A 56,805-nucleotide genomic window follows, 5' to 3' on the forward strand; every position below is an offset into this window, starting at 1 on the left:
GGACTGGTCCGTCAGGTCCATCCGGACGTAGATGTAACCCGGGTACTTCTTCTGCTGGACCAACTGCCTCTTGCCGTTCTTGACCACCGGGACCTCCTCGGTGGGCACCTCGATCTGGAAGATGTAATCCTCCATGTTGAGGCTGGAGATACGGGTCTCGAGGTTGGTCTTGACCTTGTTCTCGTAGCCCGCGTACGAGTGCACGACGTACCACTCGCCCGGCGCGTCCTCGATGGCGCGACGCAGGTCGTCGTCATCGTCATCGGTGTCGTCGGCGGCGGCGACCGGCGCGGCGCTCGCGGGCTCGGCGGCCGCGGCGGGTTCGGAGCCCGCGTCGGTCACGGAACCGGCCTCGTCGGCCTCGGCCTCGGTGCTGGGGGTGGCCTCGGCACTCGACTCGTCGGCGTCGTCGGAGTCGGCGTGGGGGTCGTCGAGCTCGGCGCCGGCGTCCGTACTCGCCACCTCGTCGTGCTCGAACGCCGCAAGGAGATCGAGACGGGCGAGGGCCTCCCCCTGCTCGGAGGAGGCGTGCTCGGGCGACTGGGACACGCGGACGTTCCTTCTTTCGTGGACGCTTCTGCTGCTGTGGACTCCGCGGAGCGGGCGCTGCGCGGGCGTGGTGCCGGACGGGCGGCAGCCGACCGGCCGGCGTACCGGCATCGATCACCCGCCCGGACCCGTCCGTCCGTACTGCCCGACCCCGCCGACTGGCGGGCCCGTCAGCCGAAGATCGCGAGGACCGCCTTCGTGAGCCCGAAGTCGAGACTAGCCACGAAGGCTGTCATCACGCTGACGAACACGAGCACGACCAGCACGTAGGTGATCAGCTCGCTTCGGCCGGGGTAGACGACCTTCCGGAGCTCCGCCATGACCTCGCGGATGAACTGAACCGGCCGATACCGACGCCGACCCGCGGTACGCGTGGCCCGCCTGGGACGCGGTGCCGCGTCACGGGTATCGGTCGCCACTCAACTCCACCCAACTCCGTCGCCGAACCAGCCAACCGTCGAACAGCGCAGGGGCGACAGGACTCGAACCTGCAACCGCCGGTTTTGGAGACCGGTGCTCTACCAATTGAGCCACGCCCCTTGGACACGCCCGGATCCCCGCCACCGCATCGAACCCACACGCTGCGCTTCTGCACCATAGCGCACAGTCCAGCCTGTGAGCCGGTTACCGGAATGGGTACCCGAGCGGATCGAGCATACCCCTTCATCGCCCCGACTCCGCCACGGACCGTCCGCGGGCGCCGCCGGGCACCGTCCCCAGGACCCACGGAGCACCCTCCGGACACCGTCCGCAGGACCCTCGGAGCACCATCCGCAGGACCCGCGCGGCAACGTCCGCAGGACCCACGGCGCGCCGTCCATGGGACCCGCGGGACGGGGCCAACCGGCCACCCCGGANCCGGTCCGCACGGACGCCGGATCCCGGCCGCCTGCGCACGACGCCCATCCGGACGCCATGGCAGCATGGCACTATGAGCAGGATCTCAAGCCGCATCGGCGGCATCGCCCCATCCGCGACGCTGGCCGTCGACGCCACCGCGAAGGCGATGCGCGCCGCGGGCCAGGACGTGGTCGGCTTCGGCGCCGGCGAGCCGGACTTCCCAACTCCGGACCACATCGTCGCCGCCGCGGAGAAGGCTTGCCGCGAACCCCGCATGCACCGCTACACCCCGGCGGGCGGACTGCCGGAGCTGCGGCAGGCCATCGCCGAGAAGACGGCCCGGGACTCCGGTGTCACCGTCTCCGCGGGCCAGGTGCTGGTGACCAACGGCGGCAAGCAGGCCGTCTACGAGGCCTTCGCGACGCTGCTCGACCCCGGTGACGAGGTGCTGTTGCCCGCGCCGTACTGGACGACCTACCCCGAGTCGATCCGCCTCGCCGGTGGTGTGCCGGTCGACGTCGTCACCGGGCCGGAGGCCGGCTACCGGGTGACCGTCGAGCAGCTCGAGGCGGCCCGCACCGAACGCACCAAGATTCTGCTGTTCAACTCGCCGTCGAACCCGACCGGCGCCGTGCACACGCCGGAGGAGGTCCGCGAGATCGGTCGCTGGGCCGAGCAGGCCGGCATCTGGGTGCTCGCCGACGAGATCTACGAGCATCTCGTCTACGGCGAGGCGCGGTTCGCCTCGATCCTGGCGCAGGTGCCGGAGCTCGCCGAGCGCTGCGTCATCGTCAACGGCGTCGCGAAGACCTACGCGATGACGGGCTGGCGGGTCGGCTGGCTGATCGGGCCGACGGACGTCGTCGCCGCGGCGGCGAACCTGCAGTCGCACGCGACCTCGAACGTCGCCAACGTCTCCCAGGCCGCGGCGCTCGCCGCCGTCGCCGGGCCCCTCGACGCCGTCGCCACGATGCGCACCGCCTTCGATCGCCGCCGGCTGACGATGCACCGCATGCTCACCGAGACCCCGGGAGTGAGCTGCCCGCTGCCCGAGGGCGCGTTCTACTGCTACCCCTCGCTGCAGGGCGTGCTCGGCCGCAGCCTTCGCGGCCGGACGCCCACGACCAGCGCCGAGCTGTGCCAGCTCATCCTGGAGGAGGCCGGGGTCGCCATCGTCCCCGGTGAGGCGTTCGGCACCCCGGGCTTCGCCCGGCTGTCCTACGCGCTCAGCGATGAGGACCTGGTCAAGGGCGTCAGCCGGCTGTCCGCCCTGCTCAGCGAGGCCGCCTGAGCGACCCGGGCCTGACGGCTCAGCTCAGTCGGACGGTGGCGCGCGCGGCCATCAGCACCTTCTCGCCGCGACACCGGGTGGTGAGGTTCACGACCACCCGGTTGTCGTCGAGCTTCTTCTCCACGACACCGCGCACCGACACCGAGGCGCCCTCGTCGTCGTCCGGGACCACCACCGGCGCGGAGAACTTCACGCCGACCTCGAGGACGGCACCCGGGTCCCCGGCCCAGTCCGTGACGAGCCGGGTGGCGGTCGCCATCGTCAGCATCCCGTGCGCGAGCACGCCGGGCAGGCCCGCGTCCGCGGCGGCCCGCTCGCTCCAGTGGATGGGGTTGAAGTCCCCGGATGCTCCCGCGTAGCGGACGAGATCGACCCGCCGCAGCGGGAACAGCCGCTCCGGCAGCTCGGTGCCGACCTCGACGTCGTCATAGCCGACGGTCGCCGTCATCGTTGTTCTCCCCAGGGTGAGGCACTCCCGACGGGCTTCGGGGGTGCGGCCGGACCGGCGGCCCGGTTCTCACCGGGCGCCATGGGACGCGCGCTCATGCCCGCGGCGGTGCCGTGCCGCGGGAGACCAGGGTGCACGTGCCGACCGCGACCTCCTCGCCACTCGTGGTGTCGTAACGGTAGGTGGTGACGAGCACCTCGTTGCGGCCCACCGCGCGGATGCTGGTCAGCGTCGAGGTGGTGATCAGCTCGTCGCCCGCCACCACCGGCCGGCGCAGGGCGAAGCGCTGCTCACCGTGCACGACCAGGGCGTAGTCCAGCCCGAGCGCTGGATCGTCGGTGGGGAGCCCCAGGGCCCCGGGGATCGCGGTGATCAGGAACGTCGGCGGCGCGACGAGATCGGGGTGGCCGGCGGCCTTGGCCGCCTCCACGTCGTGGTAGAGCGGGTTGTCGTCCCCGATCGCCTGGGCGAACTGCCGGATCTGCTCGCGTCCGACCTGGAAGGGAACGGGCGAGACGAAACTGCGTCCCACGAAGTCCTGGTTCAGCGGCATCAAGGCTCCGATCTCGGCGTCCGCGGCAGGCCCGGATGCCGTGGCGCACCTGGCCGCAGCGCGTCGGTGGACGGGCCGGACGGACTGCGTCGTGAAGTATCCCACCACGAACCTGATGAGCCGACCCATCGACGGAGGGGTCGATGTGTCCTAGGTATTCGATGTGTTCTAGGTATCACGCCGGCGCCCCAGGCATCACGCCGCCATCCCGGGCCCGCGACCAGGGCCGACGCAGGTGGGGCGAGCCGACACGCAAACAACCGGCCAGGGAGCTCCCTGGCCGGTTGTGATCCTGCGGTGTCTCGCGGAACCCCAACACGCGTCCGGCGGACGGCGGCGTGGCCGACACGGCGACGCCGGGCATCGTCAGCGGGTCTCGCGGTGCTCCGTGTGCTTGCCGCAGTTCGGGCAGAACTTCTTCAGCTCGAGGCGGTCCGGGTCGTTGCGCCGGTTCTTGCGGGTGATGTAGTTCCGGTGCTTACACACCTGGCACGCCATCGTGATCTTCGGGCGGACGTCAGTGGCGGCCACGGCGTGATGCCTCTTCCTGAGTCGAGTGCTGAACTGATCGGGCGACGCGGCAGGCCGCGAGCCCCTACAAGGGCTACGGCGCGCCGCTCCCCGATAGTAGCGGTGGCCGGACTTGAACCGGCGACACAGCGATTATGAGCCGCTTGCTCTGCCAGACTGAGCTACACCGCCAGGATGGTCCCCAGGATGCCCGGAGACACGACCACTAGCCTACCCGGGAGAACCGGCGGAACCGCCCATCCCGGACACGAACCTGCCCGAGGACCGGAACGTGGAGCCCCTTTACGGAATCGAACCGTAGACCTTCTCCTTACCATGGAGACGCTCTGCCGACTGAGCTAAAGGGGCGCGAGGTCGCGGTGCTCAGATTACACGACGCCGAGCGTGGTTGGGGAGGCACCCCCGTCCGCTTCGTCCCCGATCATGGCAGCGCCGCTCGGACCGGCCAGTCGGCGGCGACCACACGCCACCGGATGCGCGGAACATCCCCATCGCCAGCCTTGCCCCCTGGCACGCCGGCACGCCCGACCCGGCAGCCATTCCGACCGGAAGATGCGCAGATTGTCGACGGGAGCAACTGTCCGTAGCGAATAACTCGGGCCCCCCAACCTTCGATAGCTGTATGTAATTCCTTGAATGCTTAGCGTGTGGCTCACCCGTTGGTGCGCCCCGCCTGGCGCGGCCAACCGGCTCACGAGCCTCCCCGACCGTCGCCTCCCAAGCATCCGAGGGTTGCCCATGCGTTCCACGCATCGTCCTGGCCGGTATCCGACGACCCGCGGCACCGACGGCGACGCCGGCCCGGTCGGCATCCCGATCCGGCCCGGCACCCCGTTGCCGCCCGGCACGGTGTTCCCTCGACCCGACCGACTCGCGTCGGTGGCCGCCCAGGCCTCTGCCCACGTGCCGCCCCCCGCACCGAACCCGAGATCGATCCGCTCATCGGACCCCGTCCCGCTCCGCCGGGTGGACGCCGACTCCGTCCCCCGCCATCGGGGCTGGCCGGGCCGGCCGGGCCGGCCGGCGCTCGCGATCCCGCTGCCCCGGCAACTGCTCAGCATCGCCGCGCTCACCGCCGCCACGCTGACCATGTCCGGCACCGCCGGCGTGGCCCAGGGGGCGGCCCCTTCGCCGCTGTGGNCGCGCGGGGTCGACGTGGCCTCGTGGCAGCATCCAGGTGGCGGACCGATCGACTGGAACGCGGCTCGCGCCTCCGGCGTCAGCTTCGTGATCATCAAGGCCACCGAGGGACCGAACTACACCAACCCGTTCTTCGTGGCCGATCGCGACGCCGCCACCAGGGCCGGACTGGTGGTCGGCGCCTACCACTACGCCCGCCCGGCGCAGCCGCTGTCGACCGCCGTGGATCAGGCTCGCCACTTCATCGCCGTCAGCGGGCTGACGCGCACGGCCGGCCATCTCGCGCCCGTGCTGGACCTCGAGGACACCGGTGGACTCGACCCCAGGACACTCGCGGCCTGGACCCGGGCTTTCCTGGAGGAGGTCGAGTCCGCGACGGGCCGGGCCCCCATCCTCTACACCTACCGGTCGTTCTGGACCGGGAAGGTGGCGGACATCCACGACTTCGCGAAGTACCCGTTCTGGTTCGCGATCTACAACGACCAGGCGACCCCCGGCTGGCTACCCGGCGGCTGGCCGAACTGGGCACTGTGGCAGTACACCTCCGGCGGCACCGTGCCCGGGATCAGCGGCAGCGTGGACATGAACGTGCTGTGCTGCACGTCGACCGCGCTCGCCGCGCAGGCGGACGGCACCCACAGCGAGATCGAGAAGTGGCACGCGGCCGGCGGGCCGACCCGGGCCGCGCTCGGTGCCGCGGTCGGGGTCGAGAATCCCGCGGGCGGCGGGGGCCGTTGGCAGCAGTACGCCAACGGCCTGGCCTTCTGGTCCGTCGCCACCGGGGTGCACGCGCTGTACGGCCCGATCTCGACGAAGTACCTCGGCGTCGGCGGGTCGAACAGCTTCCTGCGCCGCCCGGTGAGCGACATCGAGATCGCCAGCGCGCCCGGCGCCCAGCAGGCCCGCTTTCAGGGCGGCTGGATCTACTGGCACCCCTCGACCGGCGCTCACGAGGTCCACGGCCGCATCCTGCAGACCTACCTGTCCCTCGGCGGCACGACGTCCAGCCTCGGCCTGCCCACGACCGACGAGTACTCGGTGCCGGGCGGGCGGGAGAGCACCTTCCAGCACGGCCGGCTGCGCTGGGACGCTGCCACGAACAAGGTCACGACGCTGCCGGTCGCCCTCGGCTGACGGGACGCTGCCGGCCGCCCTCGGCTGAAGGGGTGACGTCGGGGCGGGGCGGGTATCGCATCTAAGCGGCGGACGGTAGTTGTCTGACTACCGGATGCACACCGGACCGCACGGTGTCGGTGTCGACCCGCCGCGACCACGAGGTCGTGCCCCACCCTGCCCCGGTGGCCCCCCTCATCGGGGGCATGGCGGTTCACCGGTCGGGCGAGGCGTCGGCGTCGAACGGGGAGGATCAGATGGCAGGAAATCGGGCGGTACGCCCNCTGAGCGGATGGCTCACCTTCGCCGCCGTGATCATGTTCATCGTCGGCTTCCACAACCTGATCTACGGCATCGCGGCTCTGAACGACTACACGGTGGTCGTGAACAACCTCAACGGCGGCACCAACGTGCTCTACGCCGACATCAATTTCTGGGGGTGGCTGTGGATCGCGGTCGGCGTCGTCGAGATGCTGATCGCCTACGGGATCTACATCCGCAACGACACTGCGCGCTGGGCCGGCATCGTGATCGCGGCGATCANCGCGATCGGCCAGCTTGCCTTCATGGCGGCGTTCCCGGTGTGGTCGGTCGTCATCATCGCGATCGACATCCTGGTGATCTACGCGCTGTGCACCTACGACACCGCCCGAACCCGCAGCGGCTACGAGGAGCCGTACCCGGGCGACCGAGCCGGCGTCGGTGAGGCCGCCGGCCGCGGCGCGGGCGTCGGCGGCCGCCACCCGGAGGCGGCGGGTGCCCAACCGGGCTCCGGCGGGTTCACCGGCCGTGGCCCGGGGGGCCCGGGCCGAACCGGGCGCGGCGACGACGGTCCCCCGCCCACCGTCACCGACTGAGCCGGGATCGCCAGGCAGCGCACCGCAGGACGTAGTCGCCGAGGTGCCCGTCCGCGAACGTGCGGGCGTCCCAGTCATCGTCGGTCGCCTCGGCGGCGTCCAGCCAGAGATAGGCGGCCGCTTGGCGCCCGTCGGCCAGGGCGAGCGGGGCGGCCTCGTAGGCCGAGCCCTCGAAGGCGTCGAGCACGGCTCGTTCCCGCGGATCGAGGCCGACGAGCACCCGGCCCGCGACCGGCGCCTCGTCCCTGGCCACCCGGCGTACCAGCCCCGGGTAGAGGCGGTCGCGCAGCCGGGCGGCCCGCCACCCGGGGGCGGCGGCGGACTCCATCGGCGGCACCCGGCCGATCAGCGTCGAGACCACCTCGGGAAACATCAGCGTCCCGTAGACGAACAGCAGTGCACCGGGGCCGTCCGCCGGGACCGGCGGGCGGCGCTCGGCGGCGGATCGCGACATGGCATCACCGTAGCCCCGGTTGCGCAGCGGATGTCCCGATGCGCCAGGTGTGGGCGGCCGGCGGACGGGACCGGCGATCGTGGTGTTCCGCGCGACCGCGCCGCGCCGCCCGGCCTCAGCCCCCTAGAGTGCACTGACGTGAGCGACAACGCGGCGCTGGCCGCCCGGGTCCGGGCCGCCTCCCATCTGACCGGCACCTTCCTGCTCCGGTCGGGCAGGACGAGCACCGAGTACTTCGACAAGTACCTGTTCGAGGCCGACCCGGAGCTACTCGCCGCGATCGTCGACGGCCTGACCGGGCTGATTCCGCCGGGCACCGAGGTCCTGGCCGGGCTCGAACTCGGTGGCGTCCCCCTGGCCACCCTGCTCTCCCAGCGCACCGGCCTGCCCGCGCGGTTCGTGCGCAAGAAGGCCAAGGAGTACGGCACCCGGCGGATAGCCGAGGGCGGCGAGGTCTCCGGCCGCCGCGTCGTCCTGGTCGAGGACGTCGTCACCTCCGGCGGCGCCGTGCTCGACGCGACGAAGGTGCTGCGCGACGACGGCGCGATCGTCGAGGACGTGCTCTGCGTGATCGACCGCGGTGAGGGCGGCCGGGAACGGCTGGCCGAGCTCGGCCTGACCCTGCGTCCGCTGCTGACCCGCGCCGAGCTGGACGCCGCCGCCCCCTGAGCGACCGGGTCCGCGGCCGCGCGGCACCGGCGAGGATGTCCCAGATCGGCGTGTCGACCCAGCCCGGGGAGACGGCGTTGACCCGGATCGGCGCCAGCCTGACGGCGAGCGCCGCGGCGATCGATGCCAGCGCCCCGTTGATACCTGCGACTGATACCTGCGACGAGTGCCCCGCCGGCGCTCGGCCGGTGGGCGGCGATCCCGAAGGTGAAGGTGATCAAGCCGATCGGCAGCGGTCATGATCGGCTGGGAACCGCCGGGAAAACCACGCAGGCCCTGGAGAGGTCTCCAGGGCCTGCGTCACAACATGATCCGGGCCGTAGCCGGGCCAGTGGCAGGTGATGGATTCGAACCATCGTAGGCTGAGCCGACGGTTTTACAGACCGTTCCCTTTGGCCGCTCGGGCAACCTGCCTTCGTAGAGGAGCATACCGGTCCCGCCGGACCACCGGGACGGTGGACCGTCCCGCACGGCTGTCGTCGATCGAATACAACGGCGAGTGGCCACCCCCCGAGGCGGGTACCGCCCCTGATGACCACGTACGGTGCCTGACTCGACACCACCCGCTCGGCCAGACATCCCCGCACCGAACCGAACTGGAGGTCCGCGCACGTGGCAGACCCGTCCTTCGACATCGTCAGCAAAGTCGACGCACAGGAGATAGACAACGCCGTCAACCAGACAGCCAAGGAGATCCGGACCCGCTTCGACTTCCGCGACACGGGCGCATCGGCCGCCCTGTCCGGCGAGTCGATTCTGCTCGTAGCGAACACCGACGAGCGGGTCAAGGCGGTGCTCGATGTCCTGCAGGAGAAGTTCGTCAAGCGCGGCATCTCGCTCAAGGCGCTGTCGTTCGACGAGCCCAAGCCCTCGGGTAAGGAGTTCCGCCTGTCGGTGACCGTCCAGCAGGGCATCTCGGACGACAAGGCCCGGGCGATCGCCAAGAAGATCCGGACGGATGGCCCCAAGGGGGTGCAGGCCCAGATTCAGGGCGACCAGCTCCGGGTCACCGGGAAGAAGCGGGACGACCTGCAGCGGGTGATCCAGCTACTGAAGGCCGAGGACTTCGAGGTCCCGCTCCAGTTCGTCAACTACCGCTGAGGCCCGTACCCAGAAACGGCGCACCCCGCCCGATGGGGGGTTTCGGGCGGGGTGCCTGCGGCGGAACCTGGGGGGTTCGCTCCGCCGCTGTCGTGGCCGTGGAACGACTAGGTTCCCGGCTACCGTCCCGCGGTACGCGGTCGACGGTACGAGCTTACTCTGAGTCGTCCACTGTAATACGGTGATGCCACTGCGGACAACACTGCTGTCAGTTGCCCGTCAGCGATACGGATTCATACGCGCGAGCTGTTCCAGCCGGGCGATTCGCTCGTTCATGGGCGGATGGGTCGAGAACAGCCGGCCGACCCCGCCGCCGCGGAACGGGTTGGCAATCATCAGCGCGGCCGCTGGACCCAGCTTCGAGTTCTGCGGCAGCGGCCGAGCGGAGGTGCCCGCCTCCAGCTTGCGCAGCGCGCTGGCCAGCCCGAGCGGATCGCCGGTGAGCGTCGCGCCCGACTCGTCGGCCTGGTACTCCCGGGAGCGGCTGATGGCAAGCTGGATGATCGACGCCGCGACCGGACCCAGAATCATCAGCAGCAGCAGCTCGAAGATGCCCGGGCCGTTCTCCTCGTCCCGCCCGCCGAAGATGGCCAGGAACTGGGCCATGTTCGCCAGGTACACGATGACGCTGGCGAGGGCGCCGGCGACCGAGGCGATGAGGATGTCGCGGTTGTACACATGGCTGAGTTCATGCCCGAGGACGCCGCGCAGCTCGCGATCGTCCATCAGGTCCATGATGCCCTCGGTGCAGCAGACCGCCGCGTTTCCCGGATTGCGGCCGGTGGCGAAGGCGTTGGGCGAGCCGGTCGGGCTCAGGTACAGCCGCGGCATCGGCATGCGGGCATTGCGGGCGAGCTCCGCGACGATGGCGTAGAGCCGCGGCTGTTCGACCTGGGTGACCGGATAGGCCCGCATCGCCCGCAGGGCGATGCGATCCGAGAAGAAGTAGGAGAAGCCGTTCATCGCGAGCGCGAGCACCAGCGCGATGAGCAGCCCACCCCGCCCGAACAGGGACCCCACCAGCAGGATCGCGGCGGAGAGCACGCCCAGCAGCAGCGCGGTCTTCAGACCGTTGAGGTGGCGGTGTGGCATGGCGATCCGGTGTCCGTCCTGTCGAGCCGGTACGGGCTGTTCAACGCGGGGACTGCGCATCAACGTTCCCGTCCGCCGTGTGGCCGACCGCACCCGCGCGCAGTCGGTCGGCCACGGGCGCATCGAGCAGGCCGGCCCGCTCCAGCCCCCCGGTGGTGTAGGCCATCAGTGCCCGGTAGACATCCGCGACGGCCGGATCCACGGCGTCCAGCGCCCGCAGATGGGCTCGGACGGTGCCGAGATCGCCCCGACGGACCGGGCCCGTGGCCGCCGGCCAGCCACCGGTGAGAGCGTTGTCCAGGGACGCCCGCAGCAGGGGGGCGAGGGCGACGCCCGGATCGGCGACGCCCGCCGCCGCGAGCGTCTCCCGGGCGGCCACGGTCAGGCTGGTCAGGAAGTTGCCACCGAGGACCAGCGCGGCGTGGTAAAGATCACGTCGACCGTCCTCGATCAGCAGCGGGACGCCGCCGACGTCGGCGACGAGCCCCCGGGCCCGGGCCTCGGCACCCGGGTCGGCGGTGATGCCGAACGACACGCCGGCGAACGCGTCGGGGTTCCGCACCGCGTCGGGCAGCGTCATGATCGGGTGCAGTGCCACCCTGACCGCGCCCACGGATGCGCCGGCGGCGAGCACGCCCAGCCCGTGCCGGCCGCTGAGGTGCGCGAGGATCTGCTCCGCCCGCACGGCGTCCGCGGCCACGAGCTCGGCCGTCACCGGCGCGATCGCGTCGTCCGGGACGGCGACGAGCAGCACCTCGGCCGCCCGCAGCCACGGCGCCACCTGCGGCACTGCGCCGATCCGTGCGTCCGGGAACATGGCCGCCGCGCGTTCGCGGCCGAGGGGGGATCTGGTGGTCACCGCCACCACCGGGTGCCCCGCGGCGGCCAGGGCGAGGGCGACGGCGCTGCCGGCCCGACCCGCTCCGACGAGCCCGACCGTCTCCCGGCGTCCGCCATCGGGGGCTCGCTCCGGCCGTTCCAACGCCGGACTGGAGTGGGCCGGGCGGGGGCGCGAGGTCATGACTGCGATGCTGCTCTCCCGCCCGCGCGCCGGTCGCGATGGCACCTCGGCACCATCCGGCCAGTGCCTCGCGACCGATACGCTGCGTGGTGCGGCTCCCACCGCGGTGGCAACGGAAGATAGTGAGTCGCACACATGGAGTAATCGAAACAAAGTTGCGAATGTGTCTATTCGCCGACAGGCCGCCCGACCGGAGCTGTATGGAAAGCCGCCCGGAAGCGTATTGAATCCGTACCGCCCACACCCGTCAGGCGGGCGACGCATCCCGACCACCCGGACACGGATGGCAGCAGCCGGCCACCAGGACGGGGGCATACATACGCAGAGTCGACAGACAATCACTCTACGCCAGAACACACCGAGATCAACAAATTCGGGTCTGATCGTCGGGCCACCGCGTGCGATCGGTCGGCCCGGCACGCCGCACGCGTCCCATTGCTACAGCCGGTAGGCTGGTGTGGTACCCGAGGAGGTTACTGAAGGTGTCTGAGCAGGTCAGGGAGAGGGAGACCCGCCGGCTCGACCGGGTGGTCGTGCGCTTTGCGGGCGACTCCGGCGACGGTATGCAGCTCACCGGAGAGCAGTTCACCAGCGAGACGGCCACGTTCGGCAACGACCTGTCGACGCTCCCGGACTTTCCCGCCGAAATCCGTGCCCCAGCCGGCACCCCGGCCGGTGTATCCGGATTCCAACTACATTTTTCCGATCACGACATCCTCACCCCGGGTGACGCACCGGACGTCCTGGTTGCGATGAATCCCGCCGCGTTGAAGGCGAACCTCAAGGACCTGCCTCCCGGTGCGAATCTCATCGTCAACACGGACGCGTTCACGGGCGGAAACCTCAAGAAGGCGGGTTATGCGACAGACCCGCTGACGGACGGCACGCTCGACCCCTACTCGGTGCATCGGGTCCCCCTGACCTCGATGACCATCAACGCGGTGCACGCCGCGGAGGGGGTCGGCAGCGCGGTCAACAAGAAGGAGGCGGAGCGGGCGAAGAACATGTTCGCCCTGGGCCTCATGAGCTGGCTGTACCACCGTCCGACGGAGGGCACCGTCGGTTTCCTCGAGAAGAAGTTCGCGAAGCGGCCGGAGATCGCCGCAGCCAACATCGCGGCCTTCCGCGCCGGGTTCAACTACGGCGAGACCACGGAGTCCTTCACCGTCACCTACGAGGTGGCGCCGGCCCGGATGAGGTCCGGTACCTACCGGCGCATCACGGGCAACCTCGCCCTGTCCTACGGGCTCGTCGCGGCCGGCGAACTGACCGGCCTTCCGGTGTTCCTCGGGTCGTACCCGATCACCCCCGCCTCCGACATCCTGCACGAGCTGAGCAAGCACAAGCGGTTCGGCGTGNGGACGTTCCAGGCGGAGGACGAGATCGCCGGGATCGGCGCCGCGCTGGGCGCGTCCTTCGGCGGCTCGCTGGGCATCACCACGACCTCGGGTCCCGGGGTCGCGCTCAAGAGCGAGACCATCGGTCTGGCGGTGAGCCTGGAGCTGCCGCTGGTCATCGTCGACATCCAGCGTGGCGGGCCGTCGACCGGGCTGCCGACCAAGACCGAGCAGGCCGACCTGCTGCAGGCGATGTTCGGCCGCAACGGCGAGGCCCCCGTGCCGATCGTGGCGCCCCGCTCGCCCGGGGACTGCTTCGACGCCGCGATCGAGGCCGCGCGGCTCGCGACGAAGTACCGCACGCCGGTGTTCCTGCTCTCCGACGGCTACCTCGCCAACGGCTCCGAGCCGTGGCTGCTGCCGAGGCGCGAGGAGCTGCCGGACCTGACGGTCGCCTTCACCACCGAGCCGAACCACACCGGGCCGAAGGGGCCGGAGTTCTGGCCCTACCTGCGCNACCCGGAGACCCTCGCCCGGCCGTGGGCGGTCCCCGGTACGCCGGGCCTCGAGCACCGCATCGGCGGCATCGAGAAGTCCGACGGGCAGGGGAACATCTCCTACGACCCGGCCAACCACGACCGGATGGTCCGCCTGCGCGCGGCCAAGGTCGCCGGCATCGCGAACGACATCCCCCCGCTGGAGGTGGAGGATCCCTCCGGGCAGGCGCGCGTGCTCGTGCTCGGCTGGGGCTCCACCTACGGCCCGATCGCAGCCGGCTGCCGGCGGGTCCGCGCCAAGGGCCTGCACGTCGCCCAGGCGCACCTGCGCCATCTCAACCCCTTCCCGGCCAACACCGGGGAGATCCTGCGGTCGTATGACAAGGTGCTGATCCCCGAGATGAACCTCGGCCAGTTGCGGACGCTGATCCGGGCCGAGTTCCTTGTCGATGCGATCGGCTACAACCAGGTCCGCGGGCTGCCGTTCAAGGCGGCGGAGCTGGCCGGCGTCTTGGAGGACGTGATCAACCAGTGACCGTCACGACGAACCACACCGGTATCAGCAATCGGCTGCTCGACCTGGTGCCGGCCGCCCCGGCCCAGCAGAGCCGCAAGGACTTCACCTCCGACCAGGAGGTGCGCTGGTGCCCGGGCTGCGGTGACTACGCCATCCTCGCCACCGTGCAGGGCTTCCTCCCCGAACTCGGGGTCGCCCGCGAGAACATCGCCTTCATCTCCGGAATCGGCTGCTCCTCGCGGTTCCCGTACTACCTGCAGACCTACGGGATGCACTCCATCCACGGTCGTGCGCCGGCGATCGCCACCGGCCTCGCCACCTCACGGCCGGACCTGTCGGTCTGGGTGGTCACCGGCGACGGCGACGCGCTGTCCATCGGCGGCAACCACCTGCTGCACGCGCTGCGCCGCAACGTCAACCTCAAGATCCTCATGTTCAACAACCGGATCTACGGTCTGACCAAGGGCCAGTACTCGCCCACCTCCGAGGTAGGCAAGATCACCAAGTCGACGCCGTTCGGCTCGCTGGACCGGCCGTACAACCCGGTGTCGCTGGCGCTCGGTGCGGAGGCCACCTTCGTCGGGCGGTCGATCGACTCCGACCGGGCGCACCTGACCTCGGTGCTGCGCGCCGCGGCGGAGCACCCGGGCACCGCGTTCGTCGAGATCTTCCAGAACTGCAACATCTTCAACGACGGCGCCTTCGACACGCTGAAGGACCGGTCGAGCCGCGACGACGTGACGTTGAAGCTGACCCACGGCGAGCCGCTCGTCTTCGGCGCCGAGGGCGACAAGGCGATCCGCCGCGCGGCGGACGGCAGCCTGGAGGTCGTGCCCGCCGGCAGCCCGGGCGTCCTCGTCCACGACGCCGCCGCGGCGGACCCGAGCCAGTCCTTTGCGCTGTCCCGGCTCACCGGCGACACACACGGGGTGACGCCCATCGGGATCTTCCGCAGCGTCGACGCGCCCACGTACGACGAGGCGCTCAACACGCAGATCAGCGACGCTCGGGCCCGGCAGGGCGAGGGCGACCTGATGTCGCTGATCTCCGGTGGGGAGACCTGGACCATCGACTGATCCAGGTATGGCCGTCCGGGTCTGGTCGGCCACCACCGGCCGGTACCCGCCGGTCGACCGCCCTGCACGACCCGGGAACCCGCCGGACCGGCCGGACCACTCGGTCAGTCGAGCGGTCCGGTTGATCAACCAGCCGGCATGAAGGCCGGGGCGCGCGCATCGACGCCGCCCCGGCCTTTCGGCGTTCTGGGGATCCCCCGGGGGCACCCGAACGGCCGTCCAGGGGACCAGCGGGGGACCCCGAAAGCGGCAGCCAGAACCCGCCCGCCGAACAATCAGCCGCCGTCTCGACGTCCCGCCGGCGCGACGTCCCGCCGGCCGGCAGCCCGACGAGCCTCGGCGCGAACCGCCCGGCCTGTCCCCCGGCCATGGCCTGCCCGCAAGGCAGGCTGGCGGGCGGCCACGGCGGCCAGAACCCGGCCCGCTGGGGTCCGATGGGGCACGGCCATGCCGGAGGAATGAGGCGCGGAGCGGTCTGACGACGCCGTTCCGGCCACGGACCATCCCCCCTCGCACTAACAATTAACTAGTTACTTCGGATAAGTCCGGTATTTGCCGCTCCGACCAGGTCGGGTAAGGTCAGATTGCGCGTGGGGGTGCCGTGTGGCCCGGGGGGGCTCACAACACCAATGCAGCCGGAGGCGTAGTGCGGGGTCATCGAGCCCTCAGCCCGCGGTCCGCGGCCAGTCCGCGTTCGTCGGTGGGCACCGACCATGCCGCCGAGGCGGCCTGTTTGCAACTGCCCTGTTCTCGGGCGGGCCATGCCCGACCGGCCGGGTCCGAGGCGCTGCTGCCCGCCGGGGGCCGCCGTGGGTAGCCACTCCGCCGGCCGGCACTCCCGGGGTGCCGCCCCGCGCCGCCCAGCCGTCCCGTCCCCGATCGGCCTCGACGACCGCGCCTACGCCCCGACGCCCCCCACCGGGACCGTCGCGGCCTGGGACACCTCGGACCGCTCGGGCTGGTACGGCCCCGGGCCCTCCTCGACCCCGCGGCGGATCCCGCCGCGACCCCCGTTCGCCCCGCCCGGCGAGCTCGACACCCTTACCGGCCCGCTGTCGGTCAGCACCACCGCCCGCCAGGCCCGACAGTCCGCACCCGCCTGGGATGACCACCTGGCGGACGGGCCGCGGCGTGGCTGGCCGAGACACGGCCGATTCGCCACCGGCGGTCAGTTCGACAACGACCACCAGTACGACAACGGCCAGTACGACAACGACCAGTACGAGGCCGACCCGTTCGAGGGCGGTCCGCATGGCGAGAGCCGATTCGACGGCGACGGGGTGGAGGACGGCCGGTTCTACGCGGACGACCGGCTCGACGACGACCGGTACGACGCGGACGATCAGTACGAAACAGGCAACCGGCACGACTCGGACGACTGGTACGACGTCGAAGACGGATTCGACGCGGAGGATCGTTTCCGCGCCGGCCGGTTCTCGGACACGGGCTTCGGCGCTGACCGGTTCGCCGCGGACGACCGGTTCGCCGCGGACGACCAGTTCGACGAGGACGACCGGTTCGACGACGACCGGTGGTCGGACTTCCCGGCGCACGACGCGCCCTCCTGGGAGCAGGGCTCCCGGTTCGCCGCCTCCTCACGGCTGCTGAGCCCCTCCTTCGGCGCATCCTTCACCGCCAGCCGGATGCCGACCACCAGCCGGCCGCCTGCCGCCGGCCGGAGGCCCACCGGCCCCCGCCGCAGCGGGCCGGCGTCGGCGGCCGCGCGGAACCTCGCGCCGGCCGAGCGTGTCACGGGTGCCCACCGGGCTCCGATCCGGCGCGGCAACGGGCGGGTGCGCCTGGCCGCCGCCGGCACTGCCTCGCTGGCCGGGCTGTCGGCGCTGGTCGCCGGGGTGGCTTTCGGGGGCGATGGGGGGGGCGGCGCAGCGGTCCCGAACGCCGGTGAGGCATCGCGGATCCAGTACACCGGCACGGAGACCCTCGCCTACGGTGCGTCGCAGACCCAGGCGTCGCGAGACCGCACGCAGAGCTCGCCGCCGCGGGCCGAGCTTGCGCCGAGCGCCGACAGGGCGGGCACCGGGACCGGCGGGTCCAGCGCATCGGGGTCGAGTGCCGTCACCACGGTCGCGCTGGGCCCCACCACCGCCCCGATTCCGATCATCTCTCTGACCCCGCGCGACCAGCCGACGACCGGGCCGACCGACCTACGCTCCCTCGCGCCGAGCGCCGGCACCGTGACGGGCACCTCCGCCACGGCGACCCCGACCACCACGGCGACCTCGTCGGCGTCCGACGGCGGAGCCACCAGCCCGGCCGCGAGCCCGTCGGCCACTCCGAGCGCCACCTCGTCCCCCGGCACCGGTGCGCTGCCGTTCCATCCGGTCGATGTGGAGCCGCTGCTCGGCTCCTGGTTCAGCGCCCCGTCCTCGACCTCCTCGACCGCCACCACGTCGTCGGCGTCCACGTCGTCCGGGGTTCCGGCTCAGCGGTCCAGCAGCACGCCGAGCGCGTCCCAGACCGCCCACTGATCGCCCCCGCCGGCCCCGGAGGCGGCCGCCACTCCGCCGGAACGCCCGCTTCCTGTCCCGGAACACGGCGTCCGCCTCCGGCGCGGCAACGGCCCTGCGCCGGAGGCGATCGGTCGGCCGACCTCGGGCCGACGGGGGCGGAGTATCAGCCGCGCGGCCGGGCCAGGTCGCGCGGGTAGGCCAGTCCCGCAGGTGGGCCGGTTGCGGGGGCGCCGGCGTGGCCGGGGGCGTCAGCCGGTGCGGTCGATGACGAAGTCGGCGAGGGACTCCAGGGCCGCCTTCGCCCCGTTGTCCGGCAGCGGAGCCAGGCATTCCCGGGCGCGGGTCGACCAGGTGACGAGCTCCCGGCGGGCCCTGGCCATCCCCTCGTGCGCGCGCAGCAGCTCGATCGCCTCCGCGACGCCTTCCTCCGGGTTCCCACCCCCGGCGGCGAAGTCCGAGTTGATGAGCTCCCGAAGCCGGGCGGCGGGCCGGTCGTCGGCCTGCAGCGCGTAGAGCACCGGCAGGGTGGGGATGNCCTCCCGCAGGTCCGTGCCGGGGGTCTTGCCGGAGTCGGCCGGGTCGGAGGCGACGTCGATGATGTCGTCGGAGAGCTGGAAGGCCACCCCGAACAGTTCCCCGAAGGTTGCCAGGGTGTCGACGGTGAGCGGGTCCGCGCCGGCGAGCATCGCACCGAGGCGGCCGGAGGTGGCGATCAGCGAGGCGGTCTTCTCCGTGACCACCCGCAGGTAGTGCTCGACCGGGTCCTGGTCGGGGGCGGGGCCGACGGTCTCGCGGATCTGGCCCTCACACAGGGTCGCGATCGTCCGGGCGAGGATCCGGGTCGCCGCGGGGCCCAGGTCCGCGGTGATGTCGGAGGCGCGGGCGAACAGGTAGTCGCCGGTGAGGATCGCGACCGTGTTCGTCCACCGGGCGTTGGCGGACGCCGCTCCCCGGCGCCGGGGAGCCTCGTCCATCACGTCATCGTGGTAGAGCGTCGACAGATGGGTGAGTTCGATCGCGACGGCCGCCGGCACCACCCCGGGGGCGTGCGGATCGGCGAACTGCGCCGCCAGCAGCACGACGATCGGGCGGAAGCGTTTACCCCCCGCATCGACGAGATGCCGCGAGGTCTCGGTCACGAAGGAGAACTCGCTGCGCACAGATGCGCGTAGCAGCTCCTCCACCTGACCAAGCCCATCTCGCACGGCTTTTTCCAGATCAGGATCGGTCCTGATCCCCACGACGTCCAGCCCGATAGCGCTCATACCACCGTCAGCGTACGAAGCCGGACGTCGCCGCGGTATTCGCGAGGTCCAGAAGGGGCTGTGGCGCTACTCCCAGGACCAGTGTCGCCACGGTGCCGATGCCGACCGTGGCGAACGTCAGGGTCGGTCGGGTGACCACGACGGGCCCCTCGGCGAGCGGCTCCGAGAAGAACATCAGCACGATCACGCGCACGTAGAAGAAGGCCGCGATCGCGCTGCAGACCAGCGCCACGACCACAAGTGGGGTCGCGTCGCCCTCGATCGCCGCCTGGAACACGGCGAACTTCCCGGTGAAGCCGCTGGTCAGCGGGATGCCGGCGAGCGCCAGCAGGAGGAAGGAGAACGTGCCGGCCAGCAGCGGCGAGGTGCGGCCGAGACCGCGCCACTGGGACAGGTCGCTGGCCTCGCCGTCGCTCGTGCGCACCAGTGAGACCACGGCGAACGCGGCGATCGTGGTGAAGCCGTAGGTGACCAGGTAGAACATCGAGCCGCGCAGGCCGTCGGTGTTGGTGCCGGCGAGCCCCACGAGCAGGAAGCCGGCGTGGGCGACCGCTGAGTAGGCCAGCATCCGCTTGATGTCGCGCTGGGTCAGCGCCAGCACCGCGCCGACGACCATCGTGAGGATCGCCACGGTCCACAGCACCGGCCGCCAGTCCCAGCGCAGGCCGCCGAAGGCGACGTAGAAGACGCGCAGCAGGGCACCGAAGGCGGCAACCTTGGTCCCGGCGGCCATGAACGCGGTCACCGGGGTCGGGGACCCCTGGTAGACGTCGGGCGTCCACGAGTGGAACGGCGCGGCGCCGATCTTGAAGAACAGGCCGACGGCCAGCAGGCCGAGCGACAGGTAGAGGTAGAGGTCGTTCTTCCCCACCGTGCCGACCGCGTCGGCGACCTTGCCGAGCTCCACGCTGCCGGCAAATCCGTAGGCGAACGCGACGCCGTAGAGAAAAAATGCCGATGAGAATGCTCCGAGCAGGAAGTACTTCATCGCCGCCTCCTGCGAGAGCAGGCGCCTGCGCCGGGCGAGCCCGGCCAGCAGATACAGCGGCAGCGACAGGATCTCCAGCGCCACGAACATCACCAGCAGGTTGTTCGAGGCGACGAAAAGCATCATGCCGGTGACCGAGAAGACCATCAGCGGGTACGCCTCGGTCTGCATGTCCGCGGAGGTCTGCTGCGCGGTCGAGCCCTTCGACCCGGGGGTGATCGCCGCCGAGGCGACGATCGCGCCGCCGGAGGAGTCGAGCCGGCGCTCGGCTACGAGCAGCACCGACAGCAGCGCGAAGACCAGGATCGTGCCCTGCATGAACAGCGTCGGCGCGTCGATCGCCACCGCGCCCGAGGCGAGCACCGCGTGCCGGCCGTGCAGCACCGCGACCGCGACCAGCGCGGCGATGAAACCGCCGCCGGCCAGGACGGGCTGGATGACCCGACGCGCCCCGCGGGTGGCGAAGGCGTCGACGAGCACCCCGACCAGCGCCACCACGAAGACGATGAGCAGCGGGCTGAGCGAGGAGTACTCGATCGACGGCGGCGTGATCTTCTGCGTCTGCGCCAGCAGGACGGTCGGATCGGCGCTCACGAATGGCCTCCGGGCTGCGCTGAGGCGGGATGGGCGGCCGCCGGGTGGGTCGGTGCCGGATCGGACTTGCCGATGTCGGCGTAGGTCGCCGTCACCGTCGGCCTGATGATGNCAAGCAACGGCTTCGGATACACCCCCAGGGCGACGATGAGCGCGACCAGCGGCGCCACGACGACCTTCTCGCGCAGGCCGAGGTCGTGCAGGACCCTGTTCTCCTCGTGGACGACCGGGCCGGTCATCGTCCGCTGGTACAGGTACAGCACGTAGATCGCCGCGAGCACGATGCCGCAGGTCGCCACGATCGCCAGCGGCTTGTTCGCGGTGAACGTGCCGACGAGGACGAGGAACTCGCTGACGAAGCTGTTCGTCCCGGGCAGCGCCAACGACGACAGCCCGGCGAGGAGGAAGACCCCGGCGAGCACCGGCGTCACCTTCGCCAGGCCGCCGTAGGCGCCGACGTCGCGGGTGCCCCGGCGGGTCACCAGGAAGCCGACGACCAGGAACAGCAGCCCCGTCGACAGCCCGTGGTTGACCATGTAGAGCACCGCGCCGGTGCCGGCCTGGCTGGTGAAGGCGAACAGGCCCAGCGCGATGAAGCCGAAGTGGGCGAGCGAGGTGTAGGCGACGAGGCGTTTCATATCTCGTTGCCCGATGGCCAGCAGCGCCCCGTAGAAGATCCCGACGACCGCCAGGCCCAGCACCAGCGGGGCGAAGTAGTCCGCGGCGTCTGGGAACAGCGGGATGCAGTAGCGGATCAGCCCGAAGGTCCCCACCTTGTCCAGCACGCCGACGAGCAGCACCGCGCCGCCGGTGGGCGACTGGGCGCCCGCGTCGGGCAGCCAGGTGTGGAACGGGAACAGCGGTGCCTTGATGGNGAACGCGACGAAGAAGCCGAGGAACAGCAGCTTCTGCACCCCGGGGGTGATCTCCATCTGCCGCAGGGTGGCGAAGTCGAACGTGCCGTGCCCGAGGTTGTCCGCGGACACAACGTACAGGCCGATCACCGCGGCGAGCATGAGCAGTCCGCCGAGCAGGCTGTAGACCAGGAACTTCACCGCCGCGTAGGAGCGCTGCGCCTGCTCCTTCACCGGGCCGTAGCTGCCGATGAGGAAGTACATCGGGATCAGCATCGCCTCGAAGAACACGTAGAACAGGAAGACGTCGGTCGCGGCGAACACGCCGATCATCCCGGCTTCCAGGGCGAGCAGCAGCGCGAAGAACGCCGGCACCGAACGGCGGCCGTGCCTCTCGGCGGCCTCGCCTCGCGCTTCGACCGGCGGGATCGTCACGGTCCGCGCCGGGGCCGGGGCGGCCAGCGCAACCGCGGTCCCGCCCGAGCCGCCACCGCCACCTGACCCACCACCGCCGCCCAGGTCATCACCGCCGAGCCCGCCGACACCGCCGACACCGCCGAGCCCGCCGACACCGCCGATTTCTCCGGCCACGCCGATCGGCCCGACTCCGCCGGCGGAACCGGTGCCCCCGGCGGACCCGCCGGGCGTGCCGCCGGTGGCGTCGGGGGCGACCGTGGGCGCGGGGACACGGCCACCGCCCGTGGCGTCGCCGTCGACCTCGTCCCACGACGACAGCACCACGACGGGCACCAGCAGCGCGGCCAGCAGCATCAGTACCAGCGAGATGCCGTCGGCCCCGACCGAGTAGGAGATGCCGAACGTGGAGATCCAGTCGTAGGACTGGCCGAACTGGAAACCGGCCTTGTCGGGGTCGTAGGCGAAGGTCGCGAGCACGGCGAGCACCAGGACCGCGAGCGTGATGCCGANAGTGAGCTGCTTGGCGAGCGTGGCGTGGCGCCGCGGCAGGGCAGCGACGACCACCGCTCCCGCGGCCGGGACGATGAGCAGGATCGTCAACCAGGGGACTGTGTTCACGTCAGCCCGCCCTCACCAGCAGCAGTGCGCCGACCACGAGGACGGCACCTCCCAACATCGACAGAGCGTAGGACCGAACGAAGCCGGTCTGCAGGCGGCGCATCCGCCCGGACAGCCCGCCGATGGCGGCGGCGCTGCCCCGCACGAGCCCGTCGATGCCGACGAGGTCCAGCCAGACCAGGAAGCGGGTCAGGTACTGGCCGGGACGCATGGCGACGGTCTCGTTGAACGTGTTCGCGAACAGGTCGTGCCGGGCGGCGAAGGTGACCAGGGTGACCTCGGTGTCCGGCCGGGCCACGGACTCGACCGGCCGCATCTGGTAGCGCAGGTAGGCGCCGGCGAAACCGCCCGCGGTCACCACCAGGGTGAGCAGGGTGAGCACGACCGGAGAGAACGTGTGCACGCCCTCGACGCCCGTCCCGGCGACCGGTTCGAGCCAGTCCTGCAACGAGTGGCCGAGGACGAACAGGCCGCCGGCGAACACCGAGCCGACCGCCAGCACGATCATCGGCCCGGTCATCGACACCGGCGACTCGTGCGGGTGCTTGGCGGCCGGNCCCTCCGCCGACCAGCGCGGCTTGCCGTGGAAGGTCATCAGGAACAGCCGGGTCATGTAGAACGCGGTGATGCCCGCGCCCAGCAGCGCGATCGAGCCGAGCAGGTAGCCGGACGTGCCGCCCTTGTCGAACGCCGTCTCGATGATGCGGTCCTTGGTGAAGAACCCGGACAGCCCCGGAAAGCCGATGATCGCCAGGTAGCCGAGGCCGAAGGTCACCCAGGTGATCGGCATGTACCGCCACAGCCCGCCGTAGTGGCGCAGGTCCTGGTCGTCGTCCATCCCGTGGATCACCGACCCGGCGCCGAGGAACAGGCCGGCCTTGAAGAAGCCGTGGGCCAGCAGGTGCATGATGCCCAGCGCGTAGCCCGCGGGCCCCAGGCCCACGGCGAGGAACATGTAGCCGATCTGGCTGACCGTCGAGTAGGCCAGCACCTTCTTGATGTCGTCGTAGGCGCAGCCGATGACGCAGCCGATGAGGATCGTCGCGGCGCCGATGATGACGACGACGGTGCGCGCCGCCTGCGTCCCGTCGAAGATCGGCCCGGCCCGCACGATGAGGTACACCCCGGCGGTGACCATCGTCGCCGCGTGGATGAGCGCGGAGATCGGGGTGGGGCCCTCCATGGCGTCCGGCAGCCATGCCTGCAGCGGGAACTGGCCGGACTTGCCGCACGCGCCGAGCAGGAGCAGCAGCGCGATCGCGGTCAGGGTGCCGTAGCCGATGACGCCCGCGGCGGCGGCGCCGAACACGTCCGCGTAGCTGGTCGAACCCACGGTGGCGAACATGAACATGATCGCCAGGGCGAGGCCGACGTCGCCGACCCGGTTCATGTAGAAGGCCTTGTTCGCCGCGGTGGCCGCGGCCGGTCGGTCCTCCCAGAACTTGATGAGCAGGTACGACGACAGGCCGACCAGCTCCCAGCCGGCGTAGAGCGACAGGAAGTTGTTGCCCAGGACGAGCAGCAGCATCGACGCCAGGAACAGGTTCATGTAGGCGAAGAACTTCCGCCTGTTCGGGTCGTGCGCCATGTAGCCGATCGAGTAGATGTGGATCAGTGTGCCGACGCCGGTGATCAGCAGTACGAACACGATCGAGAGCTGGTCGACGAGCAGGCCGACGTCCACCCGGAAGCCGTTCACCGGGATCCAGGAGTACAGATGCTGCGACAGCGCCCGGTCGTCGCCGTCCCGGCCGAGCAGCGCGGCGAACAACACCAGGCCGAGCACGAAGCTCGCCGCCGCCGCGAGCGTGCCGATGATGTGGCCGACCCGGTCGGTGCGCCGCCCGCCGAGCAGCAGCACCGCGGCGCCGGCCAGCGGCAGCACGATGAGCAGCCAGGACAGCGAGAACACCCCGGAGGCGGCGGCGTAGTGGATCGGCTGGCCGCCGGGTTCGGTAGCGGCGAGCAGAGCCGGGGCGACCCTCATCGCGACCCCGCCACGGCGCGTCGTTGGCGATAAAGCGTCACTGCAGTCTCGTCCGTTCTTCCATGACCGCCGGGGGCGCCGCGGCCGCTGGGTCGCAGGTCAGTACTTCAGCAGGTTCACGTCGTCCACCGACGCCGAGCGACGGGTGCGGAAGATGCTGAGGATGATGGCCAGGCCGATGACGACCTCGGCGGCGGCGACGACCATGACGAAGAACGCCATGATCTGGCCGTCGAGGGTGCCGTTGATCCGGGAGAACGTGACCAGGGTCAGGTTCACGGCGTTGAGCATGAGCTCGATCGACATGAACACGACGATCGCGTTACGCCGGACGAGGACCCCGACGGTGCCGATGGTGAACAGCAGCGCCGAGAGGATCAGGTAGTTCGCGGGATTCACCGCTCGTCTCCCTTACCGGCGCCCGCCAGCGCCGAGCCGTTCACGTCGACCGGATCCGTTCCGCCCGCGGCGCCGTCCGCCGCGGCGCCGTCCGTCGGCGCCGGGGGTGTCGGCGCGCCCGGCGTGGAGCCGCCGCCCGCGCCCGGTCCGCCCGGCCGGCCCGGTCCTGCCGGCCCGCCGGATCCCCGCGGGCCGCCGGGACCCGCCGACCCCGGGCCATCGGACACTCCGGGGGCGCCTGGGGAACCCGGGGTGTCCGGGGCGTCCGCCGCCTCCCGGCCGTCGGGGAGGTCCGCGGCGCCCGGTTCGTCGGCGCCCCCGGGGATGCCGGGGATGCCGGGGATGCCGCCGATCCCGGAGGCGCGGCCGCCGCCGGGCAGCAGGCCGAGGGTGTCGGCCGAGTCGTGCCGGGCGAAGACGCCGGGTCCGGGCAGCGGGGTGACCTGGCGGCCGGGTTCGGCGAACCGGCGGCGCATCCGCTCCCGCTGGTCGACCCGGCCGCCCTCGCGCTCGCGGTGGCCGAGCACCATCGTCCCGATCGCGGCGACGACGAGCAGCGCCGAGACCGCCTCGAAGACGAAGACGTAGTTACTGAACAGCAGCCGACCGATCGCCTGGACGTTGCCGCCCTCGTTGGCCTTGTCGAGGCCCTTGGCGCTGCCGCCGTCGATGGCCGAGCCGATCGGGAAGACCAGCAGCCCGGCGAAGCCGAGCCCGAAGATCGCCGCGCCGAGCCGCTGGCCACGGATGGTCTCCACCAGCGAGTCCGAGGAGTCGACGCCGACGAGCATGAGCACGAACAGGAACAAAACCATGATCGCGCCTGCGTAGACGATGATCTGCACGAACCCGAGGAACGGCGCCTGCTGGACCAGGTAGAACACCGCGACGCAGAACAGGTTCGCCACCAGCAGCAGCGCTGCGTGCACGGCGCTGCGGACCAGCACCATCCCGACCGCGGCCAGCACCGCGATCGGCGCCAGGATCCAGAACACCGCGGCCTCGCCGGTGGAGGTGCTGGTGATCTCGCCCGCGGCGGCGAGCAGAGTCGCGTGGGTCATCGCGGCCGCTCCGACCCGGCGTCGGAACCGCCGGCGGCCGCGCGTTGCTCGTCGGTCACCTGCCAGGGCAGCGGCGCGTCGGGGTCGCGCACGTAGTAGTCGGTCTCGCTGGAGCCGAGCCGCATCGGGTGCGGCGGCGCCTCCATGCCGGCGGCCAGCGGGGCGAGGAGCTGCTCCTTGGTGAAGATCAGGTCCCGGCGGTTGTCGTCGGCGAGCTCGTAGTCGTTCGACATCGTCAGCGCCCGGGTCGGGCACGCCTCGATGCACAGCCCGCACAGGATGCAGCGCAGGTAGTTGATCTGGTAAACGCGGCCGTACCGCTCCCCCGGCGAGTAGCGCTCGGTCTCGGTGTTGTCGGCGCCCTCGACGTAGATGGCGTCGGCGGGGCAGGCCCACGCGCACAGCTCGCAGCCGACGCACTTCTCCAGCCCGTCCGGATGACGGTTGAGCTGGTGGCGGCCGTGGAACCGGGGCGCGGTCTCCTTCTTCTGCTCCGGGTACTGCTCCGTCGTCGGCTTCTTGAACATCGTCGAGAAGGTGACGCCGAAGCCCTTGTAGGGGTCGAAGAAGCCCATGACTCAGCTCTCCTGACGCGGAGGGGGGTCCGCGGGGATGACGGTGGACGACCCGTTGGCCGAGGTACCCGCGGGCACCGCCGGACGGTGGCGCGCACCGCCCGGTGGCGGGGGCGGCCACGGGATGCTTTCGAGGCTCGGCGCCTGGGCAAGCTTGCGGCGCTCGGCCTCCTCCAGCTCCCGCTGGTGCTTCGCGCCACCGGGATCGAGCAGCGCGATGATCAGCATGACGCCGATGACCACCCCGACGCCGATCAGCCACGGCGTGCGGTCGTCGACGTCCTTCTGGTAGACGCGGAAGGTCGCGATGATCAGGACCCACAGCAGGCCGACCGGGATCAGCACCTTCCAGCCGAACGCCATGAACTGGTCGTAGCGCAGCCGGGGCAGCGTCCCGCGCAGCCAGATGAAGAAGAACAGGAACAGCAGCAGCTTCAGGACGAACCAGATCAACGGCACCCAGCCGTGGTCGAGACCGGACAGGCCCGGGATCGGCGGCGGCTGCCAGCCGCCGAGGAACAGCGTGGTCGCGATCGCCGAGACGGTGACCATGTTGATGTACTCGGCGAGGAAGAAGAAGGCGAACTTGATCGAGCTGTACTCGGTGTGGAAGCCGCCGACCAGCTCACCCTCGGCCTCGGGCAGGTCGAAGGGGGTCCGGTTCGTCTCACCGACCATCGAGATGCAGTACAGGACGAACGACGGCAGCAGCGCGATGTACCAGCGCCCCGACTGGCTCTCCACGATCCCGGACGTCGACAGCGTGCCCGCGTACATGAACACCGCGACGAACGACAGGCCCATCGCCACCTCGTAGGAGATGATCTGGGCCGCCGAGCGCAGCGAGCCGAGCAGCGGGTAGGTCGACCCACTCGACCAGCCGGACAGGATCAGCCCGTAGACCCCGAGGGAGGCCGCGGCGAGCATGTAGAGCACGCTGACGGGCAGGTCCGCGAGCTGGAGCGTGGTGCGCTCGCCGAAGATCGAGACCTCCGGGCCGAACGGGATGACGGCAAAGGCGAGGAACGCCGGGACCGCCGAGAGGATCGGCGCCAGGATGAAGATCGGCTTGTCCGCGAGGGCCGGGATCAGGTCTTCCTTGAGCATCAGCTTGGCGCCGTCGGCGAGGCTTTGCAGCCAGCCCCTCGGGCCGTGCCGGTTCGGCCCGACCCGCTGCTGCATCTTCGCGACGACCTTGCGCTCGAACACGATCGAGAACAGCGTCATCAGCAACAGGAAGGCGAAGACCGCCACGCCCTTGAGCAGGATCAGCCAGAACGGGTCGTCGCCGAAGCCGGACAGGTCCGGGTCGACCGGGGCGGCGTACACGAGCGCGGCGGCGGCGTGGCTCATGGCCGGCCCCCGGCGGGCTCGTCGCCGACCGTGCGCGGCGCCGGGGCGATCGGGTCCGCGGCGGCGGATGCGGCCGGCGGTGCCGCCGGCGGTGCCGCCGGTGGTGCCGCCGGCGGCGCGGCCGTCCCCGGCGGTCCGGCCGCGGGTGGCCGGGAGCCGGCGGGCGACGTCTCGACCGTCACGGCGGTGTCGCGGGCGGCGGTGAGCTCGGCCCCCAGCGCCGTGCCGCGACGCTGGTCGACACCGAACGTGTCGGCGCCGGCGGGCCGGGGGGTGCCGCCGGCCGCGATCCGGACGACGACGCCGGCGCGGGCGGCGAGTGAGCGGCGCACGTGCGAGCCGGCCGAGTGGGTGGGCACCCAGACGACGCGGTCGGGCATGGCGGCGAGCTCGCAGGGCAGGGTGACCGACCCGCGGCCGCTGCGCACCGTCACCAGGTCCCCGGCGGCCACCCCGATCTCGGCGGCGGTCGCCGCGGACAGGCGGACCCGGGCGGGCCGGGCAGTGCCGGCGAGATACGGCTCGTCGGCGAGCAGGGCGCCGTCGTCGACGAGCTGGTGCCAGGTGGCGAGCACCGCCTCGCCCGGTCCGGGGACGCTCGCGGCCTCGGCGGGATCGGACGGTGCGGGCACCCGGGAGACGCCGGTCCCGGCCCGGCCGACGTCGCGCAGCTCGCGGGCGGCGGCGCCGGTGTCGGGCAGCCGCAGGTCGATGCCCATCTCGGCGGCGAGCAGGTGCAGCACGCGCACGTCGGGCAGCGCCGGGGTGTCCAGGGCCCGTTGGAACGGCCGCAGCCGGCCCTCCCAGTCGACGAACGAGCCGGCCTTCTCCGCCACCGGCGCGACCGGCAGCACCACGTCGGCGACCTCGGCGATGGCCGAGCGCCGCACCTCCAGCGACACGCAGAACGGCACGCGGGCCAGCGCGGCCAGCGCGGCGGCGGGGTCAGGCAGGTCCTCGGCGTCGACCCCGGCGACGAGAATCCCGTCGAGGCGGCCGGCGGCGGCCGCGGCGAGGATGCCGGCGGTGTCGCGGCCGGGCGCGCCGAGCAGCCGGCCGCCCCAGAACGCCTCGACCTCGGCGCGGGCGGCGGGGTCGGCGACCGGACGGCCACCGGGTAGCAGCGAGGGCAGCAGCCCGGCGGAGACGGCGCCGCGGTCCCCGGCGCGGCGCGGCACCCAGGCGAGCGCGGCGCCGGTGGCGTCGGCGAGGCGCAGGGCGGCGGACAGCGTTCCGGGGATCTCGCCGGCCCGCTCGCCGACGAGGATGACCGCGCCGGGCTCCCGCACCGCACGGGCGGTCGCGGCGAGCGAGTGGGTGTCGCCCGCGCCGGGGCGGGCGTCGGCAAGCGCATCGAGGACGGCCGGCTCGGCGCCGGGCTCGGTGGTGACCAGCGTCCCGGCGAGCTTGGCCAGCCCGCGGGTGACCAGCGGCGCGAGCGCGTGCACGGCGGTGGCGTGCTTGTCGGCGGCCTTACGCAGCCGCAGGAAGACGATCGGCGACTCCTCCTCCGGCTCGAAGGCGACGAGCAGCACCGCCGGCGCCGCCTCCAGGTCGGCGTAGGTCACCCCGATGCCGGTGCCGGCGACCGCGTGGCCGAGGAACTGCTCCTCCTCGGCCGAGTGCGGCCGGGCACGGAAGTCCACGTCGTTGGTGGCCAGCGCCACCCGGGTGAACTTGGCGTAGGCGTACGCGTCCTCGCGGGTCAGCCGGCCGCCGGCGAGCACGCCGACGCCGTTGCGGCCGCGGCATTCGGCCAGCCCGCGGGCGGCGTATTCCAGCGCCTCGGACCAGGTCGCCTCGACGAGTTGCCCGGTGTCGTCGTCGCGGATCAGCGGCGTGGTCAGCCGGTCGGCGGCGCGGGCGTAGGCGAACGCGAAGCGGCCCTTGTCGCAGTTCCACTCCTCGTTGACCGCCGGGTCGTCGCCGGCGAGGCGGCGCACCACCTTGCCGCGGCGGTGGTCGGTGCGCAGGCTGCATCCCGACGCGCAGTGCTCGCACGCCGTCGGCGTGGAGACCAGGTCGAACGGGCGGGCCCGGAACCGGTAGGCGGCGCTGGTGAGCGCGCCGACCGGACAGATCTGCACCGTGTTGCCGGAGAAGTAGGAGGAGAACGGCTGGCCGTCGCTGACCGCGACCTGCTCGGCGGCGCCGCGCTCGAACAGCTCGATGAACGGATCCCCGGCGATCTGCGCGGAGAACCGGGTACAGCGAGCGCACAGCACGCAGCGTTCCCGGTCGAGCAGGATCTCGGTGGAGATCGCCAGCGGCTTCGGGTAGGCCCGCTTGGCCTCCTTGAACCGGGAGACGGCGCCGCCGTTCGCCATCGACTGGTTCTGCAGCGGGCACTCACCGCCCTTGTCGCAGATCGGGCAGTCGAGCGGGTGGTTGAGCAGCAGGAACTCGATGTTGCCTGCCTGGGCCTTGCGGGCCACCGGCGAGGTGAGCTGGGTCTTCACGACCATGTCGGCGGTGACGGTCGTCGTGCAGGAGGCGACCGGCTTGCGCTGGCCTTCCACCTCGACGATGCACTGCCGGCAGGCGCCGACGGGGTCGAGCAGCGGATGGTCGCAGAACCGCGGGATCTCGATGCCGAGCAGCTCCGCCGCCCGGATGATCAGCGTGCCCTTGGGGACGCTGACCGGCAGCCCGTCGACGGTGAGGGTGACGAGATCCGCGGCGGTCGACGCGGCCGGCTGGGATGGTGCGACGGTCATGGTCAGTGCGCTCCCGCGTAGGCGCCCGGGGTGGGCGCGGCCGAGCCGTTGCCGGCCGCGGCGCTGCCCGGGGTGTCGGGGGTGTCCGGGGTGGCGTCCGGCCTCGACGTCACCGCGCTCACCGGGATGAACTCGTCCCGGAAGTACTTGATCCCCGAGACGATCGGGGAGGTGGCCCCGTCGGCCAGCGCGCAGAACGCCCGGCCGAAGATGTTGTCGCAGGCGTCGACGAGGGTGTCGACGTCGGAGGCGTCGCCCTGCCCCCGCTCCAGCCGGGACAGGATCTTCACCATCCAGCTCGTGCCCTCGCGGCACGGGGTGCACTTGCCGCACGACTCGTGGGCGTAGAACTGGGTGAGCCGGCGGACGACCCGGAGCATGTCGGTCGTCTCATCCATGATCATCAGAGCCGCGGTGCCGAGCAGCGACCCGGCCTCCTGCATGCCCTCGAAGTCGAGCGGGGCGTCGAGGTGCTCCGCGGTGAGCATCGGCGTGGACGACCCACCCGGCGTCCACGCCTTGAGCGCACGCCCGCCGCGCACCCCGCCGGCCAGGTCGAGCAGCTCGCGCAGGGTCGTGCCCATCGGGACCTCGTACTGGCCGGGCCGGGTCACGTGGCCGGACAGGCTGAAGATCTTCGGGCCCGGGGCGCGTTCCCGGCCCATCGTGCGGAACCAGTCCACCCCGTAGTTGACGATGTAGGGCACGGTCGCGATCGTCTCGACGTTGTTGACGACGGTCGGAGACGCGTACAGCCCGTGCGTCGCGGGGAACGGCGGGCGCAGCCGCGGCTGGCCACGCCGGCCCTCCAGCGAGTCGAGCAGGGCCGTCTCCTCGCCGCAGATGTAGGCGCCGGCGCCGGAGTGCACGACAAGCTCGAGGTCGAAGCCGCTACCGAGGATGTCGCGGCCGAGGTAGCCGGCGGCGTACGCCTCGGCGACCGCGGCGCGCAGCCGGCGGGCCGCGTGGATCAGCTCGCCGCGCAGGTAGACGAACGCCCGGCTGGCCCGCACCGCGTACGCCGCGATGATGATGCCCTCGACGAGCGAGTGCGGGTCGGCCTTCATCAGCGGGGCGTCCTTGCAGGTGCCGGGCTCGCCCTCGTCGGCGTTGATGACGAGGTAGTGCGGCCGGCCGTCGCCCTGCGGGATGAAGCCCCACTTCATCCCGGTGGGGAAGCCGGCGCCGCCGCGCCCGCGCAGCCCCGAGTCCTTGATGAGCTTGATGAGCTCGTCGGGGTCACCGGCGAGCGCCGTGCGCAGCGCGACGTAGCCGTCGAGCCGGCGGTAGGTCGCAAGCGTCCACGACTCCGGGGTGTTCCAGCGCCGGGTGAGGACCGGGGTGACGGGCATTGATCAGTTCCCCTTCCGCTCGGAGGAGGCGGTGGGCGCGTCGGGCTGGCCCGCACCGGCCTCGCCTGCGGTGACGAACGGTGCGGGGGCCTGGTCGGCCCGCCAGCCGGCCGCCTCGGCGAGCAGCAGGCCGGCGACCGACGGCTCGCCGACGCCGGGTCCCGCGACGCCCGCCGGGCGCTCATCGGCGAACCCGGCGAGCTGGCGGGACGTCTCGGCGAACGAGCACAGCGGCCCGCCGCGGGTGGGGGCGGGGCGCTCGCCGGCCTGCAGGCCCTCGACGATCGCCTGCGCCGAGTCCGGGTCGACCTGGTCGTAGAACTCGTAGTTCACCGTCATCACCGGCGCGTAGTCGCAGGCGGCGAGGCACTCGGCGTGTTCGAGGGTGATCGAGCCGTCCGGGGTCGTCTCGTCGTGGCCGATCCCGAGGCGGTCGGCGACCCGGGCGAAGACCTCGTCCCCGCCGAGCAGCGCGCAGGACAGGTTCGTGCAGACCGAGACGAGGTAGTCGCCGACGGGCCGGCGCTTGTACATCGTGTAGAAGGTCGCGACCGCGCCGACCTCGGCCTGGGTGATGCCGAGCGTGTCCGCGCAGAAGGTCACCCCCTCGGTCGTCACGCAACCCTGCTCCGCCTGCACCAGGTGCAGCAGCGGCAGCAGCGCCGAGCGGGAGCGGCCGGCCGGGTAGCGGGCGATGATCTCGGCCGCGGCGGCGTGGATCTCGGGCGAGAAGGCCATCATCGATCAACTCCCCCGAGCACCGGGTCCACCGAGGCGACTCCGACGATCACGTCCGCGACCTGGCCACCCTCGGTCAGCGCCGGGACGGCCTGCAGGTTGACGAAGCTTGGGTCGCGGACGTGGACGCGGAACGGTCTCGTCCCGCCGTCGCTGACCACGTGGTAGCCGAGCTCGCCGCGGGGCGACTCGATCTGTGTGTAGACCTGGCCGGGCGGCACCCGGAAGCCCTCGGTAACCAGCTTGAAGTGGTGGATGAGGGCCTCCATCGAGGTCCCCATGATGTTCCGGATGTGCGCCAGCGAGTTGCCCATCCCGTCCGCGCCGATCGAGAGCTGCGCCGGCCAGGCGATCTTCTTGTCGGCGACCATGACCGGGCCCGGCCGCAGCCGGTCCAGGCACTGCTCGATGATCTTGAGTGACTCGCCCATCTCCTCCAGCCGCACCAGGTAGCGGGCGAAGGAGTCCGCCTCCAGGGCGGTCGGCACGTCGAACTCGTAGGTCTCGTAGCCGCAGTAGGGCATGGTCTTGCGCAGGTCCCAGGCGAGGCCCGCGGCGCGCAGCACCGGCCCGGTGACGCCCAGCGCGATGCAGCCGGCGGCGTCGAGGACGTTGACGTCGACCATCCGCGCCTTCCAGATCGGCTGGCCGGTCAGCAGCCGGTGGTACTCGCGGATGCGCTTGGGCATGTCGGCGAGGAACTCCCGGATGGCCCGCTCCGTGCCGTCCGGCAGATCCTGGGCCAGGCCGCCGGGGCGGATGAAGGCGTGGTTCATCCGCAGCCCGGTGATGAGCTCCAGCAGGTCGAGGACCTTCTCCCGCTCGCGGAACCCGAAGATCATCGCGGTGGTGGCGCCGAGCTCCATGCCGCCGGTCGCCAGCCACACCAGATGCGAGGCGATGCGCTGCAGCTCCATCACCAGCACCCGGATCNCGGTGGCCCGCTCGGGGATGTCGTCGGTGATGCCGAGCAGCTTCTCCACCGACAGGCAGTACGCCGCCTCGTTGTACAACGGGGACAGGTAGTCCGCACGGGTGAGGAAGGTGACCGCCTGGGTCCAGGTCCGGTACTCGCAGCTCTTCTCGATCCCGGTGTGCAGGTAGCCGATGACGAGGCGGGTCTCGATGACCGTCTCGCCCTCGATCTCCAGCACGAGGCGCAGCACGCCGTGGGTGGAGGGGTGCTGCGGCCCCATGTTGACGACGATGCGCTCGGCGTCCTGTTCCCCGGCGCCGAGGATCTCCTCCCAGTCGCCGCCGGTGACGGTGTAGACGCGGCCGGAGGCGGACTCGGTGAAACCGGCCTCGTAGGCCGAGGACCCGTCGGTGGCGTGGGCGGTGCCGTCGGTGGGCTGGGCGGTCGATGTGTGCTGGGCGGTGGATGTGTGCGGGGCCGACGTGCTGGGCGTCATAGCGAACCTCGGATGTCGCCTCGGGGATGCAGGCGGCCGGTCAGGGCCGGGTGCGGGATCACGAGTAGCTCCGGCGCTCGTCCGGCGGCGGGACCGTGGCGCCCTTGTAGTCGACCGGGATGCCGCCCAGCGGGTAGTCCTTGCGCTGCGGGTGCCCGATCCAGTCGTCCGGCATCATGATCCGGGTCAGCCCGGGGTGGCCGGTGTAGACGATGCCGAACAGGTCGTAGGCCTCCCGCTCGTGCCAGTCCGCGGTGGGCCACACCGAGGTCAGGCTCGGCAGCGTGGGGTCGGCGTCGGCGACGGAGACCTCCAGGCGCAGCCGGCGGCGGTAGGTCATCGAGGTCAGGTGGACCACCGAGTGCAACCGGCGACCGGTGATGTCGTCCGGATAGTCCACTCCGGACAGCGACGACAGCAGCTCGAAGCGCAGTCCCGGATCGTCGCGCAGAGTCTGGGCCAGCGCGGGCAGGCCCTCGCGGCGCACGTGCAGGGTCAGCTCGCCGCGGTCGACGACGGCCCGCTCGACCGCGTCGCCGAGCTGCGGAAAGACGCGTTCGAGCGCGTCGTACACCGCATCGGCGTCGGGGTCGCCGAACGGCCGCTCGCTGGCGGCCAGCACCGGGGCCGGGGCGACGAGCCCGCCGAACCCGGAGGTGTCGCCGGTGCCGCCGGAACCGAACGCGTCGTGGCGCCGTCCCGGTCGCACGCCGTTGCCGCCGCCCACCAGCTCGCCGGCGCCGCTCGCGGCCGTCCCGCTCTCGTCGAGGGCGCCGCCGTCCGCGCCCCGGCCTTCGGCGGGAGTGCCGGCGGCGGGAGTGCCGTCAGGGGGTGTCATGGGTCGCTCCTGAGTCGGCGTCCCGCTGCGCGGCGCCGGTGCCTGCCGTGGCGCCGCCCGCAGCGGCGTCGCTGTCGGCGATGTCGGCGGTGCTCGGGCCGGGACCGTGGGCCCGCGACTCGTCGGCGGGCTTGGCGTCGACGGGGATCCCCTTGGCCCGCCCGAACACCGACGGCGGGACGATCGCGGCCGGCCGGCGGGTGTCGAGAACGGGTTCGACGGCGCCGCGCCCCGTCGGGACCGGCGCGCCGGCCGGGATCCGGAAGTGCTTGCGGTCGTTGACGGACAGGGTCCGGGTGTCGAGCTCACCCGCGGGCAACCCGGCGCGGGCGGTGGCCACGTCGATCGGCTTGGGGTAGGGCGACGAACCGGACTCCGTGTGCGGGGTCTTGCCGGTGACCGGCCCGGCAAGGATCTTCTCGTGCAGCTTGATGATGGCGTCCATCAGCATCTCCGGCCGCGGCGGGCAGCCGGGCAGGTACATGTCGACCGGGACGATGTGGTCGACACCCTGCACGATGGCGTAGTTGTTGAACATGCCGCCGCTGCTGGCGCAGACGCCCATCGACAGCACCCACTTGGGCTCGGGCATCTGGTCGTAGATCTGCCGCAGCACCGGCNCCATCTTCTGGCTCACCCGGCCGGCGACGATCATCAGGTCGGCCTGGCGGGGACTGGCCCGGAAGACCTCCATGCCGAACCGGGACAGGTCGTAGCGGCCGGCGCCGGTGGACATCATCTCGATCGCGCAGCAGGCCAGCCCGAAGGTCGCCGGCCACAGCGACGACCGCCGCGACCAGTTGGCGAGCTTCTCGACGCTGGCGAGGAGCACGCCACCGGGCAGCTTCTCCTCTAGTCCCATTCCAGACCTCCACGACGCCACTCGTAGGCGTACGCGACGAAGATCGTCGCCATGAACAGCGCCATCGCACCGAGGCCGAACACCGCGAGGCTGTCGAACGCGACCGCCCACGGGAACAAGAAGATGATCTCGATGTCGAAGACGATGAAAAGCATCGCGGTGTTGTAGTACTTCACCGGGAAACGCTGCGGTCCGGCCGGGGCCGGAGAGGGTTCGATCCCGCACTCGTAGGCATCGATCTTCGCGCGGTTGAACCGGCGCGGGCCGATGAGCGCACCCGCCGCGACGGAACCGACCGCGAACAGGGTCGCGATCGCCAGCAGAACGAGGATCGGCACGTAGTTCGAGAGCATGCCGAACTCCTCTCCTTCGAAAGAGTGTTGCCGGACGTTATGAGGAATGGCTTTCCGGTGAACGGATCGCAAACGGTCCGTACTCGGTGTTCGTCACGTTTCTGGCCACTTGATCACGGCGCCGGAAGCGGGGCGCCCTCATAGAGTCCCGAGCCAGATCCCCTGGCCCGGTGGTACTTCGCGGTCTCGCCGGCCGCTCCTGCCGGCTCCCCCCAGGACTTGTGACCCCAGGATCTCCGACGGCGGGCTGGTCCCACAGTCCTGTCCGCGGAGAAAGCGGTCCGGGTACACCATGACGGCCTGCCACACTCCGCTCCGACACCGGTCCACCGGCGCCGGCGCCGCAAGGCGCGATAGACCGGCATTCCGTCGATCCGGCCCGTTCTGCTCGCCACCGGATCGACTCGGGTAACACGTCAGGCCGCGGGAGCGAGCCGGGTCATAGCATTGATCAGTCGGTCCATCGCATCCCCTCCCCGGGGGTCGGTGAGATTCGCCATGATCTTGAGGACAAAGCGCATGAGGGTCGGCCGCGGCAGCCCGTACTTCGTTCCGAGCGCCATGATGGTCGGGTTCCCGATGAGCTGGACGAAGTATCGGCCCAGGGTGTAATACCCGCCGTACTGGGCGCGGATCATCGCCGGGTAGTGTCCGAGGGCGCGTTCCCGGGCGGGCCCCTCGGCACGGGCGAGCGCCTGCACGGCGACCTCGGCCGCGTACCGGCCGGACTCCAGCGCGTAGGCGATGCCCTCGCCGTTGAACGGGTTGACCATGCCGCCGGCATCGCCGACGAGCAGCACGCCGTCGCGGTAGTGCGGGGTGCGGTTGAAGCCCATGGGCAGAGCGCTGCCGCGCACCGGGCCGACCGCGTTGTCCTCGGTGAAGCCCCACTCCGGCGGCAGCGCCGCGAGCCAGCGGCGCAGCAGGTCGGTGTAGTTGGTGTTCTGGAAGGCGTCGGTGGTGTTCAGCAGGCCGAGACCGACGTTGCTGGTGCCGTCGCCGACGCCGAAGATCCAGCCGTAGCCGGGCAGCAGGCGGCTCTCGCGCGGGCGACCCTCCCACAGCTCGAGGTGGGACTCGAGGTGGTCGTCGTGGGTGAGCGGGCTGCGGTAGTAGCGGCGGACCGCAACGCCGAGCGGCCGGTCCTCCCGGCGGCGGATGCCGAGCGCCAGCGCGATCCGGGCGCTGTTGCCGTCCGCGGCGATGACGAGCGGCGCGCGGTAGGTCACCGGCTCCCGGTCGGGCCCGGTACGCGCCAGTACGCCGACGACCCGGCCGGTGCGCTCGTCGAGCAGCGGCCCGGTGACGGCCGTGCCCTCCTGCAGCCGGACGCCAGCCTTCACCGCATGCCGGGCGAGCAGGTCGTCGAAGTCCAGCCGGGGGCGGACGAGGCCGTAGTCGGGCCAGCTCGCCAGGTCCGGCCAGGGCAGTTCCATCCGCACACCGCCGCCGACGATGCGCAGCCCCTTGTTGCGCGCCCAACCGGCGGCGGGCGAGGTGTCGATGCCCATCTCGACGAGGCTGCGCACGGCACGCGGGGTCAGCCCGTCGCCACAGACCTTCTCGCGCGGGAAGGTCGTCTTCTCGACGAGGAGGACGTCGAGCCCGGTACTGGCGAGGTGGTAGGCGGCCGACGAACCACCGGGGCCGGCGCCGACCACGATGACGTCGGCGTCGGTCGTCGACCCGCCGCCCACGCCGTCAGTCCTTGTCGTCGCCATGGCCACCCATTGCTCCGGATCTGCTCGACCACCCGTCCCGGGAGCACTCCCGGACGGGACCCTCCGCTTGAGTGCTCGTGAAATTCTTCACGAGCGTCCTCGGCGAGTGTAGGCCCTACGCAGGCCAATCGCACCAACCAGGATGCGCTGAAGACCGGACGAGTCGACTTCGCGCACCCAATGACCACTGTGAGCGACCGTTTCCCGCTCCCGGCCCGCACGGACCCGCCGCGGCGTCCCGGCGCAACTTCTGGGCGAGGGTATAATGCCCACCCCTCCTCTCGCGTGACCGCTGGTCACAGGCGCGACAGCCACGCCGAGCTCTCCAGCGCGTCACACATCGCAATTCATCCACTACACGCAGCCGACGGCCGGAAACGGCCCATGGCACCTTCTCCCCGCGGGGTGGGATCACCGCCTGTGCGGGGTAGTCACCCGCTGGCCGTCCGAAACGCGGCGCTCGTCCGCGGGCGCCGGGTGCGTCGCGGCGGTGCCACCAGGACCGCGCGGGGCACGTCCGGGCCAGGCGGCGCCGCCCGAACGGGCGGTCTCGACCGGCCCAAGCGGGTGACGCCCGGCCGGAAGGGACCACCCTGACCTGGCAGCCACGACATTCTGTCCCGACCCGATCCGCCCACTTGCCCACCTGATCGCCCGCCGCATCGTCCACGCCGTGTCATCTAACCCCGAAAAGGCGCAAAGTATCCCGAATCGTCACCCATCCCACCGGATGTGCACGGGCGGGCGGGCCACCACCGGCCCGGCCCGACCCGGCCCGACCCGGCCCGACCAGAACGCCCGTCACCGACACGCCCCGGAAGACCCGCCACAACCCGGCCGACCCGACCCAGTTCCGAATCGAGAGACGCGATGACCGAAGAGACCGTCGTCCTCCCCACCGCCGACGGACCTGCCCCGGCGACGCTCGCCGAACCCGACGGTCCCGCGCGCGGCGGCGTCGTCGTCCTGCATGAGGCGTTCGGCCTCACCGAGCACGTGCGGGGACTGTGCGGCCGCTTCGCCCGGGCCGGCTGGCGGGCGATCGCGCCCGACCTGTTCCACCGCGTCGGCTCGCCGGTCTTCGACTACGACGACATCGCCTCGGCGGTCAAGGTGGTCGAGGACCTCGACGGCACGGACCTGCTGGATGACGTCGATGCCGCCCTCGCCGTGCTCGCCGAGGAGGGAACGGCGCTGGACCGTTGCGCCGTCGTCGGCTTCTGCCTGGGCGGGAGCATCGCCTTCCAGGCCGCGGTGGCCCGCCCGTTCGGTGCGGCGGTCACGTTCTACGGCGGCGGGATCCGCACCCGACGCTTCGGCGAGCCCAGCCCGCTGGAGATCGCCGGGCGGCTGCAGGCGCCGTGGCTCGGCCTGTACGGCGACCAGGATCCGAGCATCCCCCTCGAGGACGTCGAGGCGCTGCGGGCCGCGGCGGCCGAGGCTCCCGTGCCCACCGAGATCATCCGCTACCCCGAGGCCGGGCACGGCTTCCACAACGACGCCCGCCCGGCGTCCCACCATCCGGCGTCCGCCCGCGACGGCTGGTCGCGCACCCTGACCTGGTTCGACTCGCACCTGCCCGGCTGACCCGCGGCAGGCGTCGATCAGCCGCAGGCGTCGATCAGCCGGGGGCGTGGCCGCGGTGCAGGGCGACGACGCCGCCGGTGAGGTTGCGCCAGGTGACGCGGGACCAGCCGGCCTCGCGCAGCAGATCGGCGAGCTCGGCCTGGGCGGGCCACGCCCGGATCGACTCGGCCAGGTAGACGTAGGAGTCCGGGCTGCTGCTGACCGTGCGGGCGACCCTCGGCAACGCGCGCATCAGGTACTCCAGGTAGACGGTCCGCCAGGGACCCCACACCGGGCGGGAGAACTCGCAGACGACGAGGGCGCCGCCGGGCCGGGTGACCCGGCGCAGCTCGGCGAGGCAGCGCACGGTGTCTGCGACGTTGCGCAGCCCGAACGAGATCGTCGTGCGGTCGAACACGGCGTCGGGGAAGGGCAGGTGCAGCCCGTCCCCGGCGGTCAGCACCACCCGTCCCGCCGGGCTGGCGGGCGGCGGCCTCTCGGCGAGACGGCGCTGGCCGGCGCGCAGCATGCCCAGGGAGAAATCGCAGGCGACGACCTGCGCGCCGGCCTCGGCGAAGGCCCGCGAGGAGGTGGCCGTGCCGGCGGCGAGGTCGAGGACCCGCAGGCCGGGGCGCAGGTCGAGGAAGGCGGCGGTGGCACGCCGCCAGGTCCGGTCGAGGCCGCCGGAGAGCACGGCGTTGGTCAGGTCGTAGCGCCCGGCCACACCGTCGAACATCGCCGCGACCTCCTGCGGCCGCTTGTCCAGCCCGGCCCTGCCCACCGCGCCCCCTCCCGTCGTCGACCCCGATCCATACCGAACCGATCCACCCCGCACCGATCCGAACTTGCCGCGCCGCTCAGCCACCGGCCGTCGATCCTCCACCGGCCGTCGATCCGCCGCCGAGCAGCTCGCCGTCGAACCGGGCGAGGGCCGCCGGGGCCGCGGCGCGGGCCGCCTCCTCGGCTGCGTCCCAGTCGGTGGCCGCGCCGAGGCGGCGCAGCCGGTCCCGGGTCGCCTCATCACACAGCGCCCCGGCGACGCCGGCCGCATACAGGTCGCGGGCGCGGGCGCCGAGCCCGGCGGCGACGGCGTGCTCGGTGCCGAGGTCGGTGCCGAACATCGCCGGGTCGTCGGTGGCCAGTGAACAGNCCACGCCGGCCGCGTGCAATGCGGCAAGCGGATGGTCACCCAGGCGGACCACGGAGCGGGTGCGCAGGTTCGACACGGGGCAGACGTCCAGCACGATCTCCGCGTCGGCCAGGCGGCTCATCAGCGCCGGGTTCTCCACCGCGCGGATGCCGTGGCGGATCCGCCGGGCGCCGAGCGCGTCGAGCGCACCCTGGATCGACGCCGGACCGTCCGTCTCCCCCGCGTGCGGCACCGCGGCGAGCCCGGCGTCCGCGGCCAGGGCGAACGCGGGCGCGAACGGCTCCGGCGGATGGCCGATCTCCGGGCCGCCGAGCCCGAGGCCGACGACGCCGCGCTCGGCGAAGCGCGCCGCCCAGCGGGCCACCTCGGTAGCCGCCTCGACGGGCAGCACCCGGTCGATGTCCGGGGTCAGGCGCACCTCGACGCCGAACCGCTCCCGGGCCTCGATCGCCCCGTCGGCGTAGCCGTTGAAGATCTCCTCGACCCGGACGCCGCGCTGCACGCGGAACCACGGCGAGAAGATGCCCTCCACATAGACGGCGCCGTGCGCGGCCGCCTCGGCGGCGTAGTCGACGACGACCTGGCGGAAGTCGGCCTCGGTCCGCATCACGTGCGTCGTCATGATCCAGACCTGGATGAAGTGGTTGAAGTCGCGGAACCGGTACAGCTCCGCGAGGCCCTCGACCGTCCGCGACGGCAGGGCCTCCTCGTTGCGCCGGGCCATCTCCAGCAGCGTCGACGGCCGGACCGTCCCCTCCAGGTGGACGTGCAGCTCGATCTTCGGCCCGGTAGCCGCCAGGACCGCGGCCGGGGACCCGGNGGACTCGCTCATCGGGCCAATCTATGGCGTCCCGCCCGGGGCGGGTGCCTGGGTGCGCCCCCGCGCCAAGGAAGATTGCTCAGGTGGCCGAGACGAGGGGGAGCGCGGTGGAGGAGAAGTGGGAGGCGACGCGGTCGTCGGTCGGGTCCTGGGCCGGGTCGCGGTGGACGACGAGGTGGCGGTAGAGGGTGTCGCGCTGCGCGGGGATGCGGCCGGCCGTGCGGATCAGGCTGATCAGTTCGGAGCGGTTGGTCCGGTGGCGAGCGCCCGCCGAGNAGACGACGTTCTCCTCCAGCATCACCGAGCCGAGGTCGTCGGCGCCCATGTGCAGGGTGAGCTGGCCGACCTCCTTGCCGGTCGTCAGCCACGAGCCCTGCAGGTGGGCGATGTTGTCGAAGAACAGCCGGGCGACGGCGACGAGGCGCAGGTACTCCAGCGTCGTGGCCTGGGTCCGCCCGCCGAGGTGGTTGTTCTCCGGCTGGTAGGTCCACGGGATGAACGAACGGAAGCCGCCGGTACGGTCCTGCACGTCCCGGATCATCTTCAGGTGCTCGATGCGCTCGGCGTTCGTCTCGCCGGTGCCCATCATGAAGGTCGCGGTCGATTCCAGGCCGAGGGTATGCGCCGTCTCCATCACCGACAGCCAGACATGGCCGGNCTCCTTGAGCGGGGCGATGGCGTGCCGGGGGCGCTCGGTGAGGATCTCCGCGCCGGCGCCGGCGAAGCTGTCCAGGCCCGCGTCGCGCAGCCGGGTGATGACCTCGGGGAACGTCAGGCCGGAGGTGCGGGCGATGTGCACGACCTCGCTGGCACCCAGCGAGTGCAGGGCGAGCTGCGGGTAGGCCGCCTTGATCGCGCCGAACACCTGCTCGTACCACTCGATGCCGAAGTCGGGGTTGTGGCCGCCCTGGAGCATGATCTGGGTGGCACCGAGCTCCACGGCCTCGCCGCACTTGGTGACGATGTCGTCGACGTCGCGGACCCAGCCCTCGGCGTGCTTCGGCGCCCGGTAGAACGCGCAGAACCGGCAGGCCGTCACGCAGATGTTCGTGTAGTTGATGTTACGGTCGATGATGTAGGTGGCAATGCCGTCGGGATACCGGCGGCGACGTACCGTGTCCGCCGCCGTGCCGAGCGCGTGCAGGGGTGCCTGGGTGTAGAGGAGCAGGGCCTCCTCGGGCGAGATGCGGCCGCCCCCGGCGGCCCGGTCCAGGATCGACCGGATCTCGCCGGCGCCGTCGCCCCGACCCACCGCAGACTCGCCGTCGGCATCCACAAGGCTCATGGCGCGATGGTACGACCTGGATCCCGATGCCGGACCACGTCGCGCTCAGGCCAGCACCAGGACGGTCGGGGTGAGACGGCCGGACGATCAGTAGCCGGAACGACCGCCGGTGTCGGCCGGACCGGTGCTCGGAGGGACGTCCGCGTCGTAGCCGCTGGACGACCGCTCACCGTAACCGGCACCGGACCCGCTGGACGGCCGCTCACCATAGCCGGCATCGGACCCGCTGGACGGCCGCTCACCGTAGCCCTGCTCGGAACCAGAGCCGCCAGTCCCGGACGGCCGCTCACCGTAACCGTGCTCCGCGCCGTAGCCGCCCGGGTGGCTCGGGGTCGAGCCGGTGGTCGGGCCGCCGGTGGTCGGGGGGCTACCCGGAGCGTTGTGATGGCCGGGGCCGTGGGTGCGGTTGGTGAACTTCTGCTGTACCTGCTTGATCTTGGCTCGGTTCTCGGGCTTGTTGGCCGCAGCCTTGGCCTTGTCGACCATTTCTCGCGTCTTCGGGCTGTGCAGGAATTCGTTGATCTTGCTTGAGATGCTCGCCATGAGGTCGGTGTACCTATCCGGCGGTGGTTTTACGCCTGTCGGTCAGCCGTTCCGCGCTCCGTCACCCCGGACCGCCCGAGGAACCGCCCAAGGTGTCCTTGGCCTGGTTCCACAGGCTGTCCACCTGGTCGCCCACGCCGTTCTTGACCGAGGTGGCCACCTTGTCCCACAGCCGGCTGCGCTGCTCGTCGACCATGGACGCGATCTGGTCGGCCGCGGAGAGCAGGAGCAGGACGACCAGAACGAACAGGATCGTCCGCTTGAAGGGGATCCGCAGCCGGAACCGTCGGCGCGGGCGTCGCGGCGCCGGGGGGTCATGGTGTTCCGGCGCCCGGTCGCGGGGGCGCTCGGCGACCGGGCGCGGCGCCGGTTGCGGGCGCGCGGCATCGCCGCGGTCGGCCGCCCGTCGCCCCTCGGCGCGCCGCCCCTCGGGACGGTCCGGTGCATACGGCTGGGCCTGCGGATACGGCTGGGCCCGCTGGTTGGGCTGGGCCTGGGGATAGGGCTGGGCCTGGGGGTAGGGCTGGGCCGGCGGGTGGGGCCGGGCCTGCGGATACGGCTGTGGCTGCTGCTGAGGCGGCGGGTACGGGCGGCCCGCCTGGCGAGGTGCCGCAGACGGGGGTGGTGCCGCCGGCGGGTAGGGCGACGGGGGCGAGCGGCGGTCGTCCGCCGGCGGCGCCGGCTCGGCGCGGCGGTCGCGGGCTGCCGGTCCGGGTGCGGCGGCCGGGGCGGGAGGCTGCTCATCTTCGTACTGGACGAATCCCGCGCGCCGCCGCCGGCGGCCCGGCACCCCCTGACCGCCGGCAGCGCCACCGAAGCCGGCGCCACCACCACCACCAAAGCCGGCGCCCTCGAAACCAGCGTCGCCGGCGCGGCCCGCCTCCTCGGCGGCCCCGCCGCGGGCGCGCGGGGCGCGATCCTCGACGCCGAGACCGGCCAACGCCGGTGGCGGCACGGGCGGCCCGGCCGGCGGCGGAAGGTCGGCCGGCTCATCCCATCTGGGTTCCCTCGCCGACGGGGCGTCGCCTTCCCACCAGCCGTGCTGCTCGCCGGCGCCGGCGACGCGGGTCCGCGCCGGCCTGGCGGCGTCGGCGCGCCGGGCGCCGGGCGCCGGGGGGTCGACGTCCGGTCCGGTCGAGCCGTCGGCGGCCACCGAGTCGTCATAGCGCCTGGTCCGGAAGGCGTCCGCGCCCGCTGCGGCCCCAGCGGCCCCAGCGGCCCCAGCCGCGGCGGCGCTGCGGCCTCGCGGCCAGGTGCCGTCGAGGACGGCGGTGGCCGCGACCCGGGTGTCCCCGCCGGGCGGCGCCTCCTCCCCGAGCAGGGTCAGCAGCAGCCGTTCGGTCGACGGGCGGTCCCGCGGGTCGCGAGCGAGCGCGGAGCGGACGACGGGTTGGAGCTGCGCCGGCACGTCCCGCAGGTCGGGCCGACCCGTCTGGATCTTCTCCGACATCTCCAGGTAGGTGCCCTGCCCGTAGGGGTGAGCGCCGACGGCGGCGTAGGCGATGAGCAGGCCCCAGGCGAAGACGTCGACCGCCGGGCCGATCGTCGAGCCCTCCATCTGCTCGGGGGCCATCCAGCCGACCGAGCCGAGGACGAGGCCGGTCTGGGTCCGTCCCTGCGCCGCGTCGAGGGCCCGGGCGATCCCGAAGTCGATGACCCGGGGGCCGGAGAACGACAGCATGACGTTGCTCGGCTTGAGGTCACGGTGGACGATGCCGGCCTTGTGGATCGCGGTCAGCGCGCTGGCCACACCGATCGCCACGCCCTGCAGGGTCGACATCGGCAGCGGCCCGGACCGGGTGACGACGTCATCGAGGCGAACGCCGTCGATGTACTCCGTGACCAGGTAGGGGCGGCGGGCGGCGGGATCGGCGTCGAGGACCTGCGCGGTGCAGAACGGGGCGACCCGGCGCGCCGCGGCGACCTCGTCCCGGAACCGGTCGCGGAACTCGGGGTCGGCGNCCAGGTCCGAGCGGATCACCTTGATCGCGACGAGGGCTCCGGCGGTGTCGCGGGCGAGGTACACCGTGCCCATGCCGCCCGAGCCGAGCCGGCGCACGACCCGGTAGGCGCCGATGACGGTGGGGTCGTCCGGGTGCAGTGCCTCACCCCGGGTGCCGTCCGGCGCGTCCCGGCCCGTCGATCGATCCGCCACCGCTCTCCCGCCCGTGTCCGCTGTAGTGCCCACCGCCGCTCGGTGCGGCCCGGCGACTGCGGGTGCCTGTTACCTCACGCTAGCCCTCGCCGGACGCCACACGGGGAGCGCTGTCCGCCATCCGACGGCCGCGACGGTGCGCCGTTCCCCCCGGAACGTCCTGGAATACTGCCTGAACAGCCGGCACGAGCGACAACGAACCGGGCAACGGCGAAACGATACAAGCGCAACGCCGCCTCCCGTTGACCGGGACCGCGCTTCGCCCGGCGATCCGGGCGCATCGCCCGGCACTGCCGGCGCCCGGCGTCGCGGCACCGGCCGGTCAGGGACGCCCACCAGCGGAGATGACGGCGTGCCAGCCGGATCTCCGGCAGGATGAGGCGAAGGAACGTCCAGTGGCACCGACCGGACACTCCAGTCCGACCGGTCGGGTCGCGGGCCGCGAGGTGCGGGGAGCTGCTCATGGTCACGCAGTCGGTCGAGGCGAACGACGGCACCGCCGTCCGCGCGGAGGCCGCCGCGGGCGGCGACGTCGACACCAGCGTGGACATGCTGATCGTCGGCGCCGGCCCCGCGGGGCTCTACGGCGCCTACTACGCGGGTTTCCGGGGCATGTCGGTCGCGCTGATGGACTCGTTGCCCGAGGCAGGCGGCCAGGTCACCGCGATGTACCCGGAGAAGGTGATCTACGACGTGGCCGGCTTCCCGGCCATCCGCGGCCGCGAGCTGGTCGACGCCCTCGTCACCCAGGCGGCCCAGTTCGACCCGACCTACCTGCTCGACCAGCAGGCCGCCGAGCTCGCCCACGAACCGGAGGCGGTCGTGGTGACCAGCAGCCAGGGCCACCGGGTCCGCGCCAGAGTAGTCGTGATCACCGGCGGGCTCGGCACGTTCACCCCGCGGCCGCTGCCGACCGGGACCGGCCATCTCGGCCGCGGCCTGGCCTACTTCGTGCCGAAGCTGGACGCCTACGCCGACCAGGACGTCGTCGTGGTCGGCGGCGGGGACAGCGCCTTCGACTGGGCGCTCGCCCTGGAGCCGATCGCCCGCTCGGTCACGCTGGTGCACCGCCGCGACCGGTTCCGCGCGCACGCGGCGACGATCGAGCGGGTCGAGGCGTCGAGCGTGGAGATCCTCACCTTCTCCGAGGTCGCCGCCATCCACGGGGAGGACCGGATCGAGAAGGTCGAGCTGGTGCAGACCCGCACCGGAGACCGGCACGTCCGCCCGGCGCAGGCGGTGGTCGCCGCGCTCGGCTTCACCGCCGACCTCGGGCCGCTGACCCGCTGGGGGCTCACCATGGCCCGGCGCCACATCGCGGTCGACTCGACGATGTTCACCGGCGTCGACCGGGTCTTCGCGGCCGGGGACATCACCGAGTACCCCGGCAAGGTCCGCCTGATCGCCACCGGTTTCGGCGAGGTCGCGACCGCCGTCAACAACGCCGCGCCGGTCGTCGACCCCGCGGCGAAGGTGTTCCCGGGGCACAGCTCCGGCGACAGCACCGCCTGACCACATGACCGCCCGACCGGAATGACCGTCTGACCGGACGACCGCCCGACCGGAATGACCGCCTGGCCGTCTGACCGGACGGCCAGCGGCCGCGGTCGGGCATCTGGCGCACACTGGTTGCATGCGCGGTCTTCTGGTTATCGGCCACGGTTCACGGCGGGACGAGGCGAACGCCACCGTCCGCGAGCTGGCCCGCCGCCTGGCGACCGAACCTCGCCAGGACGGCGACGGCTGCGCGGGTCGCCCGCCGTCCGCGCCGGCAGCGCCGCGGCCGTGGGGGGCCGTCGAGGCGGCGTACCTCGAGGTCAGCCGGCCCGACATCGGCGAGGGCTATGCCAGGCTCGCGGACGCGGGGTGCACCGAGATCGTCGTCTATCCGTTCTTCCTCTTCGGCGGCAACCACACCCGCCGCGACCTCCCCGCGGCACTGGAGGAGGCACGCGGACGGCACCCGACGACCCGCTGGATCCTCTCCGAGCCCCTCGGCCTGCATGCCTGCGTCGTCGAGGCGGTGCGGGCACGGCTCGACGACACGTTGCGCGACCTGGTCGCCGCAGCCGAGCACCCCACCGGCTGACGGACCGGCCCCACGTCCGGCGATCATGGCGCCCCCTCAGGAACCGCGCCCTGCGTCGCAGCCCCTCGCAGGGAGGCGGTACGCCTGAGAACGGTGCCGCCGACGACGGCAGGCGGCGGCCGCCGGGGTGACGATCAGAAGGCCGCGGCGGCGCGGCTGGCGGCGACGAAGTCCGCGACGGCGGCGGCAAGCGGGCGCACCCCCGGCTCGGCCGGCACGATGTCCACCCGGATGCCGGCGGCCTCGCAGGCCTGGGCGCTGCGTCGGCCCATCGCGGCGACGAGCAGGTCCGGGGGCAGCGGCCCGTACAGCTCGGCGGTGCTGCGGGCAGCCGTCGAGGAGGCGAACGCCGCGACGTCGAAGTCGCCGTGCCGCAACTCGTCGGCGATCCGCGGATCGGGATCAGCGGTCACGTCGGTCAGCAGCGGCACCCGCCGCGGCGTCCACGGGCCGTCGGCCGGCAGGTCGGCGGCGCCGACGACGAGCACCTCCGGCACCGGGGCCGGCCGGCGGCCCGCCGTCCCCTGCCCGGCACCCACCGCTGCCCCGGCACCCACCGCACCCTCTGCACGGGCAGCACGGGCGGCCCGGCCGGCATCTCCCGCGCCTGCGGCGAGGTCGTCGAGCGTGGTGGCGGCCAGGCCCAGTGCGTCGAGGGCGGCGGTGACGTCGGGGCGGGCGGCCACCAGGGTCAGCCCGGCCAGCGCGCGCACGTCGGTGCCCGCCCGGCGCAGCAGGGCGACCACCGCGGCGACCTCGTCCGGGTCGGCGAGGACGAGGCCCGCGGCCCCGGGCAGCGCCGCCAGCAGAGCCGCACCGGCGTCGTCGAGCGGGGCGGGGCGGGCCACGACCGTCTCGACCGCGTCCGCGCCGAGCTGTCGCAGCCGGCGGGCCAGCAGGCCCGGGCGGGGCCGGGTGCGGGCGACCAGGACGCGCACGCCCGCGAGCGGCGCCGCACCGGCGGCCGGGGCGTCGTTGCGGGCGGCGACCTCGCCCACCACGATCACTGCCGGTGACCGCACGCCCGCGGCGATCGCGTCGATGGCCAGAGCGTCGAGCGTGGTGCGCAGGACCCGCTGGGCGGGGGTGGCGCCACGCTCGATCACCGCGACCGGGGTGGCCTCCGGGCGGCCACCGGCGAGGAGGGCGTCGGCGATGTCCATGAGCCGCGCCACCCCCATGAGGATGACGATCGTCGCCCGGGAGGCGGCGAGTCCCGCCCAGTCGACGGTCGAGTCGGGGTGGCCGGGTGGCAGATGACCGGAGACGACGGCGAGTTCCTGCGCCAGGTCGCGGTGGGTGACCGGGATGCCGGCGAGCGCCGGCACGGCCAGCGCCGAGGTGATGCCGGGGACGACGGTGCAGGCCACGCCCGCCTCCGCGCAGGCCTGGGCTTCCTCACCGCCCCGGCCGAGGACGTAGGGGTCGCCGCCCTTGAGCCGCACGACCCGGGCGCCGGCCCGGGCCCGGTCGACGAGGACCGCGTTGATCTCCTCCTGGGCCCAGGAGCGGGCGGTCGGACTCTTGCCTACATGGATGATCTCCGCGTCGGGCGGCGCGGCGTCGAGCAGGACGGCCGCGGCGAGCCGGTCGACCACGACCACGTCGGCGGTCGTGAGCAGCTCACGACCACGCACAGTCAACAGCCCGGGATCGCCCGGACCAGCCCCGACCAGCCAGACCTCACCCGCGATTCGCCCGTCCATCACGGCGTGCACCGTACCTGTTCGTCCTTGTCCGACGAGCGCTCACGCGGGCGGCGCCACAGCGCGGCCGAGTCGGCGGCCGGGTCGGCGGCCGGTCAGTGGATGCCGCACTCCGTCTTGTTCGTGCCGGCCNAGCGGCCCGCGCGGCCGGCGCCCCGCCGGGTGCACGGCCAGCAGCCGACGGAGTCGTAGCCGTCGGAGAGCAGCGGGTTGACGATGACCTCGTGCTCGGCGACGTACCGGTCGACGTCGGCGTCGGTCCAGGCGGCCAGCGGATGGATCTTCACCTTGCCGCGGCGCGCGTCCCAGTCGACGACCTTCAGGTTCGCCCGGCCGGCGGACTCGGCGCGCCGCGACCCGGCGGCCCAGGCGTCGTAGGGCGCCAGCGCCCGGTCCAGCGGCACCACCTTGCGCATCCGGCAGCACAGGTCGGGGTCGGTCTGGTAAAGGTCCTGGCCGTAGACGGCGTCCTGGCCGACGACGGTGAGCTGCGGGCGGACGCTGATCAGCGGCAGGTCGTAGGTCGCGGCCACCGCGTCGCGGGTGCCGACCGTCTCGGCGAAGTGGTACCCGGTGTCGATGAAGACCACGGGCACGTCGGACCGGATCCGGGCGAGCATGTCGACCAGGATCGCCTCGGCCATGGACGCGGCGACCACCAGCTTCGTGCCGAACTCCTCGGCCGCCCAGCCGAGGATCTCCTCGGCCGGCGCGCCTTCGAGCTCGTCCCCGGCCCGCAACGCCCGGGATTGCAACGTGGCACCCATCAGCTCGTCTCCTCGTCGTCGCGCGCGGCGCCTCGCCGTGCCGTCTGGTCCCCCGTTGCGCCGCGCCTGCCCGCCGGCGTGGCACCGACCGGGCCCGCAGCGACCGCGAGGGCCGTCAGGCTCAGTCGGAAGGCTCGCCGGCAGGCCCGGCACGCCCAGTGCCCGTGCCCGGAGCCGGCGCCGTCCGGCGCCGGCTCCGGGACGATGTCCTCCTCGCCGCAGTACGGGCAGTAGAAGGGCACCGCCCGATCACTGCCGGCCATCGGCACCCCCGGCCGCCGGCCCTGCATCAGCACCGGCACCGGCACCGGCACCGGCCGAGGAACCCACGGCGCCGACCGCGGCCAGCGACGCCTCGTCGGCCCGCTCCGCCCAGTCGGCAAAACTCTCCCCGTCGGCGCGCTCGCGCCGGTAGGTCTCCAGCAGGCCGACGACGTAGTCGAGCAGCCCGTCGGCGGTGACCTTGAGGCCGCGCGACTTGCGGCCCAGTCGCGACCGGGTGCCCAGGTGGCCGCCGAGGTGCACCTGGAAGCCCTCGACCATCTCACCGGCGTCGTCGGGGACCAGCGAGCCCTTCAGCCCGATGTCGGCGACCTGGAAGCGGGCGCAGGCGTTCGGGCAGCCGTTGACGTTGATCCCGATCGGCTCGTCGAAGTCGGGCAGGCGGCGCTCCAGCTCCTCGATGAGGTCGCGGGCGTTGCCCTTGGTCTCGACGATGGCCAGCTTGCAGAACTCGATCCCGGTGCAGGCCATCGTGCCGCGGCGGAACACGCTCGGCCGGACGACCAGATCCAGCGCCGCGAGCTCGGCCTCCAACGGCGCCACGGCCTCGTCGGCCACGTCGAGGATGACCAGCTTCTGGGTCGTCGTCGCGCGGATGCGGCCCTGTCCGAACCGGTCGGCGAGATCCGCCACAGCGCGCAGGATCGTCCCGGACACCCGGCCCGCGCGCGGGGCGAAGCCCACCGCGTTGCGCCCGTCGCGCTGGCGGTGCACGCCGATGTGGTCGCGGCCCTCGTTGCGCGGGGGCGCCGGCGGCGGCCCGTCCGGCAGCGCGGCCGTCAGGTACTCCTTCTCCAGCGTGGTGCGCACCCATTCGGCGCCCATGTCCGCGACGAGGAACTTCAGCCGGGCTCGGGTGCGCAGGCGCCGGTAGCCGTAGTCGCGGAACAGCGAGGCGACGCCGTGCCAGACCTCGGCAACCCGCGCCGGCGGCACGAACGTCCCCAGCCGCACGCCGAGCTTCGGGTTCGTCGACAGGCCGCCGCCGACCCACAGGTCGTAGCCCGCGCCGAGCTCCGGATGGACGACGCCGACGAACGCGATGTCGTTGATCTCGTGCAGCGTGCAGTGGTCCGCGCAACCGGAGATCGCGCTTTTGAACTTACGGGGCAGGTTCGCCAGCGTCGGGTCGCCGACGAAGCGCTCGACCACCTCGTCGATAGCGGCCGACCCGTCGATGACCTCGTCGCCGTCGACGCCCGCCAGCGGGCAGCCGAGGATGACCCGCGGGGTGTCGCCGCACGCCTCGGCGGTCGTCATCCCGGCGCCCTCGAGGGCACCCCAGATGGCGGGCACGTCCTCGATGCGGATCCAGTGGAGCTGGATGTTCTGCCGGTCGGTGACGTCGGCGACGTCCCGGCCATACCGGGTGGAGATGTCCGCGATGACCCGAAGCTGGTCGGCCGTCATCCGCCCGCCGTCGAGCCGGATCCGCTGCATGAAGTAGGAGTCGTCGAGCTCCTCCGGTTCGAGGACCGCCGTGCGGCCGCCGGAGATTCCCGGCCGGCGTTGCGTGTACAGGCCCCACCAGCGGAACCGGCCACGCAGGTCCTGGGGGTCGATCCCGTCGAAGCCGGTGTGCGGGTAGAGGTTGAGGATGCGGTCGCGCACCTCCAGCCCGCCTTGGTCCTTCTTCATGCGCTCGTTGGCGTTGAGCGGCTCGGAGTATCCCAACGCCCACTGGCCCGCTCCCTTGGGGCGGGACGGGCGCGCGGGACGGGCAGGGCGGGCAGGAGAAGTCATGAGATCTCTCGATGCGCGGGGAAACGCGACGCCGGCAGAGTGGCGCCGCGAACGGGAACGTCAGCGGGAGCGGCGACAGCCGGCGCTGGAGACCCGCAGCAGGTCGACGTGCAGGCGCGCGACGAGCATCGGCTCAATCACGAGGCACGCGGCCGCGGGGGACGACGCGAACCCGCGCCGGGGCGAGACGCGGACCAGATCCGTCGCTCGCTCAGCCGGCGCCCCGAGGGTGAGGGCACGCGTAACCACGGCCCCATGTTTCCACAGAAGTGACGCCGATGGGCGCGTTGTGGGTCCCAGGACCACGCCACCAGCGAGTATCACCCCGCGAACCGGGCCAAATCGGGCCAGTACCGGTGGCCTTCCCCGGCCCTCCGACACCGCCACCACAACTCTACCGCACCGATGGAGAAAATGAACAACGCAGTCCACGCCGGAGATCGGTGATGCGAGGCTCAGCCGGTGCGCCGGGCGGCGCAGAGGCGGCGGAGCTGATCGACCAGCGGGCCGGTGGCCAGGCCCTTTTCCAGTAGGGCGTCCGCGCCCAGAGCGAGCACGCGATCGAGCAGCGCGTCCTCGGAGAAGCCGGTGAAGATGACCACGGTGGCGTGCGGCGCGACCCGCCGGATCCGCGGCAGTGCGCCGAGGCCGTCGAGCACCGGCATCGCGAGATCGAGCAGCACAAGGTCCGGCGCCGTGCGCACGACCTCGTCGATGGCCTCCGCCCCGTTGGCGGCGGCGCCGACGACCACGAAGTCGGGTTCGGTGCCCAGTAGTAGGCAGAGCAGCTCACGCACGCCGTCCGCGTCGTCCACGACGACCACTCGGCGCGGGGCGACTGTGGGCGGCGGCTCGGCCGCGCCCGGGCCCGCGCCGTCACCGGGGGCGGGGTCCCCGGGCCGCTCGCCATCCGGGATCGCGGCCCACGTGACCGGGCGGCTGGCCTGCACACCCGGGCCGCGGCCAGCATCCCGGCCGGGCTCGGGGCTGCGAGCCGTCCCGGAAGAGCCCCGAGCCGGGGCGACAACGTCGTCCCGGCCGAGCCCGACGGTGTCGGCGTCCACCGAACGGCCGGTATCCACCATTCTTTTGTACGCGCCCCACCCGACCCCGCGCATCGTCATTCAGGATGGTTTCCGGGGATGACCCATGTCGGTCATCCCAGCGATACCCACAGACCGTGGCGAAGTGCCGCACGCCCGGCGTGACAGTGATAGCCCGCGTTGCGGGAATAGGCCGCCGGAGACGATCTCTCGATGATTCCGCGGCTTTCCGCCCGGACTTCCTCAGCAACACTCCCGTTTCCCAACAAGAGCCCAAGAATACAGGCATAATGTCTCGACGGGTCCGCCACGCCCGTCCGGCCCTCCTAACGTATTGCATCCGATCACGCGCCTGGAGCGACACCGTCCGGCAGAAAATCCCAACTTATGACGGAGAGTAATCATCGCAAGCGTTCGCGTATGGGACTTTTGGCCTCTAGTCTACTAGGGTGCACCATGGAGTAGCCTGATCACTACCGGTGAATTCCTGCCGGCTCTCGGGGGGGCACGAGAGGCGGCGCACGACGACTGGCCTCCCTCGGTGGGAGGCGACCTCTGCCACGCGGAAGGACGTCAACAGATGCGGCAACGGAGCCGAGGCCGGCAGGGCGCGGCGACCGCTGAAGACCTGCTCCCCGTGGAGGTCCGGCGGCGGCGCTGTGAACGCGTTCTCTCCCGGGACGAGCTCGCCCGACGCACCGGCTACAGCCGCCAGTACATCTCCCAGTTGGAGCAGCCCAGTCGTGGGATTCCTTCGCGCCCCGTGATCGCGGCCGTCGACGCGGCGCTGGAGGCCGGGGGCGCCCTGGTCGACCTGCGCGAGGCGGCCGTGGCCGCGCGAGCCGAGCGCCTGCGTCGCCGGCCCGACCCGGAGCGGGAGTCCCGCCGCCGGGTGTCGGACCTGCTCGACCACCGCCGGTCGGACCGCGAGCTCGACTACCTCGATCGGCTGGTTGCCGACCTCATCGCCAAGGCCGACCGGCTCGACCCGCAGGACGTCACCGCCCGGGTACTCGACCAGCAGAGCGTGGTCGACAACCTGCTATGCACCCCGCTGCTGCCGCATCAGCAGTTCCGGCTGTTCATGCTCGCCGGCCACCTGGCCGGCCTGCTCGCCATCTCGCTGCTCGACGTCGACGAGCTCGCGGGCGCGAGCACCTGCTGCCTGGAGGCGGCGGTGTTCACCGAACTCACCGGGCACGAGGGGCTGCGGGCCTGGACCCTCGCCGTCAACGGGCTCATCGACGCCGCCGCCCGGCGGGAGTGCGCCGCCGACGCCGGCCAGGCGCCGGACGCCGCCGCGCCGGATGCGACTGTCGACGGCGGGGTCGGCGACGGCGGGCGCGGCGACGGCGGGCTCGGCGGGCCGACCGTCACCCCGCTGCACAGGCGGCCGGGGGCTGCCGGCCGCACCCCGGCGATGCCCACTCCCCCGCCGAGCGCCGCCCCGCCGGCCAGGTTGGATCCCGTGGAGGGGCCGGCGTCGCCAGTCGGGTCGGGCGCGTCGGCGGAGGCGTTCACCCCGGCCGGGTCCGGCGCGCAACCGGAGGATTCGGCTGCCTTCGAACCCGCCCTGCCCGGTGGAGACGGCGGCGAATCACTCGACGAAATGCTGATCGCGCCCGGCGGGCGGGCCACGCCGCCCCGGCTGATCGCGCTGGTGAAGGGGCGCATCGCCCGCTTCGCGACCGCGAACACCCACCGGGCCGTCCCACCGTCCGGTATCTCCCACGCGTTCCGCCCGCCGGTCTGACCCCGGGCTGACCCCGGGCTGAGCTGTCCCGCGCCCGGTCCAACGCCGTCAGATCGGGCGGATCAGACCTCGGCGAAGGTCATCGCCCGCAGCGGGGGGACGTCGCCGCGGCGCGCGGCCTTGTCCGCGAAGGCGCGGATGCCCGCCTGCTGCCGTTCACCCAGCCGGAAGTCGAGGGTGGTGAAGTAGCGGGCCAGCGTCGCCGGGTCGAACACCTCGAAACGGGCCGCCCGCGTCGCTACCTGGTCAACATCGCGCAGCGCGAGGTCCAGCCCGGACCGGAACGCGTCGTGGACCTCCTTCACCGTCCCGGGATGCCGCTGCGCGAACGATTTTCGGGCCGCCCACACCGCGAAGACCATCGGCAGCCCGCTCCACTCCCGCCAGGCCGCACCCAGGTCGATCAGGCCCAGGGGATGGCCCTCGCCGCCGCGTTCGGCATCGTAGGTCGCGCGCAGCGCCACGTCTCCGATGATCACCGCGGCGTCGGCCTCCCGCAGCATCGACGGCAGGTCGGGCGGCATCGTGACGTACGTCGGCCGCAGTCCGTGGCGTTCCTCCAGCAGCATCCGGGCCAACAGCACGCTGGTCCGCGACGTCGAGCCGAGCGCAACGGTGCGGACCTCGGCAAGCGGCACCGCCGTGCTCAGCACGACGGACAGCACCGGCCCGTCGGAGCCGACCGCGAGATCGGGCAGGACGACGAGATCCTCCGCGTGCCGGAGGTACTCGACCAGGCTGATCGGGCCGATGTCCAGGTCGCCTGCCACGAGGGCCTCGTTGAGGCGATCGGGGGTGTCCTTGGTCAGCTCGATGTCGAGCAGCGCACCGGAGTGAACCAGCCCCCAGTACAGCGGCAGGCAGTTCAGGAACTGGATGTGCCCGACCCGCGGCCGGGCTTCGGTGCCCGCCGGCCCGGTCAACGCCGGCCGCCGTGACGGTTCTCCATCACGGCGAGGACCGCGCGACGCTGTCGCAGCGCCAACGGATAGCTCATCAGTCCACTGACGACCAATGCCAGCACAAATGCGAGAANCCCGCCCGCCCCGAGCAGCAGGACGACGGCGAGCACCACCCCGAAGAGCACCGCGCGGAGCGCGAAATACCGCAGGTTGATGCCGAGCAGGCCGCGATCCTTCGCCGCCGGGGCCCCCGGCGGCGCAGCCGCGACCCCCGGCGGCGCGGCCGCGGGCCGCCTCGGGCGCACGGTGGGGCGCTTGCGCAGTTCCATCAGGACCTCCGCTTCTTCGTCGGCACCCAGCCGAGCCGGCGCAGCACGGTCGGGAAGAACCCCAGCCCGAGGAAGACGACGAGCAGGCCGAGCAGGCTCGCGCCGCCGATCGGCAGACCGGCCCAGTCGAGCAGCACGTAGACCGCCACGCCCGGGACCAGGATCACCAGGAAGGCGAGCACGAAGATTGAGCCGATGCCTGGCGCGCCGGGCGGTCGGACCGGCGGGCGGGGGGTGGAGGTGGCGTTCGCCGCCGGGGTGCCCGCGGGCGCGGGCTGGCCCGCCGCGCGGTCCTGCGTCGGCTCGTCCTCGCTGACCATCGAATCCCGCCTCAGGCGTCGATGGAGGTCGGGATCTCGCGGCGGGCCGGATCGGGACCGTCGTAGGCGCGGATCTCCCGGTAACGGGTGTCCCGCTCGACCGGCCGGAAGCCGGCGTCCCGGATGATCGCCAGCAGGTCCTCGCGCGTCATCGTGTTCGGAGTACCGAAGCGGTCCGCGTCATGAGTGATCTTGTACTCGACGACCGATCCGTCCAGGTCGTCGGCGCCGAAGTTCAGCGCGAGCTGCGCCGTGGTCAGCCCGTGCATCACCCAGAAGCACTTGACGTGGTCGATGTTGTCGAACAGCAGCCGGGAGACGGCGAACGTCTTCAGCGCCTCCGCGCCGGTCGCCATCGGCTGGTTCATCAGCCGGTTGCGCGGGTCACCGGCGGCGTCGTGCTGGAAGCGCAGCGGGATGAACACCGCGAAGCCGCCCGTCTCGTCCTGCAGCTCCCGCAGCCGCAGCACGTGATCCACCCGGTGGCGCGGCTCCTCGATGTGCCCGTAGAGCATGGTGCAGGGAGTACGCAGGCCCTTGGCATGGGCGAGGCGATGGATGCGCGACCAGTCCTCCCAGTGGGTGTCGTGGCCGACGATGTGCTGCCGGATCTCCCAGTCGAAGATCTCCGCGCCGCCGCCGGTCAGCGACTCCAGCCCCGCGTCGATGAGCTCGTCGAGGATCTCGTCGG

The 56,805-nt window shown here is 72.3% G+C and carries 43 protein-coding genes, 4 tRNA genes and 21 pseudogenes (2 of these 68 running past the window's edge); 14 read left to right on the top strand and 54 right to left on the bottom strand.

The features are described from left to right. From nusG to UK82_RS04510, 3 genes are all read right to left on the bottom strand, one after another. Positions 1-549, bottom strand: partial view of a transcription termination/antitermination protein NusG gene (nusG, locus tag UK82_RS04500; RefSeq protein WP_055406435.1) — the 5' portion only. The gene continues 312 nt to the left of window position 1, outside the view; the window shows 549 of its 861 coding nt (coding positions 1-549); the start codon lies at positions 547-549; its stop codon lies beyond the left edge, outside the window. A gap of 170 nt (positions 550-719) precedes the next feature. Continuing rightward, complete coding sequence (gene secE, locus UK82_RS41340) at positions 720-968, bottom strand: preprotein translocase subunit SecE (RefSeq protein WP_035921129.1); 249 nt, start codon at positions 966-968, stop codon at positions 720-722. Positions 969-1,016: 48 nt separating this feature from the next. Continuing rightward, positions 1,017-1,089: transfer RNA gene (locus UK82_RS04510), tRNA-Trp, on the bottom strand. A gap of 391 nt (positions 1,090-1,480) precedes the next feature. On the opposite strand from UK82_RS04510, the gene UK82_RS04515 reads away from it, so the two are divergent. Then, positions 1,481-2,680, top strand: a complete 1,200-nt coding sequence (locus UK82_RS04515; protein WP_055406437.1) for a pyridoxal phosphate-dependent aminotransferase — start codon at positions 1,481-1,483, stop codon at positions 2,678-2,680. A gap of 19 nt (positions 2,681-2,699) precedes the next feature. Here UK82_RS04515 and UK82_RS04520 read toward each other — a convergent pair whose 3' ends face one another. The 5 genes from UK82_RS04520 to UK82_RS04540 all read right to left on the bottom strand — a co-directional run bounded on the left by UK82_RS04520 (position 2,700) and on the right by UK82_RS04540 (position 4,560). Further along, entirely contained in the window at positions 2,700-3,128 is a 429-nt protein-coding gene (locus UK82_RS04520; protein ID WP_044884192.1) for a MaoC/PaaZ C-terminal domain-containing protein, read from the bottom strand. Positions 3,129-3,222: 94 nt separating this feature from the next. Then, on the bottom strand, positions 3,223-3,681 hold the full coding sequence (locus tag UK82_RS04525; protein ID WP_044884295.1) for a MaoC family dehydratase N-terminal domain-containing protein: 459 nt from the start codon (positions 3,679-3,681) through the stop codon (positions 3,223-3,225). A 366-nt stretch (positions 3,682-4,047) separates the two neighbouring features. Then, on the bottom strand, positions 4,048-4,179 hold the full coding sequence (rpmG, locus tag UK82_RS04530; protein WP_070131962.1) for a 50S ribosomal protein L33: 132 nt from the start codon (positions 4,177-4,179) through the stop codon (positions 4,048-4,050). Positions 4,180-4,309: 130 nt separating this feature from the next. Continuing rightward, positions 4,310-4,383 (bottom strand) — tRNA-Met (locus UK82_RS04535). A gap of 101 nt (positions 4,384-4,484) precedes the next feature. Continuing rightward, a tRNA-Thr gene (locus tag UK82_RS04540) sits at positions 4,485-4,560 on the bottom strand. Between the two features lie 390 nt (positions 4,561-4,950). Here UK82_RS04540 and UK82_RS35685 point away from each other — a divergent pair. Continuing rightward, a pseudogene (locus UK82_RS35685) lies at positions 4,951-5,352 on the top strand (glycoside hydrolase); the annotation flags it as partial. 1 nt (position 5,353) lies between these two features. Continuing rightward, positions 5,354-6,486: pseudogene (locus tag UK82_RS04545) on the top strand (GH25 family lysozyme); the annotation flags it as partial. Between the two features lie 825 nt (positions 6,487-7,311). Here UK82_RS04545 and UK82_RS04555 read toward each other — a convergent pair. Further along, a complete protein-coding gene (locus UK82_RS04555; protein ID WP_044885140.1) occupies positions 7,312-7,776 on the bottom strand; it encodes a gamma-glutamylcyclotransferase family protein in 465 nt (154 codons plus the stop codon). 138 nt (positions 7,777-7,914) lie between these two features. On the opposite strand from UK82_RS04555, the gene pyrE reads away from it, so the two are divergent. Further along, positions 7,915-8,445, top strand: a complete 531-nt coding sequence (gene pyrE, locus UK82_RS04560) for an orotate phosphoribosyltransferase (RefSeq protein WP_044885139.1) — start codon at positions 7,915-7,917, stop codon at positions 8,443-8,445. 37 nt (positions 8,446-8,482) lie between these two features. Here pyrE and UK82_RS41955 read toward each other — a convergent pair. Both UK82_RS41955 and UK82_RS04565 read right to left on the bottom strand, forming a co-directional pair. Continuing rightward, positions 8,483-8,587: pseudogene (locus UK82_RS41955) on the bottom strand (SDR family oxidoreductase); the annotation flags it as partial. Positions 8,588-8,777: 190 nt separating this feature from the next. Beyond that, positions 8,778-8,859 (bottom strand) — tRNA-Tyr (locus UK82_RS04565). Positions 8,860-9,057: 198 nt separating this feature from the next. Between UK82_RS04565 and UK82_RS04570 the strand changes: the two genes are divergently transcribed. Next, positions 9,058-9,546 carry a YajQ family cyclic di-GMP-binding protein gene (locus UK82_RS04570; RefSeq protein ID WP_035923074.1) on the top strand — a complete coding sequence of 163 codons (489 nt, stop codon included), beginning with the start codon at positions 9,058-9,060 and terminating at the stop codon, positions 9,544-9,546. Positions 9,547-9,765: 219 nt separating this feature from the next. On the opposite strand, the gene htpX is transcribed toward UK82_RS04570, so the two are convergent. Together htpX and UK82_RS04580 are read right to left on the bottom strand one after the other, a co-directional pair. Next, positions 9,766-10,638, bottom strand: a complete 873-nt coding sequence (gene htpX, locus UK82_RS04575) for a zinc metalloprotease HtpX (RefSeq protein WP_044885137.1) — start codon at positions 10,636-10,638, stop codon at positions 9,766-9,768. Positions 10,639-10,678: 40 nt separating this feature from the next. Beyond that, positions 10,679-11,659 carry a Rossmann-like and DUF2520 domain-containing protein gene (locus UK82_RS04580; protein ID WP_082121853.1) on the bottom strand — a complete coding sequence of 327 codons (981 nt, stop codon included), beginning with the start codon at positions 11,657-11,659 and terminating at the stop codon, positions 10,679-10,681. 482 nt (positions 11,660-12,141) lie between these two features. Between UK82_RS04580 and UK82_RS35695 the strand changes: the two genes are divergently transcribed. The 5 genes and pseudogenes from UK82_RS35695 to UK82_RS04595 form a co-directional block, all read left to right on the top strand. Further along, on the top strand, positions 12,142-13,017 hold an 876-nt coding region (locus UK82_RS35695), incomplete at its 3' end, for a 2-oxoacid:acceptor oxidoreductase family protein (protein ID WP_236705503.1). A gap of 1 nt (position 13,018) precedes the next feature. Then, positions 13,019-13,512: pseudogene (locus UK82_RS35700) on the top strand (2-oxoglutarate ferredoxin oxidoreductase subunit alpha); the annotation flags it as partial. A gap of 1 nt (position 13,513) precedes the next feature. Further along, a pseudogene (locus UK82_RS35705) lies at positions 13,514-14,028 on the top strand (2-oxoglutarate ferredoxin oxidoreductase subunit alpha); the annotation flags it as partial. Beyond that, positions 14,025-15,086: a 2-oxoacid:ferredoxin oxidoreductase subunit beta gene (locus UK82_RS04590; RefSeq protein ID WP_044885135.1), complete on the top strand. Its 1,062-nt coding sequence runs from the start codon at positions 14,025-14,027 to the stop codon at positions 15,084-15,086. The pseudogene UK82_RS35705 and the gene UK82_RS04590, both read left to right, overlap by 4 nt. Positions 15,087-15,895: 809 nt before the next feature. Continuing rightward, positions 15,896-17,575, top strand: a complete 1,680-nt coding sequence (locus UK82_RS04595) for a hypothetical protein (protein WP_236705504.1) — start codon at positions 15,896-15,898, stop codon at positions 17,573-17,575. A gap of 230 nt (positions 17,576-17,805) precedes the next feature. On the opposite strand, the pseudogene UK82_RS35710 reads toward UK82_RS04595, so the two are convergent. The 23 genes and pseudogenes from UK82_RS35710 to UK82_RS04675 all read right to left on the bottom strand — a co-directional run. Beyond that, positions 17,806-18,091, bottom strand: a pseudogene (locus UK82_RS35710) (polyprenyl synthetase family protein); the annotation flags it as partial. Between the two features lies 1 nt (position 18,092). Continuing rightward, positions 18,093-18,822, bottom strand: a pseudogene (locus UK82_RS04600) (polyprenyl synthetase family protein); the annotation flags it as partial. Between the two features lie 7 nt (positions 18,823-18,829). Further along, positions 18,830-20,404 (bottom strand): NADH-quinone oxidoreductase subunit NuoN, encoded by a 1,575-nt coding sequence (gene nuoN / locus UK82_RS04605; protein ID WP_044885132.1) that lies wholly within the window; start codon positions 20,402-20,404, stop codon positions 18,830-18,832. Next, the coding region (locus tag UK82_RS35715) for a hypothetical protein (RefSeq protein ID WP_236705538.1) at positions 20,401-20,515 on the bottom strand (115 nt) is incomplete at its 5' end. The genes UK82_RS35715 and nuoN, both read right to left, overlap by 4 nt. A gap of 1 nt (position 20,516) precedes the next feature. Then, positions 20,517-21,278 (bottom strand): annotated as a pseudogene (locus UK82_RS35720) (NADH-quinone oxidoreductase subunit M); the annotation flags it as partial. Between the two features lies 1 nt (position 21,279). Then, positions 21,280-22,184, bottom strand: a pseudogene (locus tag UK82_RS35725) (proton-conducting transporter membrane subunit); the annotation flags it as partial. 1 nt (position 22,185) lies between these two features. After that, positions 22,186-22,293: pseudogene (locus tag UK82_RS35730) on the bottom strand (hypothetical protein); the annotation flags it as partial. 1 nt (position 22,294) lies between these two features. Beyond that, a pseudogene (locus tag UK82_RS35735) lies at positions 22,295-22,849 on the bottom strand (NADH-quinone oxidoreductase subunit L); the annotation flags it as partial. Between the two features lies 1 nt (position 22,850). Further along, positions 22,851-24,280, bottom strand: a pseudogene (gene nuoL / locus UK82_RS04615) (NADH-quinone oxidoreductase subunit L); the annotation flags it as partial. A gap of 99 nt (positions 24,281-24,379) precedes the next feature. Next, on the bottom strand, positions 24,380-24,679 hold the full coding sequence (gene nuoK / locus UK82_RS04620; RefSeq protein ID WP_044885129.1) for an NADH-quinone oxidoreductase subunit NuoK: 300 nt from the start codon (positions 24,677-24,679) through the stop codon (positions 24,380-24,382). Beyond that, positions 24,676-25,740, bottom strand: a complete 1,065-nt coding sequence (locus UK82_RS04625; protein WP_055406447.1) for an NADH-quinone oxidoreductase subunit J — start codon at positions 25,738-25,740, stop codon at positions 24,676-24,678. The genes nuoK and UK82_RS04625 overlap by 4 nt, the downstream gene beginning before the upstream one ends. Next, entirely contained in the window at positions 25,737-26,315 is a 579-nt protein-coding gene (gene nuoI / locus UK82_RS04630; protein ID WP_044885127.1) for an NADH-quinone oxidoreductase subunit NuoI, read from the bottom strand. Before nuoI ends, UK82_RS04625 begins: the two co-directional genes overlap by 4 nt. A 3-nt stretch (positions 26,316-26,318) precedes the next feature. Beyond that, positions 26,319-27,668: an NADH-quinone oxidoreductase subunit NuoH gene (nuoH, locus tag UK82_RS04635; RefSeq protein ID WP_044885126.1), complete on the bottom strand. Its 1,350-nt coding sequence runs from the start codon at positions 27,666-27,668 to the stop codon at positions 26,319-26,321. Continuing rightward, positions 27,665-30,385: an NADH-quinone oxidoreductase subunit G gene (locus UK82_RS04640; RefSeq protein ID WP_055406449.1), complete on the bottom strand. Its 2,721-nt coding sequence runs from the start codon at positions 30,383-30,385 to the stop codon at positions 27,665-27,667. The genes nuoH and UK82_RS04640 overlap by 4 nt, the downstream gene beginning before the upstream one ends. A 2-nt stretch (positions 30,386-30,387) precedes the next feature. After that, a complete protein-coding gene (gene nuoF / locus UK82_RS04645) occupies positions 30,388-31,737 on the bottom strand; it encodes an NADH-quinone oxidoreductase subunit NuoF (RefSeq protein ID WP_044885124.1) in 1,350 nt (449 codons plus the stop codon). Between the two features lie 3 nt (positions 31,738-31,740). After that, the gene (gene nuoE / locus UK82_RS04650; protein ID WP_396230450.1) at positions 31,741-32,478 is read right to left on the bottom strand and encodes an NADH-quinone oxidoreductase subunit NuoE; all 738 of its coding nucleotides are present in this window, start codon (positions 32,476-32,478) and stop codon (positions 31,741-31,743) included. Then, a partial coding sequence (locus tag UK82_RS04655) for an NADH-quinone oxidoreductase subunit D (protein ID WP_236705505.1) occupies positions 32,475-33,408 on the bottom strand: 934 nt, incomplete at its 5' end. The genes nuoE and UK82_RS04655, both read right to left, overlap by 4 nt. A gap of 1 nt (position 33,409) precedes the next feature. After that, a pseudogene (locus UK82_RS35740) lies at positions 33,410-33,887 on the bottom strand (NADH dehydrogenase subunit D); the annotation flags it as partial. A gap of 58 nt (positions 33,888-33,945) precedes the next feature. After that, positions 33,946-34,725, bottom strand: coding sequence for an NADH-quinone oxidoreductase subunit C (locus tag UK82_RS04660; RefSeq protein WP_236705506.1), 780 nt, complete (start codon positions 34,723-34,725; stop codon positions 33,946-33,948). Next, the coding region (locus UK82_RS42310; RefSeq protein WP_396230451.1) for an NADH-quinone oxidoreductase subunit B at positions 34,712-35,345 on the bottom strand (634 nt) is incomplete at its 5' end. The genes UK82_RS42310 and UK82_RS04660, both read right to left, overlap by 14 nt. A 1-nt stretch (position 35,346) precedes the next feature. Next, positions 35,347-35,587, bottom strand: a pseudogene (locus UK82_RS35750) (NADH-quinone oxidoreductase subunit B); the annotation flags it as partial. After that, on the bottom strand, positions 35,578-35,940 hold the full coding sequence (locus UK82_RS04670; protein ID WP_044885120.1) for an NADH-quinone oxidoreductase subunit A: 363 nt from the start codon (positions 35,938-35,940) through the stop codon (positions 35,578-35,580). The pseudogene UK82_RS35750 and the gene UK82_RS04670, both read right to left, overlap by 10 nt. A 416-nt stretch (positions 35,941-36,356) precedes the next feature. After that, positions 36,357-37,661: a geranylgeranyl reductase family protein gene (locus UK82_RS04675; protein WP_173667234.1), complete on the bottom strand. Its 1,305-nt coding sequence runs from the start codon at positions 37,659-37,661 to the stop codon at positions 36,357-36,359. A gap of 870 nt (positions 37,662-38,531) precedes the next feature. On the opposite strand from UK82_RS04675, the gene UK82_RS04680 reads away from it, so the two are divergent. Further along, complete coding sequence (locus UK82_RS04680; protein WP_055406458.1) at positions 38,532-39,248, top strand: dienelactone hydrolase family protein; 717 nt, start codon at positions 38,532-38,534, stop codon at positions 39,246-39,248. 34 nt (positions 39,249-39,282) lie between these two features. Here UK82_RS04680 and UK82_RS04685 read toward each other — a convergent pair whose 3' ends face one another. The 9 genes and pseudogenes from UK82_RS04685 to UK82_RS35775 all read right to left on the bottom strand — a co-directional run. Next, on the bottom strand, positions 39,283-40,008 hold the full coding sequence (locus tag UK82_RS04685) for a demethylmenaquinone methyltransferase (protein ID WP_044885117.1): 726 nt from the start codon (positions 40,006-40,008) through the stop codon (positions 39,283-39,285). Between the two features lie 76 nt (positions 40,009-40,084). Beyond that, positions 40,085-40,376: pseudogene (locus tag UK82_RS35755) on the bottom strand (adenosine deaminase); the annotation flags it as partial. 1 nt (position 40,377) lies between these two features. Further along, positions 40,378-41,196 (bottom strand): annotated as a pseudogene (gene add / locus UK82_RS04690) (adenosine deaminase); the annotation flags it as partial. A gap of 80 nt (positions 41,197-41,276) precedes the next feature. Then, a pseudogene (locus tag UK82_RS35760) lies at positions 41,277-41,472 on the bottom strand (dehypoxanthine futalosine cyclase); the annotation flags it as partial. 1 nt (position 41,473) lies between these two features. Then, positions 41,474-41,854: pseudogene (locus tag UK82_RS35765) on the bottom strand (radical SAM protein); the annotation flags it as partial. Between the two features lies 1 nt (position 41,855). Then, positions 41,856-42,482, bottom strand: a pseudogene (locus UK82_RS35770) (radical SAM protein); the annotation flags it as partial. Positions 42,483-42,569: 87 nt separating this feature from the next. Beyond that, positions 42,570-43,025, bottom strand: a complete 456-nt coding sequence (locus UK82_RS04700; protein ID WP_055406464.1) for a hypothetical protein — start codon at positions 43,023-43,025, stop codon at positions 42,570-42,572. Positions 43,026-43,086: 61 nt separating this feature from the next. Then, positions 43,087-44,986, bottom strand: a 1,900-nt coding sequence (locus UK82_RS04705; protein ID WP_236705507.1) for a serine/threonine-protein kinase, incomplete at its 5' end; no start/stop codon positions are given. Between the two features lies 1 nt (position 44,987). Beyond that, a pseudogene (locus tag UK82_RS35775) lies at positions 44,988-45,213 on the bottom strand (serine/threonine protein kinase); the annotation flags it as partial. Between the two features lie 516 nt (positions 45,214-45,729). Between UK82_RS35775 and UK82_RS04710 the strand changes: the two are divergent. Both UK82_RS04710 and UK82_RS04715 read left to right on the top strand, forming a co-directional pair. Continuing rightward, the gene (locus UK82_RS04710) at positions 45,730-46,692 is read left to right on the top strand and encodes an NAD(P)/FAD-dependent oxidoreductase (RefSeq protein ID WP_044885158.1); all 963 of its coding nucleotides are present in this window, start codon (positions 45,730-45,732) and stop codon (positions 46,690-46,692) included. Positions 46,693-46,813: 121 nt separating this feature from the next. Beyond that, the gene (locus UK82_RS04715) at positions 46,814-47,269 is read left to right on the top strand and encodes a sirohydrochlorin chelatase (RefSeq protein WP_044885112.1); all 456 of its coding nucleotides are present in this window, start codon (positions 46,814-46,816) and stop codon (positions 47,267-47,269) included. A gap of 134 nt (positions 47,270-47,403) precedes the next feature. On the opposite strand, the gene cobA is transcribed toward UK82_RS04715, so the two are convergent. From cobA to UK82_RS35780, 6 genes and pseudogenes are all read right to left on the bottom strand, one after another. Then, complete coding sequence (gene cobA / locus UK82_RS04720; RefSeq protein ID WP_044885111.1) at positions 47,404-48,975, bottom strand: uroporphyrinogen-III C-methyltransferase; 1,572 nt, start codon at positions 48,973-48,975, stop codon at positions 47,404-47,406. A 133-nt stretch (positions 48,976-49,108) separates the two neighbouring features. Beyond that, positions 49,109-49,742, bottom strand: a pseudogene (locus tag UK82_RS04725) (phosphoadenylyl-sulfate reductase); the annotation flags it as partial. Beyond that, positions 49,742-50,005, bottom strand: coding sequence for a hypothetical protein (locus tag UK82_RS04730; RefSeq protein WP_044885157.1), 264 nt, complete (start codon positions 50,003-50,005; stop codon positions 49,742-49,744). The pseudogene UK82_RS04725 and the gene UK82_RS04730, both read right to left, overlap by 1 nt. Next, a complete protein-coding gene (locus tag UK82_RS04735) occupies positions 49,992-51,767 on the bottom strand; it encodes a nitrite/sulfite reductase (protein ID WP_055406470.1) in 1,776 nt (591 codons plus the stop codon). Before UK82_RS04735 ends, UK82_RS04730 begins: the two co-directional genes overlap by 14 nt. Positions 51,768-51,827: 60 nt before the next feature. Further along, positions 51,828-52,016 carry a putative leader peptide gene (locus tag UK82_RS04740; RefSeq protein WP_044885108.1) on the bottom strand — a complete coding sequence of 63 codons (189 nt, stop codon included), beginning with the start codon at positions 52,014-52,016 and terminating at the stop codon, positions 51,828-51,830. 206 nt (positions 52,017-52,222) lie between these two features. After that, the gene (locus tag UK82_RS35780; RefSeq protein WP_055406472.1) at positions 52,223-52,891 is read right to left on the bottom strand and encodes a response regulator transcription factor; all 669 of its coding nucleotides are present in this window, start codon (positions 52,889-52,891) and stop codon (positions 52,223-52,225) included. A 499-nt stretch (positions 52,892-53,390) separates the two neighbouring features. On the opposite strand from UK82_RS35780, the gene UK82_RS04750 reads away from it, so the two are divergent. Next, positions 53,391-54,563, top strand: a complete 1,173-nt coding sequence (locus UK82_RS04750) for a helix-turn-helix transcriptional regulator (RefSeq protein WP_044885106.1) — start codon at positions 53,391-53,393, stop codon at positions 54,561-54,563. Between the two features lie 62 nt (positions 54,564-54,625). Here the strand turns inward: UK82_RS04750 and UK82_RS04755 are convergent, their stop codons facing one another. The 3 genes from UK82_RS04755 to mqnE form a co-directional block, all read right to left on the bottom strand. Next, a complete protein-coding gene (locus tag UK82_RS04755; protein ID WP_044885105.1) occupies positions 54,626-55,486 on the bottom strand; it encodes a menaquinone biosynthetic enzyme MqnA/MqnD family protein in 861 nt (286 codons plus the stop codon). A gap of 307 nt (positions 55,487-55,793) precedes the next feature. Beyond that, complete coding sequence (locus UK82_RS04765; RefSeq protein WP_055406474.1) at positions 55,794-56,114, bottom strand: hypothetical protein; 321 nt, start codon at positions 56,112-56,114, stop codon at positions 55,794-55,796. An 11-nt stretch (positions 56,115-56,125) separates the two neighbouring features. Continuing rightward, on the bottom strand, positions 56,126-56,805 hold the 3' portion of the coding sequence (gene mqnE, locus UK82_RS04770) for an aminofutalosine synthase MqnE (protein WP_044885102.1). 469 nt of this gene lie beyond the right edge of the window; the window shows 680 of its 1,149 coding nt (coding positions 470-1,149); its start codon lies beyond the right edge, outside the window; it ends in the stop codon at positions 56,126-56,128.

Origin of the sequence: Frankia sp. ACN1ag (assembly GCF_001414035.1) — a bacterium.
Taxonomy (GTDB): domain Bacteria; phylum Actinomycetota; class Actinomycetes; order Frankiales; family Frankiaceae; genus Frankia; species Frankia torreyi.

What these genes read in the sequence shown, in the direction of transcription:
- UK82_RS04515 (WP_055406437.1), top strand. Translation starts at nt 1,481, where the DNA reads ATGAGCAGGATCTCAAGCCGCATCGGCGGCATCGCCCCATCCGCGACG.
- UK82_RS04520 (WP_044884192.1), bottom strand. Translation starts at nt 3,128, where the DNA reads ATGACGGCGACCGTCGGCTATGACGACGTCGAGGTCGGCACCGAGCTG.
- UK82_RS04525 (WP_044884295.1), bottom strand. Translation starts at nt 3,681, where the DNA reads ATGCCGCTGAACCAGGACTTCGTGGGACGCAGTTTCGTCTCGCCCGTT.
- rpmG (WP_070131962.1), bottom strand. Translation starts at nt 4,179, where the DNA reads ATGGCGTGCCAGGTGTGTAAGCACCGGAACTACATCACCCGCAAGAAC.
- UK82_RS04555 (WP_044885140.1), bottom strand. Translation starts at nt 7,776, where the DNA reads ATGTCGCGATCCGCCGCCGAGCGCCGCCCGCCGGTCCCGGCGGACGGC.
- htpX (WP_044885137.1), bottom strand. Translation starts at nt 10,638, where the DNA reads ATGCCACACCGCCACCTCAACGGTCTGAAGACCGCGCTGCTGCTGGGC.
- UK82_RS04580 (WP_082121853.1), bottom strand. Translation starts at nt 11,659, where the DNA reads ATGACCTCGCGCCCCCGCCCGGCCCACTCCAGTCCGGCGTTGGAACGG.
- UK82_RS04625 (WP_055406447.1), bottom strand. Translation starts at nt 25,740, where the DNA reads ATGACCCACGCGACTCTGCTCGCCGCCGCGGGCGAGATCACCAGCACC.
- nuoI (WP_044885127.1), bottom strand. Translation starts at nt 26,315, where the DNA reads ATGGGCTTCTTCGACCCCTACAAGGGCTTCGGCGTCACCTTCTCGACG.
- nuoH (WP_044885126.1), bottom strand. Translation starts at nt 27,668, where the DNA reads ATGAGCCACGCCGCCGCCGCGCTCGTGTACGCCGCCCCGGTCGACCCG.
- UK82_RS04640 (WP_055406449.1), bottom strand. Translation starts at nt 30,385, where the DNA reads ATGACCGTCGCACCATCCCAGCCGGCCGCGTCGACCGCCGCGGATCTC.
- nuoF (WP_044885124.1), bottom strand. Translation starts at nt 31,737, where the DNA reads ATGCCCGTCACCCCGGTCCTCACCCGGCGCTGGAACACCCCGGAGTCG.
- nuoE (WP_396230450.1), bottom strand. Translation starts at nt 32,478, where the DNA reads ATGATGGCCTTCTCGCCCGAGATCCACGCCGCCGCGGCCGAGATCATC.
- UK82_RS04660 (WP_236705506.1), bottom strand. Translation starts at nt 34,725, where the DNA reads ATGACACCCCCTGACGGCACTCCCGCCGCCGGCACTCCCGCCGAAGGC.
- UK82_RS04670 (WP_044885120.1), bottom strand. Translation starts at nt 35,940, where the DNA reads ATGCTCTCGAACTACGTGCCGATCCTCGTTCTGCTGGCGATCGCGACC.
- UK82_RS04675 (WP_173667234.1), bottom strand. Translation starts at nt 37,661, where the DNA reads ATGGCGACGACAAGGACTGACGGCGTGGGCGGCGGGTCGACGACCGAC.
- UK82_RS04680 (WP_055406458.1), top strand. Translation starts at nt 38,532, where the DNA reads ATGACCGAAGAGACCGTCGTCCTCCCCACCGCCGACGGACCTGCCCCG.
- UK82_RS04700 (WP_055406464.1), bottom strand. Translation starts at nt 43,025, where the DNA reads ATGGCGAGCATCTCAAGCAAGATCAACGAATTCCTGCACAGCCCGAAG.
- UK82_RS04710 (WP_044885158.1), top strand. Translation starts at nt 45,730, where the DNA reads ATGCTGATCGTCGGCGCCGGCCCCGCGGGGCTCTACGGCGCCTACTAC.
- UK82_RS04715 (WP_044885112.1), top strand. Translation starts at nt 46,814, where the DNA reads ATGCGCGGTCTTCTGGTTATCGGCCACGGTTCACGGCGGGACGAGGCG.
- cobA (WP_044885111.1), bottom strand. Translation starts at nt 48,975, where the DNA reads ATGGACGGGCGAATCGCGGGTGAGGTCTGGCTGGTCGGGGCTGGTCCG.
- UK82_RS04730 (WP_044885157.1), bottom strand. Translation starts at nt 50,005, where the DNA reads ATGGCCGGCAGTGATCGGGCGGTGCCCTTCTACTGCCCGTACTGCGGC.
- UK82_RS04735 (WP_055406470.1), bottom strand. Translation starts at nt 51,767, where the DNA reads ATGACTTCTCCTGCCCGCCCTGCCCGTCCCGCGCGCCCGTCCCGCCCC.
- UK82_RS35780 (WP_055406472.1), bottom strand. Translation starts at nt 52,891, where the DNA reads ATGACGATGCGCGGGGTCGGGTGGGGCGCGTACAAAAGAATGGTGGAT.
- UK82_RS04750 (WP_044885106.1), top strand. Translation starts at nt 53,391, where the DNA reads ATGCGGCAACGGAGCCGAGGCCGGCAGGGCGCGGCGACCGCTGAAGAC.
- UK82_RS04765 (WP_055406474.1), bottom strand. Translation starts at nt 56,114, where the DNA reads ATGGTCAGCGAGGACGAGCCGACGCAGGACCGCGCGGCGGGCCAGCCC.